The organism is Schnuerera sp. xch1 (assembly GCF_019931165.1).
Classification (GTDB): Bacteria; Bacillota; Clostridia; order Tissierellales; family Tepidimicrobiaceae; genus JAIOUP01.
This window is the reverse complement of the sequence record NZ_JAIOUP010000021.1, coordinates 1-42,393: the sequence shown is the minus strand read 5'-3', so window position 1 is coordinate 42,393 and position 42,393 is coordinate 1. Positions and strand designations below refer to the sequence as shown.

The following is a 42,393-nucleotide window of genomic DNA, read 5'->3' as shown; positions in this document are numbered from 1 at the left end:
TAAAAAACAGGTCTTAGCGCTAGCGCTCTAAGACCTGTTTTACTTTTTTGGGCTTTTCTATTTTGAAACAGCCCCTTATTTCACATACTTATTTATTTCCAACGGATTCTCCTAAATAAGCTTGTTGTACTCTATCATTTTTCAATAGGTCTCTACCAGTGCCTTCAATAACTAAACTTCCGGTTTCGAGCACATATCCATAATCTGCTATTTCCAATGCTTTATTGGCATTCTGTTCTATTAACAATATGGTATTTCCTCCTTCATTTAACATCGTAATTATTTCAAATATATCCTTTACTAGGATTGGTGCAAGACCTAATGAAGGCTCATCCATCATTAACACCTTTGGTTCTACCATCAACGCTCTACTAACAGCTAACATCTGTTGTTCTCCTCCTGAAAGGGTTCCTGCTTTTTGCCAACTCCTCTCCTTTAATATTGGAAACATATCATAAACTTCTTTCATTATATTCTTTATGCCTTCATTGTCATTCCTAGTATATGCTCCCAATATCAGATTTTCTTCAACCGTTAGATTAGCAAATACATTTCTGCCTTCTGGAACCATTACTATTCCCTTCTTAACAATATCTACTGTAGAGAGATTTGTTAAATCTTCGCTATCGTATTCAACAGTTCCATCAGCTTTATCAACCAATCCCATAATAGCTCTCAGGGTAGAAGACTTGCCTGCTCCATTCGCACCTATTAAAGTCACTATTTTATTATCTTCTACAGATATATCTATTCCTCTTACAGCATGAATACCTCCATAATTAACATGTAAATTAGATATTTTCAACATCTATTCCACCCCCAAATAAGCTTCTACAACCCTTTGATTGTTTTGTATTGCCTCTGGGTTCCCCTGAGCAATTAACTCTCCATGATCTAATACGAAAATCTCTTCACATATACCCATTACCACTTCCATATGGTGCTCTATTAAAAATATGGTTAAATCAAACTCATCTTTTATATCTAATATAAATTGCATCAATTCTCTACTCTCTTGAGGATTCATCCCCGCTGCAGGTTCATCTAATAATAACAATCTCGGATTAGTAGCTAATGCTCTAGCGATTTCCAATCTTCTCTGCTTACCGTAAGGAAGAGAATGGGCTTTTTCGTCTTTTTCTTGTAATAAACCTACCCTTTCCAATAGATAGAGAGATTTTTTTAATATCTCTTTTTCCTCTTTAATATAACCAGGAAGTCGTAATATGGACGAAAATACATTGGATTCAATTCTCAAATGGTTGCCAATAAACACATTATCGAGTACAGACAAATCCTTGAACAACCTAATATTTTGGAAGGTTCTACACACACCAAGCTTTGCTATTTCATCTGGTCTCAATCCTGATATTACATGTTCTCTATCATCAGGATTAAATATAACTCGTCCTTCTGTTGGCATATAAACACCAGTAACTACATTAAATATTGTAGTTTTCCCTGCACCATTAGGACCAATTAATCCAACTATTCGTCCTTTTTCTATATTTGCATTAAAATTATTTGCAGCTATAACTCCACCAAACTTCATAGTCATATTCTCTATTTTTAGCATTATTCTCATTCACATCCTTTTTAGTTTCCTTTCAATAATCTATCCTTTCTGAATATAACTACTGCCATAAGGATCATTGAAAAAATAACCATTCTCATTCCTGGAATTCCTTCTAACTGAATAAATCCTAAATTGATAGATTCGTCTAAGAACCTTAGTACCTCCATTGCAGCGGTAACTATAATAGCAGAAATAACAGTTCCTTTAATATTTCCCAGTCCTCCTAATACCATTATCAACAATATATTGAATGTTAAAGTAATCCTGAACATATTAGGGTCAATGGTTCCCAATAAAGAAGCCATAAGCCCTCCAGCAACACCTGCTAAAAATGCACTAAATGTAAAGCTCATGACCTTATGCCTGAATAGATTTATTCCCATGGATCTAGCTGCTATTTCATCTTCCCTTATAGCTTTAAAGGCTTTTCCATAGCTTCCTTTCATTAAAAATACCATAAACCCAATAGTTATAAACGCCATTGCCCAACTCCATAACACATTTGTATTGTTTGGAATTGCTTTTAATCCCAGAGCTCCATTGGTTAAAGATTGCGTATTCGTAAAAACAACTCTAATTATCTCTGCAAACCCCAAGGTAGCTATAGCTAAATAATCATCAGTTAGTCTTAAAACAGGTGCTCCTATCAAAAATCCAAATACACCTGCTATTATCCCAGCCATTATCAAAGAAGGAAAGAACCACCATTCAACATTAGCTAGAAATGGTAATATTGGTTTCATAAAAAAGTTCATCACTTTGTCTTCGGGAGCAATAGTAAGTATAGCTACAGTATATGCCCCTATAGCCATGAATCCTGCATGCCCTAAAGAAAACAGTCCTGTGAATCCATTGATTAATTGCATACTAAGACCTAATATTACATAAATACCACAAAGGCTAGTAATTCTTTTTATATAATCGTTATCAGTAAAATTGATAACAATTAATGCAATTATTAAAATGACAAAGCTGATAAAAGTTCTATTATCAATTAATTTTTTGCTTTTAGCTGTTTTCATATTAGCTTTCATAGTCTACACCTTCTCCGTAGTTTTTTCTCCAAGCAAACCTGTAGGCTTAACTAAGAGTATGATAATCAAAAGTACAAATGCAAAAGCATCCCTATATCCTGTCAAATTAGAGAAAAATGCAACCAATAAAATTTCACCCAATCCTAATATAAAACCTCCTAAAACAGCTCCACCTATATTTCCTATTCCACCTATAACCGCAGCAATAAAGCATTTAATTCCAGGCATAGCGCCCATAAGAGGTAATAGCTGAGGATATTTAGTTCCCCACATTACTCCTCCAACTGCTGCCAAAAATGATCCAATAAAAAAAGTAATGGAAATAATCTTATTAACATCTATCCCCATTAATCTTGCAGTTTCATAATCTCTTGATAGAGCTCTCATTGCCATTCCAGTCTTGGTTTTATTAATAAAATAGGTAAGAGCTATAAGCAATATAATAGTAATTGTAGGAATTATAAATGTAATTATGTTAATAGATACTCCTCCTAAATTTACCACCTTATTCAAAACATCAGGGATTGGGAAGGCCTTAGGCCTCCCCCCAAATACTACTATTCCAAAATTTTGTAAGAAAAATGAAGCTCCTATAGCTGAGATTAAAACTGTAATTCTTGGTGCATCCCGCAATGGTTTGTATGCGATTTTTTCAAGGAGGAGACCAATTAATCCAGTAAGTACTGAGGCTAAAATAAACACTAGCCACCATGGAATAGATGTAAACATTATTCCATAAAATGTTAGATAACCTCCTAACATGAATATATCACCATGAGCAAAGTTTATAAGCCTTAATATTCCATAAACCATAGTATATCCTATTGCAATCAACGCATATAAACTACCTAATGAGATACCATTGGCCAAATGCTGCAAAAAGTCCATACCGCTCATATTCAGTCCCCCTTATATATCTGATTAGTTAGGATCAACAGTAGTTAAATATACAAATTCTCCATTTTCAACTCTCTTGATTATTGCACTCTTTACTGCATCTCCGTTTTCATCAAGAGTTATATAACCTGTTGCTCCTGTAAACCTTTCAGTTTCTGCAAGAGCATCCTTTATAGCTTGTGGCTCAGCAGAATTAGCTCTTTCAATAGCATCCATAATAACCATATACGCATCATATCCTAATGCAGCAAATGCATTAGCTTCCTTATCATATTTCTCTCTATATTGATTTAAAAATTCCTCAGATAATTCTGTCACCGGCGCTTCTGCTGTAAAATGTGTACTAAATACTATACCCTCTACTGAATCTCCACCGATTGATAGAAATTCAGGAGATTCCCAAGTATCTCCACCTAGTATAGGAGTATCAATACCTTGATCTCTTGCTTGCTTTATCAACAATGCACATTCACCATAGTTTCCTGGTGCAAATATTACATCAGGATTTTTTGATTGAACATTAGTAATTTGAGCAGTAAAATCCTGATCACCAGTGTTGTAAGAAGATGTTTCCAATATTGCATCTTCATTTCCTGTTAATTCAACAAAAGCATCAACAAAATATTTACTTAATCCTACAGAATAATCTTGAGTGACATCCTGTATAATAGCTGCAGTTTGTGCTCCTAATTCATTTACTGCATAATTAGCCATTACAGTTCCCTGGAATGGGTCTATAAAACAAACCCTAAAGTAATAATCATTATTTAATGTAACTAATGGATTTGTTGGAGAACACCCAACCGCTGGAACCTGATTCTCTTTAACTATATCCCCTGCTGCCATGGATAGGGAGCTTCCATAACTACCAATAATTGCAGATACTCCTTCCTTTTCAATCAATCTGGATACTGCATTGGCAGCTTCTACTTTGTCAGATTTGTTATCTACAATAACTATTTCTACTTCTTTACCTAATACCTCAGGCATAGTCTCGTTAGCTAATTCAATTCCTTCTACTGTCATCTCTCCGCCTGCTGCGTTTACTCCTGTTATAGGTTCAAATACTCCTATCTTTATTACATCTGATGACCCTGATGCAGTATCCCCGCCTGTCTCCTCTGATGACTCTAATTCAGTATCCCCACCTGTCTCTTCAGTCGCACTATTACCACATCCCGATAATAACGAAATGATTAACACTGCTACTAAAAGTAATAACCCCAATCTTCTTTTCATTTTAATACCTCCTATTTAATAATTTCCCCATACCTCACGGGATACCCAACTAACAGTATTTTGTTGAATGTTATGTATATTACGATAGTTTTTTTAAAACTTCCACTAATCTAAATTTTCAGTATATTCAAAGTATATACCTTTATATAGGTATTTGTCAATATCCTCTAGTAAACAAAACCATATTTATGTTCATATATATTCAATATATTAGTAAATATACTTTTATTGTTTTAGAATATTTTGATTTACTCTATATTCCTCTATTTTTTTCAAAAAAATAGAGGATTTTTATAACTTTTATATAATAAGTAATAATAAAAATTTTACCATAAAGGAGTTGTAATTTAATGGATCTTAAATCAATAAAGAAACCTAGACCAAAAAAAATCAACCTTCCTAAGTTTAAAACAAATAAAACTATTAAAAATGCAAAAAAAGAAAAAAGTATCCGTAGGAAATTGATACTCTCTATCACTATTATATTGATAGGCATTACTGCTTTAGTAGGATTAACATCATATCATATTATAAAAGACGAATTAATACACTCATATAATGAACTATTATATAATAAGGCTATAGATTCTGCTCAATTAGTAAATGAACAGATTAAAAGTTATACTCTTTCTATTGAAACATTAGGAAATTTAGATACTATTGCAAATCCTGAAATTCCTGCAGAAGAAAAATATGAATCATTGATCATGGAAAAAGATAGATTGAAATTTTCTCAAATTGGTCTAGCAGATACACAAGGAAATTTATTACTAGATGATGGCACCAAAATAGATGTTTATGAAAAAGAATTTTTTAAAAGAGCCAATTTCGGTGAAACATATTTTTCTCAACCTCAAATTAATACTCTAACTGGGAAATCCGAAGTAATAATATCAGCGCCTCTAAAATTTGAAGGCATAAATATAGGTGCTATTATAGCCTTTAAACCTGCTTCTGATTTCTATCAAATAGCTGATAATATTAAATTTGGTGAAAATGGCTATGCCTATATATTAAATGAAACAGTTGATATTATTTCCCATCCAACAATAAAAATTGATGCAGCTAATAATAAGGATTCAAGTGGAATTATTAATTTCAGTGGGTTAAAAGATAGAGTAACTACTGAATATATAAATGAAGCTACTACAATGGAAGAGCAAATACAAGCTGGAGAGTCAGGAACTGGTACGTATTCCATAGATGGAAATGTTGTACATATAGGATATTCGCCTATTGAATCAAAGGATTGGACCTTAGTAGTAAGTGTAGATGAATCGGAAATATTATCAGGTATAAATAATTTAACACAAATTTTAATATATGTTGTATTATTTGCTATTGCAATAGGTATAGTATTTTCATTGTTATTCAGTAAAAACATAGCAAAACCTATTGCTAAGATTACAGAATACGTATATAAACTTTCTCAATTAAATTTTAAGGATGACATAGATAAAAAATTTTTATCCAGAAAAGACGAACTTGGTAGAATGAGTAATTCCCTCCAGATAGTAATGGACAACATGCGCAAATTTACAGATGAAATACAACAATCATCTCACCAAGTAGCAGCCTCTTCAGAAGAACTGGCAGCTATATCAGAGGAATCTACAGCCACAGCTACAAATATAGCCGAATCTTCAAATGATATTGCAGAAGACTCTAATAAGCAGCTAAACGAAATTTTAAATATTACTTCTTCTATAAAAGAAATATCATCGCAAATAGATAATGTATCAACTGAAACCAAAAATACAGAAGATCTAAGTATAGAAATTTTCAATAAAACCAAATTAGGTAAAGACAAGATAAATGAAGTAATTACACAAATGAACAATATAGAAGATAGTACTTTAAACGTCAAAACTTCATTAAACGATATATACAAAAGTTCTAAAGAAATGGATCAAATGTTAAAAATAATAGAAAATGTATCAGAAGAAACCAACCTATTAGCACTAAACGCTGCTATAGAAGCAGCTAGAGCCGGAGAACATGGAAAAGGTTTTGCAGTAGTAGCTGATGAAATTAGAAAGTTAGCGGAGGAAACCCAAAGATCTACTAAAGATATCCAAAAGATAATCAATAATAACAACCTATTAATACAAGGAGCAAATGAAAAAATGGATTTTAATAGCAAGGAAGTGGAACACGGAGTGACTAGTGTAAACGAAACCAAGGTAGCTTTTGAAGAAATTGCTAATTCTATTGAACAAATAGCACTAAAAATTCAAGAGATTGTTCAAGCTACTCTAAATGTAGAAAAGCAAGTAGAATCCCTAGTCAAATCTTCTACTAATATTGAAAACATGTCTCAAAATATAGCATCACAAATTGAAAATTCTTCCGCAGCATCTGAAGAACAAATGGCAGCTATGGAGGAAATTTCATCTTCTACAGAAAGCCTATCTACTTTAGCAGAAGAATTACAAACATTGCTAAGTAATATAAAATTATAATATAAAAATCAGCCCTTCAAGGGCTGATTTTTATATTATAATTTTATAAGCTTTAAAAAACTACTTCCATTTTCAGTTTCTTCTACTCCAAAATATTCTGCAATAGTTGCAGCGATATCTGATAAAGTTTCTCTCTCTCCTAAATTTATTCTTTTTAAGTTTGTTCCATATACTAATAGGAATGTCTTTTCTCTAGTATGTTGACTAAAACCTATGGTTGGATCATTGCCATGGTCTGCTGTTATAAATAATATATCATCTTCATCCATATTCTCCATTATCTTTCCTATAAACTTATCTACAATCATTACCTTTTCAGCATATCTATCAACATCTTGAGCATGACCTGCTAAATCAGTTTCCTGTACTGTTGAAGAAACTATTCCTTCATTCATCTCTATCATAGATTCTAGGGTTGACTTCATCACCTTTTCTGTATCCACAGCTGGAATTCTCTTTGCATTTTTACATTCGATTACATCTTGCATCTTACCTATTAAAGTCACTTCATAGTTATTTCTAGCCAATATGCTACTTATTTGCATTTTTGGATTTACCCCATATCCTAAATGTCTACTCAAATAGCCTTTTTTATATACTCCAGATTTTGGTGAATTAACTCCTGTCAATCCATCTTCTCTGGTCTCAATACTATTTAATATATTATCAATGGTTACTCCTTCCCCGCCAAGAGCTATTACCCTATTTACTTTCACAACATCTCTTACCTTTTGCCCTATATCTATTACATCTTCAAAGGATATATAATCTAAAGGAGCTGATACATTGTATATTTGGCCATAATCTGTTTCTATATTGTCCGCTACTACCACCAAATCATCCACTAGAATATATGGTTTATCCTTATCAGGTGATGTAACTTTATGTCCTTCACTTTCTAACCTTTCTATAACCTCATCTCTAAAATACTCAAAAGGCTCTAATAGAGGTTTTTTAGGTTTAGTTCCCATTATTTCTTGATGTCCTACATAACTGTCTGCACCATAATGTTGAAGGTTTAATACACCATAACTTCCTAAACTATTCATGTCTTCCAATCTATTATGTTTTAGTATATTATTAATACCCAATCTCTCAAAATTAGGTATTTCTATTTTTTTAGCCTTATCCAACAGATGTATAAATGTATTTGCGCCTACATCTTGAGGCCTTGTTTCATGAGCATCTTCCATATACCCTACACCTAAACTATCTACAACTAATACAATGACTCGTTTCATATTATCACCTCTTATTTTATCCTGTTCCCAAGACTATCGTATATTCCAATCAACTTTGGATTTCCTCCTTTTATTCCTTTTACTAACGCAACCTCAGATCTAGTTACAAAAATTTGAGTTCTAAATGCGTAGATGACTGTATCTCCTACATTTACGTTTTTATTATCTATTTCCAATGCTCCATAATAGTCTATATTTGTTGGAGTCAATTTTTGAGCATTTAATACATTGTTTAAACTCTCTTCTAAATTCTTTCCTACTAAAGCCTTTTTTACATGTCCTCTTCTGTAATATCCTCCACCATATGCATAAGCTTTTCCATCAAATATATGGGATATCTCACTAACGTAGACAATAGATGGTACTTCTATTTGATCTATATCTGCATTTATTGGCATAGTTCCTGTAAAAGCATGACCTGGTTCACCGTGAGTTCCTCCAATTCCTTTTATTAGTGGAATAGATTCTACAGAATTTGCACTAGGAGCATTAATATGTTTAATGTTCAAATTTAACTCTTCTCTCAATCTTTTTGCACTATCAATCAAAGTTTTGGAGTTAGGAGTTTTTACTGTTCTTTTTTCTTCCGAATTATATAAAAAACAAGGGAATGCTGTAACTCCAACTATCCTTACTCCTTCCAAATTCATTATCTCTTTAGCAGATTCTATTAATTCTTTAGGTTTAAATCCGCCAGTTTGCCCTTCATATATTAGATTGTCATCATCTATTACCTTTAATAATATATCTTGAACTTTCCCCTGTTTTACAGCCTCTCGAGAAATCTCCTTGGCTTTTTCAATAGTAAATACAGTAACCACTTCAGGATTTAAGCTTATAATCTGTCCAATCATATTAGACGGGATTTGAACTAGATGACCTACATTCCCTATTTTTATATTATTTTTAGCAAGAGTAATAGCTTCCCAGGGGTCAACTGCCACTGCTTTATCTATCCCAATTTCAGCTATCCTTCTAGCTATCTCTGAATTTCTTCCTATCTGTTTGGTCATCATATATAGTTTAATACCGTTATTATCTGCTATCTCCTTTATATTCTTTGCATTTTCAACTATATTATCAACATCTAACACATAGGTATTAGGATTAATCTTCCCTTCTTGATGGAGATTAATGCTAATGTCTATTAAAGCTAAATTTCTTCTAATTGTTATATCTAAAAACATTTAATCACCTCAACTTATACCTTAGATACTGCTTCGTCTAAAACTCTTATTATAGTATCTGCCCCTGCTCTCATTGGATTTATTCTAATCATGTAATTTCCTAGTATAGGATTAACCTCTAGAAAAGTACCTGATACTCTATAAAACATTCCAGTAACTTCATATCTAGATTCTGCCCCTACTGGATGGGGAGCTCCTCCCAGAAGATTGGCATTTTTTAAAACCTTTTTAGCTATTGGTCTTTCAAACTCTACAAGTATTACTCTTGACTGAGCATTCGCTATAAATGCCGACTTTACACCGCCTATTTCCCCTCTATTAATCCTTTTTACCACTTCATTACCTACTTCTTTCTGTATAGCCAACATTACCGGTGCATATACCATAGATCTTAATGCATCCATAGCCTCATAGCCTTGTACCTGACTACCCCCAGAATAATTCATCTCCTTTATTCTGTCTATAGTCTTCTTATCACCTACTACACAGCCTATCCCTTCTGGTCCCAATAATTTAAACAAGGAAAAGGCGCTAATATCAGCTCCACTTTCAACTCCTATCTTTTCAACCTTCATAACCACATAATTATCATCTACTAATATATATGAATCCTTATTTATTTCTTTAAGCTTACCTATAACTTCTTCTAAATTATATCTATCATCTATCCTTTGTCTTGAGTGTTGTATGAGACAAAAGTCTATATCCTTAATTTCATTTTTATCAAAACTATCTATATTATTAAAATCCATCTTAATTGTTTCAAGTCCCATAGACTCTATGATGATCTTAGTCGTAGGATATATAGGAGCATCATGAATTAAAATCTTATCATTATGCCTAATCTTTGCATTTATCACATTTCTTATTGCTCCAGTGCCTGCACCTCTTACTAAGATACATGCTTCTTTATTAAAAAAATCTGCTATTACTTTTTCTACCTTTTCAGTATAATTCGGCTTGCCAAGTCCTGGTACTACTCCATAATCTCCCGAACTTAAGAACTCATCTCCTCTGAAGTGTCTATGAATTGTATCTACTAATCTAAATTGAAATTCTTTAGCCTTTTCTAAATCTATAGTTTCTACAGGATATGTTTGCATGTCTACCCACCTCCTAAATGTCTAATAATCTCTTTGGATTTTCTATCAATATATGATCTATTTGCCCCTGCGTAATGCCATGAGATATGGCCATTGGAATAAAAGTTTCAGAGATATAATTATATCCAATTCCACCGTTTTTCTTTAAGTGGGACTTTCTGGTCATATCCTGAGCTATAACTATTTGATCTATATGTCCTCTATCTATTAAATTTTTAATATGAGCAATTCTCACTTCATCCTTTTCATATTTCAACTTCCCTATAGTATCAAAACCCAAATAACATCCTCTATCTGCTATTCTTAGGTGATAATCATAATCACAATTTAAATCCACGTGTCCTATCAATACTTTAGATATATCCACTTTATAATCCTGAAATAAATTTAATTGTTCCAATGCCATAGTGCCTAAAGTAGTATGGGTAAATAGAGGGTGCCCAGTCTCTAGATGTGCATATGCGGCTGCCCTTAATACCTTTAGCTCAGTTTCTGTAATATTTTCCTTACTGGTTCCAACTTCACCTATTACATGTGCCTTTACCCCAGTATCATCTATTCCACTTTGAATTTCATCTGTTATGATCTTTGCAATCTCTCTATAGTCTAGATTATATACTTCGTCAGGGAAAAAAGGTTCTTTATAATATCCTGCACTTGGTATTATATTTATACCAGTTTCTTCCCATATTTTTGTTAAAACCTCTATATTCCTTCCCATCCCTCTGTTTGTCACTTCCACTATTGATGATATTCCAGACTTTTTTAGTTCATTGATTTCCTCTACAACATCTTCTATATCATCTAATTTTGCATCATTATCCTTTTTTATATGAGATAAATCCACATACAGATGTTCATGTATATATGTCTTCCCCAATTGTTCTTTTCTCATTATTCCACCTATGGTAGATATACTCATTTAAATCTCTCCTTTTATATAAAACCGCCTTTATCTCTGTTGTATCCATTTATAAAGTACCTTCTAAATAGCTCAGGAACAGAAAAGAGGGGCATTATTATCTTCCCTATTGATATGGCCATACTTCCATAATTCAATCCTTCCTTACCTATTATCAAAATTCCTTTTCCTAACTCTCCGGTAGGAATTGTAACTGCTGTTGCATTTATCATATTTGCAACCTTAAGTAGTTCTTTCCCAGAAGAATTTTGTATATCCTTACCTGTATTTCCCCAGGTGCCTAATACTGAATCCCCTAATCCAAATAAATCAATAGGACCTTCTTCTGTAATGACTAAGTCCATATCATCATTAAATATTTCATTACAACGATCTATTAAATACTCCCTATCACCCTTATCTTCAATTTCAACTCCTTTAAACTGCATTGAACATTCAAGATGTCTAACAACTTTTCTTATACTTTTATTTTCTATTCTATTCCTAGGAATAGCTATTTTAAAATTTTCTTCTACACCAGGTAGATTTACAATGTTTTTTATTACATCAATACACAAACTATAATCATGACTTATGACTCCTAATCCTGACAAAAAAGAAATCTTATCGGTAGAAACTTTTCTTTTACTTCCTCTCAAACCTAATCCTTTTCCCATAATGCTATAGAGTCCTGTACTTATAGCCGGAGCTAATACAGATCCTCCACCATCAGTACCTAAAGCAAAATCATTAATTCCTAACAATATATTGGCACATCCACCACTGGTAGAACCAGTCATAACATTTCCAGTTAAAGGATTTATTATATCCACATCTATAGCTCTCCCACCAAGAGCCATCTTATCTACGGTATGAAAAAGGTATCCATTATCCACTAACCTATCTACAGTGTCTCTACTTATTTGATTTGTATTCTTCACTCCAAAGGTAATTAGCTTTTTAGAGCTATCTTTTCTCAATATATTTGCCCCTTCATCTATTACATCTTCTCTACAATATTCAACTGTTTTACCAATAGAGTCTTTAGCCTTTAATACAGATTTACTGATTTTAACCATTTGATCTATAACATTTTTTTCATCCATAAAATCCAACCCCTTTTTACAATTGACATTTTTAGGGTCAAACAGACTCTATAGTCAATAGCTAACAATTACAGGTACAGTTCTCTTAGTTTAAGGTTACATATATCTAAGATTAATAAAACGGTAAGACATATCTAGAAAGATAAGCCCCAAATCTTAAATGAGAAATGGCGTTCTTTCTAAATATGCCGTAACCTTTTCAATAATCTTGCCTTATTACGTATCTCCAGTATAATTCAGTCTAACCTTAAAATTAATTGTAAATTGATTTAGCTTGGTATATTATATAGTCCAATTACACTAAATATATTTACCAATATTCCTACTACAATCGCTGCGATAGGACCTACAGCCATTTTAACAATTGGTCTTCCTGCTATTTCATTTAGTATAAATAAACCAACTACTGCAAAGATTCCAAGCCCTGGTGCTATAGCATTAGCAGCATTCACACCGCCTACTAATAATGCAACTTCTAATAATGCAGTCATAGCATTCCTTATATTGTCTCCTGCACTTCTAATCCCAGGGTATTTATCCAGTCCATTTGCTAATTTATCAAGAACTAGTACTTCTAAACCAATCATAAATACTCCTAATATAAATGAAAGAATTGGATTTTTTACAAAAAACCCTATTGCAAATACAAAAGTCATACCTGCAGGTCCATAAACTCCTGTAGAAATTGCAGTAGATGCAATCAATGGAATAAAGCCAATACCTCTTGCTAAAGCTGTAAATCCCGCATCAGTAAAGTTACCTTCTCCAGCTAAACTTAGAGAAATAGGATCTCCAGCAATCATACTGTAAGAAGTAGCTGCTGCCACCAAACCACCTGTAATCATTAAAACAACTATATTCTTTCTTATTCTCTTCACTCTTTCTCCAAATACCGAGGATAAGTCTACACCCTCTTCTTCTGATTTTTCCCTTATAGCAAAGAATAATAGAACTATCATACCTGCTATAAGAGCCATACCTTCAGAATTTAATGCTATTTCTGCAGTACCTAAAATAATAGGACTTATCAACACAGCAATTTGTCTAGCTACTAGCGAAATCACTAAGTTAAGTAATCCTTTCTTTGCTCCATATTGATAACCAGTTGCTAAAGCTGGGAAAACTGCAAATGAAACTACCACTGGATCACCAACAGCACCTAAACTTTCAATAAAATTAACAGGTAAAAAGTTAAACAAATTGACTACAGCTTCCAATCCTGTTACTATTCCAATTCCATATAGACCACCTAGTATTCCAGCTAAAATTGTACCCTTATTGTTAGCTGGTGTAAAAGTTCCTATAATATCTGTTCCTAAGAAAATACTATGAATAAGTACAATACTACTAGTTAGCGAAAATGGAATCCCAAAACCTATTACTAATCCAAAACTCATAGCAAAAGCTGTAGCTGCTAATTCCTTTCTAGACATTCTGCCTTCTAAATTTTCAGGCATAACAGGTCTTAATCCATCATTAAATACTGCAATACCTTTATTGGCCATTATTGCCCCAAGAACACCAATGGCAGCTACTATTACCATTTCCATTTCATTACCCCCTCAATATTTTATTCTTTCTTCAAAAGTTCCCTCATAAGAATAGGAATAACCTTTTCATAATGGTCTCCAGTAAAGCCAAAGGCTACTTTACCATCTTCTACTGCTTTTACAATGTCGTCTTCCTTAGGAAGTCTTCCTGGCATTGATAGAGTAGCAGTTTTCCCTCTTGTTAAAAGAGCAATAGCCATGCTTAATGCTCCACCACCACCAGTGTGACAAGCTCCAACATAATAATCAGCTTTTCCTAATTTTACATCATTAGCTGCTTGAATATCTGTTTTTATTTCAACTTGTACTTCATCTCCGACAATTTCTTTGATTAGATTGGCTATATTCTGTTTTTCTACCTGTCCACCTACAACTATTTTCATTATTACCACCTCCTATTTAAATTTTTGAATTAGAGTAGAAACATGTAATGCAATATAATCCTTTTCAGCTTGTGGTATTTCAATATCAAGTTTCCCCTCTATTTCAGAATAATATTTAGGCATTTCATTATATATTTCTGTTTCCTTTACTTCCTTGAAAATTTCTTCATCTATAGCATCAATTTCTTCTCCTCTCTTTATTCTTCCCAATGCCATAGCTAAGTGACTTACCAACATAGAACCATTCTCTTCAGTTACCTTCAATGAATAATTCTTTTCTATTCTCTCTATAAAATCTATAACTACGTCTTTTATGGATTCGTCTATTTCTCCTGAATCCGTTAATAAATTCAATCTTAACATCAAGTTATCATCCATTTTAATACCTCCACTATTTAAAATGATTGTACAGTTTTTAGTATATTCACAGTAAAAAATTAATACATTGGTATTATGTTTCCATTCAATACCTGTTCTTGGATTTCCTCTATATAGTCCATGGCTATGAATTTGTCAATTATTTTCTTAAAATCGGAGTTTTCATTATTTATTACCATAACTGCTATTGTATCAACTTCATTCATATCTAAGCTCTTACTATTTGTAAGAGGCTGAATATTATAGTTTAAGTTCTTTCTTTTTTCATCTACCTCATCTTTATTCCATACTGCTGCATCTATCTTATTGTTTTTTAATTTATCCATTATTTGACTATATGAAGTCTCTATATATTTCACATTTTTTCCTTTACATTCATATTTAGTCAACAAAGATTGATCAGGAGAATCAGGGTCTATTCCTACCCTCATGCCATCTCTTATTACCTTTTCCTCATTATCTCTAAAAATTATTATGTGTTGTCCAACATAGCTATATTCCTTAAAATTATGAATTATATCTATAAATTCAAACTTTTCTCTTTCATGAATAGCAGCCAACTTTGAAGTAATAGCAAAATCATATTTGCCTAGATCCAATGCCTCTATTCTTTTTTCTGCACCTCTCATAAACGCTAAGCTAAAAGGAATATCTGCCTTTTCAAATGCTTTATAAAGTCCAGTGGCCAATCCCTCATAGCGTTTTGAATAAGGCAAAGGCATAACTCCCATTATAACTTTGAAATCTGAAATATCCCATAATTTCTTATGATTAACAGACAATATGAAAGTTCCTAAGTGACCTCTACTTTCAAGGCTTATTGCTCCTTCTCTTTCTAAAAATTTAATTGCAGACTGTACAGTTCCTCTACCAGTATTAAAGTTCTCTGCATAATCCTTTATGGTTTTAATCCTGTCTCCTTCATCGTAGCTAATAAATTCTCTAGCTAAAAGCATAGCTACTTCTCCATTTTTAGACATCAACTTTCGCCTATAATTACTCATACCCACCTTCCTTTTTGATAAACATCATTATACAGATTCCCGTATATTAATAATATCATAACTCAAAAAAGCTTACAAGGTATAGTTTTGTTAATGCATTCTATCGCTAACAACGAATATTATCTTTTCAAAGCTTTATAGGATTTAAAACCATATAAGGATATAATTTTATGTGAAAAATGGACGAGGTTGAAGTGCATTCCTCGTCCACAATTTTACTCAGCAGGAATTAGTATCTTTTGTCCTGGGAAGATTAAGTGTGGATTTGCTAGCTCATTATATTCAGCTAACTTCTCCCAAGTTTCACCGAATTTCTCTGCTATTCTCCAGAGAACATCTCCAGGTTTTACTTCATATACTTCTTGTTCTGGCACTACTACTTCCGGTTCTTGTACTCTTTCTTCAGCAACTATTCTACCTTCAACATCAATATTTATCTCTCCTATTTTTTCTATATACTGAGCTAATATCTCATCAAAAGCTGCATATTCAGCAATTATATTACCATTGGCCAAATCAACATAATCATCTCCACCAATAGCCATAAAATCATTCGTAGCTAGTGTATAAGTCTTGTTTACGTCTAAAGGTTCCCCCTGAATTACAACATCATATACTCTACTTCCTGGTTCTGCTGATAAGTCTATCTTAAATGTCATACCAGCTACATGTGGGAATTGTCCAGCTGGTTCTGGATATCCAAATACACCATGCTCTAATGAATTCAATATGTCTATTCCCTTTATTTCCATCTTAACCCCATAGTTTCCAAATGGGAATGTATCTAAAACATGTTGCTTAGTAATATCTCCAGCCTCAATGGAAGCTCTTATACCTCCACCATTGGTCAAAGCTACATCTGCTCCAGTTGCATCAAGTAAAGCATCTGTCATTAAGTTACCTAAGTTTGTTTCCTGAGTTCTAACTAATTCTCTTTCTCCAACTAATTTAACATTGGTTTTACCTATAACTTCTGAAAGTATTTCCTTGTTTGATTCTTCCAATTCAGTAATGATAGCACTAACATCTTCATCTTCTGCTAATGCTTCTGCTTCTTCTCTGGTAAATAAGGTTGGTATCATATTTGTTATCTCTCCATCTGTAAATTCAATATCCACCAATCCAATATTTCCTAGATATTCCCCTGTTTGTACAATCAATGTATCTCCTACTTTTTTCCCTTCTGATAATAAACTATGGCTATGTCCATCAACGATCAAGTCTATTCCTTTTACCTGTTCAGCTATATCCGATGATTTTGGATCACTTGTTTCATCTAGTCCTACATGAGATAGACCAATAATCATATCAACCTCTTCTTCTTGAAGTTTTGTCACTACTTCTTCTGCCTTTTCTACTGGATCAGTAATATCTACTCCTTCAGTATTCTTTGGACTTGATTTATATTTTGTTTCTACAGTAGATAATCCAAAAATACCAATCTTAAGTCCATCTACTTCTTTAATGGTATACTCAACTAAATCCATTTGACCTTCTTGTGTAATAACATTAGCTGCTAAGATAGGGAAATCTGCTTCTTTACTTAGCTCAACTAATCTATCATATCCATAATTGAAATCATGGTTTCCTGGTACCATGGCATCATAACCAATTTCATTCATAAGCTTTATCATGGCTTCTCCCTCAGAAACATTTATCAGTGGAGTGCCGTGAACAATATCTCCTGCATCCAATAACAATACATTAGGATTTTCATCTTTTAATTGCTTAACATAAGTTGCAAGCTTTGAAAATCCAATCAGTTCCTCATCCCCTACTACTCTACCATGTACATCATTAGTATGAACAACAGTAAGGTTAAGTACATCTGACTCTGCTGCCAATACTATATTCTGTACTGGTATCATCAACATACCTAATATTAAAGCTACTGATACAAATAAACTAACCAATTTCTTATTCCTAAAAGCCATATACATTCCCTCCTTTTTTAATTTAACATATTTCTTTATAAATACCCATTTTATTGGGTTCTGCACTTGTTATTGTGTTAATATGTATGTCAATGATCTAGCAGCAACTCCTGTTATACCTATGTTCTGTCCTATTTCATCGAAAGTATATCCCTGTTCCCTTCCTTCTTGTATATACTTACTCTTATACTCCGTAAGATATCTTTTTCTACAGCCCTTTTTTATTAGTTTATACTCCTCTTGTGTTGGACAAGATTTTATTAATATCTCATCTAAGCTTAATCTTTTTTTATCATCGATTCCTTTTATTGATTTAACAAACTTTTCTGTTCCTATTATTGGGTTATCCTCACAAATGTGCTTCATGGTTTTAAAATCTATTTCCTCTTCCATAAACTCTATATATTGATTTATGGCTTCAATTCTATTTGGAGAAAACATCTTCAATACTTCTTCTATATCCACCATACCTTCCATATTGACCCTATAGAATACATCACTACTCCATTTATATTCCTCCATAGTATTGCATATATTAGCTGCTATAGGGCTGCTATGTATATATTTCATAATAGTTAATAAATATCTTTCGTCTTGAACTAAAATTCCCGTATATCTATCCTCAAAGACAGAGCCTGTCCTATTTGTCTTATTGTTATAATATCTAGCATATTTGAAATTTATGTTATGCATTATCTTGCTAATTGGAATATTTAAAGTCTGTATCAAAAAATGATAATGATTATCCATTACTATATATGCAAATATTTTAAAGTCACATATTTCCTTGGTTTCACTTAAAATTTCTAATATATTGATTTTATCCTCTTCCTCTTTAAAAACATGTTCTCCGTTATTTCCTTTTTGAATTATATGGTATACTGCACCGTAATATTCTATTCTAAGTCTTCTACCCATATAATCACCTCTAAATATATTTCTATATATATTATTCTATATAAACCTTTAATTTCCTTCTTTATTTCAATTATTTTTGCAAAAACAAAAGCTTCCACTTGGAAGCTTTTGTTTTATTATTTATTGTGCTGGTATTAATATTTCTTGGTCTGGAAATATTAGATGTGGATTAGAAAGATCATTGAATTCAGCTAATCTTTCCCAGGTAGTATTGAATTTTTTAGCTATCTTCCATAATACATCTCCAGAATTAACTACATACACTTTTTCTTGTCTATTTATTAATTCCTCTACTTCTGGTTCTGAAGGAGTATCCTCTACTTCTGTAGATGTTCCATGCTTTTCTAATACTTCTTCAGAAATAATACCTTCTTCTATTAGTTCATTAACATTTATAGCCTTTATATTTATACTTCTTCCATCTTCTGATGATGGCAATTCTATATTCCCTTCATTTATCTGCTCAACTATATAATCTCTTAATGGATGTTCTAAATCTGCTCCTATAATTTCCCAGTTATTATCAACTTTAGGTTCTATTGTGCCCTGCTCTCCTATATGATCAGCTATTAACGTCCTTAAGGATACAGGATCTGAAGTATAATATGGTTCATTGCTCACAATTCCCATGCTTTGAAGTCCACTAAGTCTATAATTATTTATTGTTAAGTTAAATGTATCGTCATCTTTAACTGGTTCACCATCAAATGTTAAATCCACTATTCTTTCACCTGTTGGTTTGGATATATCTATCTTATATTCTACTCCTTGGAACATATCATAATTATATGGCCTAATCTCTGGATTAAATCCTATGGTCACATCCCCTGCTTTATAAGTGTTATAAAATGCTGCTGACCATTCCATGTAATTCTTCAATTCTGCTCCGGATATTTCCACTGCTACTAAAGTGTTTGGATATTTATAGATATCAAATATATCACTATATGATATACCTCCCTTTTCAATATTAGATGTAGGGCTAAACAATGCTGCAGCTGAGATATCCGCTCCTGTATTCTCAAGCTGTACTTGATTGATTAAATCCATTACAGCTGTATCCCTTATTAAGCCTTCTGATATTCCTTCTATTTTAGGTGCTGGATGGAAATCATCAGAAGCTTGACCTATGACTACTTCTAAGAATTCTAAAGTTGCATCGTGATATTCTTTAGCATATTCTTTTAATTCTTCAGATGCTTCATATTCAGCTACATTAATCAATTCTACCTTTTTGTCTGTAACTTCCCACTGTTCTCCATTGTTTTCAAGGAATAAATCAAATCTTACTACTTCTGTTCCAGTGTCTGTTGCTCCACCAACTGCCGTATCTCCAACCATCTCAGCTACCGATGCATGATCATGCCCTACCAAAATAGCTTCAATTTCTGGATTGTTTTCTATTACCTTTTTTGCTGAATCGCCACCTTCAGCATCATATTCTCCATCTAATCCAGCATGTGATGTAGCTATTATTATATCTACGTCTTCTACTTCTTTTAATTCCTCAACATATTTTTCAGCCGCTACATCCATAGGCTCAAATTCCAATTCTGTAACCCTTGGTCCATCCCATCTTGGTATATTTGGTGTAGTAAGACCAAGTATACCAACTTTAATTCCTGCTACCTCTTTTACGATATAAGGTTTAACAAAATTGCTACCATCGCCTTTGTTATAAATATTTGCTGAAAGAATAGGAAACTCAGCTTCATCTACCATTTTGTTTATTAATCCTGTACCAAAGTTAAATTCATGATTTCCTAAAGTCATTGAATCATAACCCATAAAATTCATCACATCAATCACTGGATGTGATTTATCTAACTGAATATTATACAAATCATCAGTAAGAATTGTTCCTTGTATAACATCACCATTATCCACCAATAGAGTATTTGGATTTTCATCTCTTACTGCTTCCACTACTGAATACACCTTAGCAAAACCTATATTATCTACTTCTTCTCCATCTTCGTATGACCAATTATAGATATTGCCATGAATATCAGTAGTCCCTAAGATGATCAACTGAACTGATTTTTTCTCTGCATTTACAGGTATAGTGACAATACGTATGATAAGAATGAAGGAAAGAACAAAACTTAATAATTTTTTTCTTTTTAAATGCACATTAATCCCCCTATTTTATTTTTAAAAACCTTTACATTTATAATACTAAATATCCAACTATATTTGTAGCAATTTTTAGAAAATTTTATTAAATCTCCATTATCCCATCAAATGAGTCTCTAGTATCTGTTCCTTCCTCAGCCCTTGTAACCCCAAATAATACTCTAAATTGTTTAATAGATAATCCAATTTCACCGGTCCTACTAATTCTGATCCTGTAACTGCTACTCCATATCTTTTAGCTTCTTGTTTTACAAATTCGAAAGCTCTATAGATTGGAGTTTTACTACAATCAAATAGATTCATCGAAACAACTACTCCGTCCCTTTCTGGGAATTTAATACCTACTGACCTTATTGTAGAAAATCCACCACTTGGACCTCTTAGTGCCTTTGCTATATTTTTCGCTATGCTTACATCCTCTGTTGCCAAGAATACATTATATGCTGTTAATCCTTCCATGTCCGCACTTACTATAGTAGCACCATATTTATCGCTTAACCTTCCATCTGTTGATAAATCTGGCTTTCTCTTTTCATAATCCTGATGGTCCTTATTCTCTAATAATTCTCTTAGCCCTTCATATTGTCCCTTTCGTATAAATGATATACTCTTTTTATCTTCTGTTTTAGCATTTTTCCCAGAGAAATAAACTGGTACTTTATATTGTTCAAATAACTCTTGGCCTATTTCTTCTGCCAATTCCACACATTCTTCAATACCAATATTCATAAGTGGGAATATTGGTATAGTGTCCTGAGCACCTATTCTTGGATGGGTGCCTTTTTGTTTTCTCATATCTATTAATTCATAGGATTTACCTGCCATATTCAATAAAGCTTTTTTTAATGGTTTAGGTTCCCCTACAATTGTAAGTACAGTTCTGTTAAAGTCATGCTCTGGCTCTACACTTACTAATTTAACACCTTCCACCTTTCTTACCTCGTCTGCAATCGCCTCTATTATTTCTTCCTTTCTTCCTTCGCTAAAATTTGGTACAGCTAAAATATATTTTTTCGACATAGTATAGCCCCCCTTGTTTTAATAATATCTATAATGTAACATATAAATTATAGTTTTTCATTGTGAGTTTTCTATAAATTTATTATAATAGATATTATTTCCTTGTGGAGTTTTCCAAAAGTTCATCTAATTCCTCCTCAGTCAATTGATAATGATAGAATTTGTCGTAAAATTCCCTTACTTCTTCTTCCATATTATAATCGAATATCTCTGGATATAGTAGATTTTCAATTTTCTCATTCAATTTTGGTCTTTATTCTCTATATTTCTCAGGGAATTATTATGCCAGTAAACCCATATTTAAATATTCCTATTACATTATAGGGGCTTACTGGCATTTTATCTTGATTTAATTTATGGCGATCTACTCAATTATTCATTCATTACATCGCCAAATAACTCATCATCAGTAGGTTGGGTGTCTGGTATTGGATAAGATAGCCAAGTAGTATTTAGTAGATGTTTCCAAGTTATATTTTCATTTGAAATATTTCCTCCCCATACTCCACAACCAAGGCTTAAAGTCATGGGCATTCCATTAGTCCAAGCTCCACTATTGGCTAAGCATTGAGGTTGTCTCACCATTACACGGCTTGTATAGGTTTTTAATGCAAATTCTACTATATGGCCTTCATTGGTGGAGTGGATCCCACAGGAGTGACCTTTCCCCTGATATTCTGTTATTTCATTTACTTTGTCTATGGCTTCTTGAAATTCTTTATATTTATATATGGTTACTACCATTGAAAGTTTTTCTCCTGAAAATGGGTATTTAGGCCCTACTTTTGTTTCTTCTACCATTATGAATTTCTTGTTTTCTGGTATTTCAAGTCCACCTACTTCTGCTATTTTTTCTATAGGTTGAGCTACTATATCTACATTTAAATGCCCATCTATCCACATTTTAGATTGTAAGTTTCTTTTTTCTTCATTGTTTAATAGATATCCACCTTCATATTCTAATGCTTGCATCATTTCATCGTATATATTTTCTTGAATTACTAATGAATTTTCAGATGAACAACTTGTTGCAAAGTCAAAGGTTTTACTTCTCATTATTTTATTGGCTGCATCTTTAATATCTGTCGTTTCATCTACTACGACTACTGCGTTTCCTACTCCTACTCCATAAGCAGGAGTTCCAGATGAATAAGCTGCATTTACCATGCCTCCTCCACCTGTTGCTAACACTAAATCTGATTGCTTCATAAGTTCTTGCGTGATTCCTAAGGTTGGGTTTTCTATCCCTATTATCAAATCTTCTGGTGCATCGTATTTTTTAAGGACTTCTCTCATTATATTTACTATCATCGTATTTGTTTTTTTAGCTCTTGGGTGAGGGGACATTACTACAGCATTTCTAGTTTTTATTGCCATTATAGCTTTAAGTACTGGAGTCGCCTCAGGGTTTGTCGTTGGAATTACTGCACCTACTACTCCTACGGGTTTTGCTATTTTAATTAAACCTTTTTCTTCATCCCTTTCAATTATCCCCATGCTTTTTTTACCTTTCATATCTCTTAAAGCACCTTTAAGTTTTGTGTTTAATTTTGCATATTTAGAATCATAATTTCCAAGGCCTGTTTCTTCTACGGCCAGTTTAGATATTTCTTCAATAGTTCTTGGTTTAACTATATTCCATACAATAGCTGTTATTAAATGGTCTACCCTATCTTGATCAAAATCTTCAGCAATTTTTTGAGCTTTTCTTGCTCTTTTAATTAATCCACCTATATATTTTTGTTCCTCTAATGTTGCCATTTATATCAACTCCCTAATTTTTTTATCTTATTTCTCTGACCAAATCTTTACATTAGGCTCTAATAGCCATTTATGTTCTTCCTCATCAATCCTATCCGTCCAAGGATTGCCATCTAAATGTCGAATCATCCAACAGTAGTACATCCCATAACCAGGAGCTGTTACTTGGGGATGGGATAATCCGCCTGGTATTGCTGCCATACTATTATGGGTTACTTTAAATACATCTCCGCCTATGAAACAAGCTCCAAAACCTTGAGGCTTTGTAAATCTATAGAAATATATCTCTGGTTGTGGATGGTGGTGGGGTATATAACTAGACCATTTTCCAGGAGTGTTTATAACTTCGCCCATTACTAAATTTGAATAGGGGGCATTATTATAATCGAATACAGTCCTCACCATTCGCCTAGAAGTATTTCCCCATACATTGTCTCCAAATATTTCAGTTCCACAGTCTTTTGGGGCATATAGTTTTGATTGAAACTCTTTATCATTGTCTGTTTTTTGTATTAAAATCTCTGATTCAGTATCTCCCTTAATCTTTACCTTTATTTTTCTTGGTACATGTAAGCACCAAGGTTCTTCGTCAAATAAAGAGTTTCTCTCCATAGTTTCTTTATTATCCAGCCATTCCATAGTAACTTTACCATCTAAAAGTAAGATGGCTGTTTCCTTAACGTCGTCTTCTAAACCTATTTGTTGGTCTTTTTTCAATCTATATATTCCCACATCCATTAGCATATTCCTGTGTTTCCCATCCATCTCAGCTAGGCTATTATAGCCAAAATCTATATTATCAAATCTTTCAAACATAATTTTTCCTCCTAATACCTAAATGCGAATTCTAAAGTTTTATAGGTCTTCCTTCTTCATGGGACTTCTTCGCAGCTAATCCTATTTCTATTGTTACAAGTCCGTCTACTCCAGTAACAGGCGGTTCTTTATCGTTAATTACTACATCAACGAAAGATTTCATCTCGTCTGCAAAGGAGTCCATATATCTTTCTAAAAAGAAATATTTTGGTTTCTCTTTAAATACACCTTCAGCTGTGCTCCAACTGGCTGTTGAAGGAGTATCATTTTGAACTTCAGCTTGCCCTTTTGAGCCGAATACCTCTATTCTTTGGTCATATCCATATACAGCCTGTCTACTATTGTCTATAACACAAATAGTACCATCTTCCATCCTAAGGGTTATTACTGCCGTATCTACATCTCCAACTTCTCCAATAGCAGGATCTATTCTGCAATCAGCTGCTACATATATTTCTTTTACTTCACCATCAGTAAGATATCTTGCCATATCAAAGTCATGTATGCTCATATCTAAAAACATTCCACCAGAAACCTTAACATATTCAGGACTTGGTGGCTCTGGATCTCGTGATGTAATCTTAACTATATGAAGTTCTCCTAGTTCTCCTGAATCAATTAACTCTTTAATCTTCTTAAAATCATGGTCGAATCTTCGATTAAATCCTACTTGGAGTTTAACATTAGCCTTATTTACAGCCTCTAATACCGATTTTACCTTATCCACATTTAAATCTATAGGTTTTTCACAGAATATATGTTTACCAGCTTCTGCTGCCTCTATAGAAATTTGTGCATGGGTATCTGTAGAGGAGCATACTAACACAGCATCTATTTCTGGATCCAAGAGTATTTTTTTATAATCTTTATAAGCATAAGGAATCCTGTTTTGTTCAGCTAGCTTTTGTGCTGCATCAAAACAAATGTCTGAGACTGCCTTGATCTCAACCTCAGGCACAAAATTCTTTAAGCTTAATGTATGAACTCTACCTATTCTTCCTGCTCCAATAATTCCCACTTTTAATTTTCTGTCCATAGACTCATCTCCATTCTATATAATAAACTATCTATAATCCCGTTTTTCCATTAATGTAATCCCTAGCCCTTATTGCATACTCTAGTGGATTTGCCTTAGCTGGATCCTGTTCTGCTTCCACTACCATCCATCCTTCATATTCACTATTTCTAATTACTAAAAAGACATGATCAAAATTTATAACTCCATCTCCAGGAACTGTAAATACCCCTTCTTTTACACTTTTTAGAAAAGACCATTTTTCCTCTTTCAATTTTTCGTACACATTCTGTCTTACATCTTTTAGATGTATATGGACAATCCTATCAATGTATTTATCTATAAGGTTGTCTACAGCTTCTTGGTTGCCTTCAGAAAAATATATATGTCCTGTATCGAAAAGCAAATAAACATTTTCATTAACTTGTTCCATAAATCTATCAATCTCTTCAGGAGTTTGAATCCCTGTACCCATATGATGATGCAAAGATACCTTCATGCCTTTTTCTTGGGCTAATATTGCAATTTTGTTATAACCTTTGATTAATCTATCCCATTCCTCTTCAGTAAAAACTGGTTTTTCATCAAATATTGGTTTATCTAAACCTTGTATGCTACGCCCTTGCTCAGAACAACCAATTACTTTAGCACCCATTTCATAGAGAAAATCCCTATGCTCGATGAATTTTTCAATAGTTTCATCTTCCTTCTTAGTAGTAAAAAAGGTACTAAGCCAAGCATTACATATTTGTAACCCTCTAAGATTTAGAGCTTTTTTTAATACTTCTGGGTCCTTCGGGTACTTATTTCCAATTTCAGAGCCTGCAAAACCTGCTAAAGCCATTTCGCTAATACATTGTTCGAATGTATTCTCTGCTCCTAATTGGGGAAGATCATCATTAGTCCAGGCTATAGGTGCTATACCTAATTTGATTTTCGTGCTATCTAACATAAGAATCCTCCCTTTTGCTAATATTTCCTTGCCTTGTTAATATTAAACTCCATATCCTTATGGGCTTTTTGAATAGACTCTTTATGGGATACCTCTGGAATTCCCACTCTCCACCAAGACTCATATCCATCAGTCATAGTTTTAGGAAGAACTTTTACATCTATCAAAGTGGAAAGGTTTTGTTTTTTAGAATCTTCTATTGCATCTCTAAGTTCCTTTATAGTCCTTACAGTATAAGTTTTTAGCCCATATCCTTCAGCAGACTTAGCATAATCTATTGGAATTAAAGGACCATCTAATTTTCCTGTTTTTTCATCTCTATATCGGAACTCTGTTCCTAAACTGCCCATTCCTTGGGACATTTGTAAATTGTTAATACAGCCAAAGGACATATTATCAAATAGAATTATATTGATCTTCTTTTTCTCCTGGATACTCGTGATCATTTCTGAATGTAGCATTAAATAACTTCCATCGCCTACCATTGCATATACTTCTTTATCAGAATATGCTAATTTCACCCCTAAAGATGCAGCTATTTCATATCCCATACAGGAATAGCCATATTCCATATGGTAAGTATTTGCCACCTTCGGTCTCCATGCCCTTTGTAAATCTCCTGGTAAACTTCCCGAAGCTCCTACTATTATTGCATCCTCTGGTAACAATCTATCTAACTCGCCTAAAACTTCCGTTTGAGTTAAACAAGAACCAGTATCCTTATAAAACTCAGGTAATACATGATCTATATGTCCAGCAATTTCCGGTTTAAATCCTTCTTCTTTATATTCGGTAGAGAATAATCTAGCTAATTCATTTTCCCATTTCATTTTTGTTTCGTGTATTTCATCTACATAATTAGATTTGTATTTTTCTTCTTTCAATATTTTAGTCAATTCATCTAATGCCAGCCTGGCATCAGCTACAACTCTTGTAGAGTCAAGTTTATAAGCATGAAATTCGGATACATTTATACTTAAAAATTTCACATTCTCATTTTTAAACAAACCTTTAGAGCCAGTAGTAAAATCTGTATATCTAGTTCCCACACCTATTACCATATCTGCATCTTTTGCAATAAGATTGGCAGCTAAGTTTCCTGTAACTCCTATTCCTCCTAAATTCAACGGATGATCCCATGTGATTGCAGATTTTCCAGCCTGAGTCTCTCCAAAGGGAATGTTAAACTCTTCTGCAAATTTCCTAAAACTATCACCTGCTTCTGAATATTTAACCCCTCCTCCACATAGAAGCAATGGTTTTTTACTATTTTTAATGAGCTTTACTGCATCTTCTATAGCCTCTTTAGTAGGCGGTCTTCTTTCTATCCTGTGGACTCTCTTGGTAAAGAAATCTTCAGGATAATCATAGGACTCTCCCTGCACATCTTGAGGCAAGCAAATGGTTACTGCACCTGTATCAGCTGGATCAGTCAAAATCCTCATGGCATTTATCATTGCAGACATCAGCTGTTCTGGTCTATTGATCCTATCCCAATATTTGCTTACTGGTTTAAAAGCGTCATTAGTACTTATGCTTAAATTATAGGACTGTTCTATTTGTTGTAATACTGGATCAGGTTGCCTTGTAGCGAATATATCACCTGGCAATAATAACACTGGAATATTGTTTGCAGTTGCAGTGGCAGCTGCAGTTACCATATTTGCAGCTCCTGGCCCTACCGAAGATGTACATGCATATATTTGCTTTCTGTTCTTTTGTTTTGCAAAGGCAATAGCTGCATGTGCCATTCCTTGCTCATTTCTGCCTTGATGTATAATTAAATTTTCACCATATTCTTCTAATGCTTGTCCTAATCCTACTACGTTCCCATGGCCAAATATGGTGAAAATTCCTTTTACAAATTTCTCCTGTCTACCGTCATACTCCACATACTGATTATTTAAAAATTTAACCAATGCTTGTGCCATTGTAAGCTTCATAGTCTTCATCTAACCCCTCCCTTATTCCATATTGAATTTACCAACCAAGCAGCTTAATCTTGTTAATTGCAACTTTTTTTACTTCCTCCATAGGCCTTTTGAATAGCTTAGTTCTATCGAATGTATTTGGATTGTTTTTCATTTCTTCTCGTAGGGTAGTTGCAAAGGCCATTCTTAGAGCAGTACCAATATTTACTTTCCCCACATTATATTTTGTTAGTTTCTGTAGGTCTTCATCCTTTACTCCTGTAGAGCCATGGATAACTATAGGAGTGTCTATCAGTTTTATTATTTTTTCTAATCTATCATATTGGATTTTAGCATCTTGGACTTGCATACAATGTAAGGTTCCAATGGCAACTGCCAGTGCATGGACTTTAGTTTCTTTGGCAAAGTATTCTGCCTCTTCTGGTTTTGTATATATTTCTTTTATGTCTAAGTTTTTATCACTATATGGAACTGACCCTATTTCTCCTTCTACTGAAACATTGCAGACATCGGCTAATTTTACTATTTCCTTCGTATTCTCTACATTTTGTTCTAATGGTAGTTGGGAACCATCATACATTACAGAGGTATATCCAGCCTTAATAGCCCGTACTATTAGATTATAATCTTTAGCATGGTCTAAATGAATGCATATAGGAATCTTAGCATTCTTAGCCATTGTTCTAAATAACTTTGCATAATATTCTATATCCATAAATTCTACTGCATCTTTATTAGTCATAAGTATTACTGGAGCATTAGATTCTTCCGCTGCTTCTATTACCGTCATAGCATCCTCATATCCGAATACATTAAAGGCTGCTACTGTTCTATTGTTTTTTATAGCGTCTTTTAAAATATCTTTCATATTTACTAGCATAGAAACACCTCTTTTTTATTTACCATAATTTTTTATGAAATCCTTAATTTCATCTAATAGAGGCATGGCGTCTGAACAGCTATGGCTTGATACTACAATAGCAGCAGAGGCCGCTCCTAATTTCATGGATTCTTCTATGCTCAATCCCTTCATCAGTCCATATATAAATGCGCCTGCATAAGAATCTCCTGCTCCAAAAGTTTTTACTGGTGTTACTGGAAATACTGCGCCAGTTATTGCTTCTCCTTCTTTTGTATAAGCAATAGAGCCTTCTTTTCCATGTTTAATAACTACAATCTTCGTATTATAATCAAACCATTTCTTAGCAGTAGCATAATCATCTTTATTTTCTGGATTAGTCAACATTTCCATCATATCGAACTCTTCTCTGGTACCTATTATTACATCACATTTTTCTGCTGCTAAATTATAATATATGGAAGTTTCCTCTACTGATTTCCATGTATAGGCCCTGTAATCTATATCAAAAAACACCATAGTGTTATATTTTCTTGCAAATTCCAAACATGCAAAAACTGCTTCCCTTGAAGGACTGGCTGCCAAGGCTGTCCCCGATATTAATAATACCTTTGCATTTTTTATATATTCTTCATTTATATCATTAACTTCTACTTTTAAATCTACTGCATTGTCTCGATACATGGTTATACTACAATCATCTGGAGACTTTACTTCTAGAAAGGCTAGTCCAGTCTTTGCTCCAGATTTATCTACTATTACATTGGAAGTATCTATATTTCTATTTCTAAGATAGTTTACAACAAATCTACCTAAAGGATCATCCGCTACTCGACCTATGAATCCGGTCTTCATTCCTAAGGCTGCCATAGCAACGGTAATATTTGCTGGTGAACCACCTAAATATTTAGTAAAAGTTGTTGATTCTTCCATAGGCCTATTTATCTCATTTGGGTTTAAATCCACTGCTGCTCTACCTATGGCTATAAAGTCCATACCTGCCTTTTCTTTAAATTTTAAATTATTCATACTATCTCCTTTCTATAACATTTGTCAATTAAAATAATCCTTCAAAATTGCAATACCATCAGATATATAAATATATATTTTTACTAAAATCTTAATTCTTCTTTTTATGTTTTCTCATATCTACAATAACTGCACCTACAATTATTGCTCCTTCTACTATTTGCTGCCAATAAGCTTGGACACCAAGCAAAGTTAAACCATTTCTAAGGACACTGAGTATTAATGCACCTATTACAGCACCACCTATTGTTCCAATACCTCCAGCATGGCTGGTTCCACCTATGGTTGTAGCTGCAATAGCCGTTAATTCATATCCTGTAGCTGCTCCAGGATGCACACTTCCTACCCGACCTGCAAATACTAAAGCTGCAACTCCATACATAAGTCCAGCATACATATATATAAGTACAATATTCTTTTTTACATTCACACCTGAAACTTCAGCCGCATTAATATTACCACCTATAGCATATATGTTTTTCCCAAAACTAGTATAATTTAATATGACCCAGGTTATAATTATCATAATGCCATATATTAGAACGGGTATAGGTAAGATTCCTATTTTATCTCCTAAAAAAGTAAACTGGGGTGTAAGCTGGCTAATTGGTTTGCCCCCTGTATACATCAAAGTGAATCCCCTTGCAATTGTAGTCATACCAAGAGTTGCAATGAATGCAGGTATTCCAGTAAAGGCTATCAATCCTCCATTAATAGTGCCAAGTATACCCCCAATACCAAGGGCTACTAAAATAGGGATGATTAGCGGCAATTCCCCTATATTTGGATAAAATTTAGATGTTGCATTGGCAACCTGTCCTAAACTAGCAGCTATTATTCCTGCTAAAGCTAATAATGAGCCTGCTGATAAATCAATACCTTTAGATATAATAATTAAAGTTAGTCCTAAAGACATTATTCCAAAAATAGCAGCCTGAGTTAAAACATTAAATATATTCTTGGAAGACAAAAACTTTGGTTCTATTATCGATATAGTTACTATCATCATAAGCAATACAAAGGCTATACTATATTTTTTCCATATCTCTGTAAATGCGAATTTCTTCTTTACGGTATCAACATTTTGTTTACTAATTTTCGTATTCCCATTTCCATTTATATCTTTTGTATTCATATCCATAGACTTTCATCTCCTTACATATATTCAGCTTTGTCTTTCATGATTTGTCCCGTTGCATAATGCATAATTTCTTCCTGGGTTAAGTCTTTTGAATTATTTAATATACCTGCTACCCGTCCCTCATACATTACCATTATAGTATCGCTCATCCTCATCACCTCGGGTAACTCAGAAGAGACTAAGATAACACTTTTCCCTTGTTCTGCGAGAGTGCTAATAAGTTTATATATTTCTGCTTTTGCGCCAACATCAATACCTCTAGTAGGTTCATCCATTATGAGTATTTCGGGACTAGTCATTAACCATCTAGCGACAAGTACTTTCTGCTGATTTCCACCACTAAGGTTTTCCATCCTTTGATATATTGATGGAGTTTTTATTTGGATACTTTCCACATACTCGTTTACATCCCTAATAGCTTCTTTATGATTAAATAATCTAAACTTATTTTCATACTTGAATAGATTAGCTATAGTTATATTCTGAAAAACCGTTAACATTGGAAATATTCCATTTAAACGCCTATCTTCTGTTAAAAGAGCCATTTTCTTTCCTTTTGCCTCCTGTGGGGTACGAACATCGACTTCCTTCCCATCAATTTTTATTTGCCCATATGTTTTTTTCCTTAGTCCAAACAAAGTTTCAATCAATTCAGTTCTACCTGCACCTACCAGTCCAGCAATTCCAAGTATTTCTCCCTTTCTTACTTTGAAAGATACATCTCTAAATGCACCTTCACTAGTCAGGTTGTCAACTTCTAATTTAATATCACCAGTATCACATTTAACTTTTGGATATAATTCGTTTACATTTCTTCCAACCATCATTTTTATCAAAGTAGGAGTATCTATATCAGACACTCTTTCGGTACCAATATATTCTCCATCCCGATAAACAGTAATTGTATCGCAAATTGTAAAAATTTCTTCTAATTTATGAGAAATATATATTATAGATTTACCTTCTTCCTTCAACTTTCTCATAATTGTAAATAATTGATCTATTTCTTTATTTGTTAATGCAGATGTAGGTTCATCCATAATTATTAGTTTTGCATTATAGGAAATTGCTTTTGCAATTTCTATCATTTGAATTTTGGCTACTGATAAATCAGCCATTAAGGTTTTAGGGTCTTCATCTAAATCTATTCTTTTTAAAACTTCTTTGGTTATTTCATACATCTTATTATGATCTACAAATCCAAGTTTAGTCTTGGGTTCCCTACCTAGCCAAATATTTTCCATTATAGACCTATGTTCAACAGGTGAGAGTTCCTGATGAATCATTGAAATCCCCATTCTTAATGCATCAGCTGTAGTGTAATTGTCTATACATTCACTCTCAAATACTATCTCTCCAGAGGTTTTCTGATATATACCTATTAAACATTTTACAAGGGTTGATTTCCCTGCTCCATTCTCTCCAAGTAATGCATGTATCTCACCATATTTTACATTTAAGTCTACTCCCTTTAATGCTTGGACACCCGGAAATGTTTTAACGATATTTCTCATCTCTAAAATGTTTTTATCTTCAGTCATAATCATCCCTCACTTTATTAATATGGGATAGAGAATACTCCCATCCCATATTAATTAAATTTCCAAATAATAAATAACTATACTATTCATTGAAAGTCTGAAACATTTTCAGGAGTTATCAATACGAAATCAATCCATCTAATGGGATCTTGCTCATTGCCCTTTAATGCATTATGAACCGATTCTATTGCTCCATGACCTTGTCCATCAGCATCTTGAAGAACTGTTGCAGCCATTTTTCCTTCTGCAACCATATTTATAGCATCAGGAATTGCATCTATTCCCATTACGATTACATCATTTCTTCCGGCAGTTTCTAGTGCATTAAGAGCTCCTAAAGCCATTTCATCATTATTGGCAAGTATTGCATTTAATTCATCTGCATAAGCTGTTAACCAGTTTTCAGTTATGTCCATGCCCTGATCTTTTTGCCAATTTCCAGATTCTTTTGCTAAAACTTTTATTCCTGGATATTGGCTTAATATTTCTTCATTTCCTTCAGTTCTCTTTACCGCCCCTTCATTGCTTAATATCCCCATTAGTATTGCAACTCCACCTTCTTCCCCCATTAATTTAACTAAATACGTTCCTTGGAATTGTCCCGCCACTATTTCTTGAGAACCAACGTAAAACACTCCTTCCGGAATATCTCCTTCGCTAAATGGATTTCTATTAACATATACCAATGGAATACCAGCCTCTGTTACAGCCTTAGTTATAGGGTCCATAGCAGATGTATCTACAGGAACAACTATAATTGCATCGACACCCTGCTCTATCATGGCATCAACTTGATCCTGTTGTTTTATCACGTCCTCCTGCGCATCTTGAATATCAATACTATAGCCATATTCCTCTGCCTTTTCCTTGGCAGCATCAACTATATAAGTTTGGAAAGTATCGTTCATATTATTAATGGCATAACCTATTTTTACATCTCCGTCGCCATCTGTAACTTCTCCTGAACATCCAGTTGCAACCAACATTAACAATAACATCAGTGCTAAAATTTTTTTCATTGCTTTCCCTCCTGTTTTTTTGGTTAATAGATAAATAATTAAGCTAATTTTTGTATGTTATGACATAATAATAAATCATGAATCTCCTGTCATTTGCAAACGTTTGTCACATCTTTTAAAATAAACAGACTAGTATTCTATAATAATTTATGTATTATTTGGAGTAAAATTTCTATGGATTGCTTTCTATAAAGCTTTATTCAAAAGGCTTACAACTTGGACTTATAAATATATCCTCCTTTTTAAACCTCCTTATATCAATATTTGAGCCTTTGAATAAAATACAACAATTACAATAACATTGCTATATATTATTAATAATTTATTATAGAATTATTTATAACCTAGTCTTATTTCCCTATAAAAACCACTTTGCACATTTAAAATTTTAAAAAATTAGCAAACGTTTGTGTTTCATTATATTATACGATTTATAAAAGCGTATGTCAATAAAATTTATTCAAATAATTTCAAATAGTCTGAAAACCCCTCTGCTTAAAGCTACTAAAAACAATCTTTGAATACACATTGAAAATTTTTTACTTTTTTAGGAAATTCATGTTTGACTATGTTTAATATCATTAAGATTTTCCTAGACTTTTACTTCTATAGAATTTAGATAATAAAAATAGTCAGTAATCTTGTTTAAATATAATTAAAATAACCATTCAAACAGTACTACTGACTTTGAATTAAATATAAAATACTATAAACTAATGCACTAAAATCTAATATATCTATATATAATTACAGAAATAGATAATTAGTTATCTTGTAGTATTTCTTACTACTAACTTTGGTTCTAGTATAATGCTTTTACACGTTCTATCTTCTCCTGCATGGATATCATCTATTAAAATTTCCAATGCATACTTCCCTAATTCATATTTGGGCTGATGTATAGTAGTTAGCTGAATTTGAGGTAATTCTGCATAAAAAATATCATCAAACCCTAGTACTCCTAACTCTTCAGGAATACTGAAATCATGAGTAGTAGCATAATCTAATACCCCTAAAGCAATAACATCATTCCCTGCAAAAATGGCATCAATGTTTTTATCATTATTTAACAATTCTTCTGCTAATATATATCCACCTTTTGCTGTAAAATCATTATATAAAATCAATTCCTTATCAATTGGAATAGCACGTTCTTTTAATGCGTGAATATACCCCTGTACCCTCTGCATATTAGTATAAGAATCTTTAGATCCTCCTGCGAAGGCAATATTTCTATATCCTTGCTTTAATAGATATTTAGTACCAATATAACTACCTCTTTTATTATTCACTCCAACAAAACTGTTTCCATATGCAGGTCGTCCTTCTAATAGAATATACGGTACATTAATTTCATCTTTATATCTACGCTCTTCTTGATCCTTAGAAGATTTTAATATTATTCCATCTACTCGTTTTTGTTGTAAAGTTCTCAGGTATTCTTTCTCAATTTCCATATTCCAATTTGTAATACATAAAAACACTGTATAACCGTTCTCATTAGCAGTTTCAATTATTCCCTCAGTAACTTCCCCAAAAAATGAGTTGGCTATATCTGGAATTATAACCCCAATTGTATTAGTTTGTTTTTTTACTAATCCTCTTGCCATATCATTAGGTTTATATCCCATCTTTTTTGCTTCGTCTATAACACGTTTTCTAGTTTCACTACTCACACCAGGTTTGTTATTCAAGGCTCGAGAAACTGAGGAATAAGATATGCCTAATGATTTTGCAATATCTTTTATAGTTACGCTCATACTCTAATCTCCTTATCCAAAGAACTTCTCATAATACTTCTTGCCTTTATTACACGCTTAAAAATATATTATGTTTTATAGAAATACTTAGTTTAAAATGCTTATTTCATTTTAATAACAGTTCGTTTATCTACTGCTTCTTTAGCTGAAAAAGCCCACTGGACTGCCTTATATCCATCTATAAGACCTACAATAGGTTGAGTATTACTTTGTATACAGTTTGCAAAATGTTGAATTTCAGCTTCAAAGGTTGGTTCCCAAAATTCAAAGAACCATTCAATACATTCGATACTTGCTCCATCTTTATTAAAAGAAACCACCTTATCCTTATTTGGAAGGGTTCCCATTCTAAGAGAACCTTCAGTTCCATATATCTCTATTTCAACATGATATCCATATGTACAACTTCTAGAGGTTTCCATTAAACCCATAACTCCATTTTTAAATTCTATAGAAATAGTACAATTATCTATATCATTAATTTCTCTTAAACCCTCATAAGCGAAGACGCCGCCTATACCAAAGATAATACCTGCATCTGAACCAATAAGCCATCTTGCTAAATCATAATCATGGGTTAACATATCAAATACTAATCCACCGCTAGTCGGACTAAATTTAATAATATATTCTGCCATAGATGCTGGGTCTCTATTTACCATTTTAATAAGAATTGGTTTACCTATAAAGCCTTTATCAACTTGTTCTTTCATTTTTATTAAGGATTTATCAAATCTACGATTAAAACCTATTTGAAATATGTTTACTTGATATCTTTCAACTATTTCCTTTATTAAATCGATTTCCTCCAGAGTCATTCCAAGAGGTTTTTCACAAAATATATTTTTTATACCAGCTTTAGCAGCATTGCATATCATTTCACAATGAAAGGCTGAATTAGAAGCTATTACCACACCATCTAATTCCTCTATACTAAGCAATCCCATATAGTCTAATGTAGCATAATCTGGATTCATTTCTATTTTTATATCATCTAATTCTTCTTGAACTGCACTACATATGGCAGTTAACTCTGCATTAGATATCTTATAGTGGATATTAATAGCATGGTTTCTCCCTAATCTTCCCAGTCCTATAATGCCAAGTTTTACTTTATCCATAAGCAAACCTCCATTTTATATTATATTTAAAACTTATAATTATTATAATTAGAGAGCTTATTGTCATTTCAGCATAATTACCTTAATTAGTGAATTTATACTCATAGGTATTAGTATTAAATATGTATATAGATTATGTTTAAAATATATCCGACTATCATAATTAAGATACGACTTTTCCTTTTTTTATCCTAGAATTATTTTCTAGCAAACGTTTGTGATGTTTGTTATATTATACGACTTATAAATTCCTGTGTCAATGAAATTTTACATCATCTATTTTAAATGATAAGAGAAAGTATCGTAATAAATCTTGCTTATCTTATCATCCTAAGTTTGGTAATATAAAAAGTTGGATTCTTCAAGCTTGTTACAAGATAATATCTCGTTTATTATACTTGCCCTAAGAATAATTTGTACACTTATTGATACTATAACTACAATAGCTGATATTATAAATCCATGGAGTATAGGTACAAGAAAGAGAACTTATTGTAAATTAATGTCTCATGGAGTTTTCCAAAAGTTCATCTAATTCCTCCTCAGTCAATTGATAATGATAGAATTTGTCGTAAAATTCCTTTACTTCTTCTTCCATATTATAATCGAATATCTCTGGATATAGTAGATTCCCTAACCATTTCACACCTAATATTCTGTTAACAGATGGTGGTCTATCAAACCAACTAAAAGGTCTATTTGGTATTTCATATACTTCTCTATCCTTAACAGCATCTATATCTCCCCATGTTGGATCCTCAGATATTTTAGAATAATATCCTCCTCTCTCATCATCCCATGATATTATTACTTCAGGATTCCAGGAGATCAGCTGTTCTATAGATACTTTTGACTTCCCATAATCTCCTTCTACAGCTACCTCAGCCACATTCTTGCCCCCTACCATATCTATGATTTCAGCATGCCAAGAACCAGAAGGTTCAGTTTCTAGTCCATTAGGCCCTTCTGCATAATATACACGTACTCTATCTTCTTCATTTATTTTAGGCATGTCTTGTTCTATAGTATCCATAGTCTCTGTGCAATATCTTGCCAACTCTTCAGCAATAGATTCTTCTCCCATAACCTTACCTAAAATTTGATAGGCTTCATCCAATTCGTGCATATCTGAATCCAATACAATTACAGGTTTACCCATTTGTTGTTCCAATTCTTCTGCTTTTGACGCTGAATTGTCATCTACATCTTCCATCATTATTAGTACATCTGGATTCATTTTTAAAATTTCCTCTATATTTATAGAATTTTTGCCTGCACCACCTAAATTAGGTAGATCATGATATTTTTCTGATATAAATCTTTTTTCTCCTTCACTTAAGTCATAATTCCACCCCACCATCTTATCTGGATTTAAAGAATATAGAAGAATTGTTGCTGTAGGTTCAGTACTAAAAACCTTATCTGCTTGTTGTGACAGAGTAATAGTTCTTCCTGACATATCTTGTATTTCTATATCATTTTCAACTTCTGTTACTTCATTATCTATAATGTTATCATCTTTACTGACCACTCCGTCAGTATTGCATCCAGCCAGCATGGATAATATTATTGTAAGGATAACAAATAAAGAAATATTTCTTTTTAACATTTCTATCTCTCCTTTCAAAATACGGGTAAACACATCTTCATCGTTTTATTCTTTGATGGTAACTCTACAACTTTTAAGTCTACATTATATAATGATTTTAAATCACTTTCCTTTAAATTTTTATTTGGATTGTCTATCTCAATTACACCTCCATCCTTTACTAATAAAGCCTTAGTTCCATACAAAAATGCATGTTCTGGAAAATGAGTAGCCATTATAACAGTAATCTTCCTACTCGTACATCTTTTTAACTGTTCTAACATAATCATTTGATTTCCAAAATCCAAATTATTTGTCGGCTCATCCATTACTATTATTTTCGATTGTTGAGCTAAAGCTTGGGCAATTTTTACTAACTGTTTTTCTCCACCACTTAATTGAGAATAGGTCTTATCTTTAAGATGTGATATTTTAAGAGTCTTCATAGCTTCTATTGCAATTTCTTCATCTTCTTTAGATGGCGAAGAAAAAGAACTTATATAAGATGTTCTTCCCATCAAAACTATATCCAAGCTACTATATTGAAACATAGAACTAAAGGTTTGAGGTATATAACTTATTATCTTTGCTCTCCTTTTCCAAGACCAATGTTTAATATTTTCATTGTTTATCACTATATTTCCCTCGTAAGGCTTCAATAAACCTATTATAGTTTTTATTAAGGTAGACTTTCCTGAACCATTAGAACCCAATATACAGATTATATCTCCAGCACCTGCAGTAAAATCTACATCTTGTAAAACCATTTTATCCTTATAACCACAACTCAATTTTTCAACCTCTAACATAGATATCAACTCCTTTTCTTTTTTAACAGTAAAAATATGAAAAATGGAGCTCCTATTAAAGATGTTAATATTCCAATAGGTATCTCTACTGTTGTAAGAGCTCTCGCCATATCATCAATTAATAGTAAATACGAACTTCCTAATAGGATAGTTGTAGGCAACAGTATCCTATAATCTGGCCCTACTATCATTCTCCCAAGATGCGGAATTACTAACCCTATCCATCCAATTACGCCACTTATAGAAATAGAAGCAGCAGTCATTAGAGTAGAACATATTATTACAATTATTCTAATTTTACCTATATCTAAACCCAATGTCTTGGCTTCATCTTCATTTAATGAAAGAATATTTAATTTCCATCTTAAAATATATAATGGAATCACACTCAAGGTTATTGGTACAAAAACCTTGTTTAAATCCCTAGATATTACATTAGATAAGCTCCCCATAAGCCAAAAGGTTATAGCTGGCAATTTATCTTGTGTATCAGCAAGATACTTTATCAATGAAGTAAAAGAAGTAAATATAGATCCTATTAATACTCCTATAATTACAAGGCCAATCAAAGGGTCATCTTTAATTTTTAAACTAATTAAATATACCAATGCTACTCCAGCAATACCAAATACAAAGGCTGACATCTGTATACCAATGGCACTAAACGATAAAAATATTCCTAAAGCAGCTCCAAATGCAGCTCCAGCTGAGACCCCTAAAACATCAGGTGAAACTAGAGGATTTTTAAACATCCCCTGGTATACCGCTCCTGAAACAGAAAGAGATGCTCCTACTAAAACAGCTGCAATTATGCGAGGAAATCTTACTTGAAAAACTATTGTTTCAATGGCATCCGGCCAGGTTTTAGCTATTGGAAAAACTTTTGATAAAAAAATTTTAAAAAGCATTCCAACAGAAATAGGATATCTTCCAATAGTAAAAGATAAAATAAAAATACCAACAAGAATACCCATAAAGAAATACATAGGACTATATTTCTTTTTTACATTTATTGATTTAATCGCATTTTTATCATCTACAATCTTCACAGTAGTCCCTCTCCTTCGTTATTCTTTCGTTAATATAACGACGTCAAAAAAATATTAGATATCATCAAAATACTTTTTATAAAGTTCTTCCATACATTTTTCTGACTCTCTACAGAATTCTTCATAAACTCTTGTTAAGACTTCTCCCTTGGAGGTTAAATAAGATCCACCTCCATTTGCACCACCCGTTTCTGTTCTTAAAAGTGGATATCCTAGCATTTCTTCCGCTCTTTTTATAATTATCCAAGCTTTGCTATAAGACATGTTTAATTTCTTTGCTGCCTTATTTAAACTTCCTAATCTATCTACTGTTTTTAACAATATACACGGGCCTCTCCCAAATACCTTTTTCCCATCATGAACAATCCAAAATCTGCTTTCTAATTTCAAATCTTTCACTCCTCGACAATTTTGTTTTATAGCTGGAAGAAAGCTATCTTTCATAAAGGAGAACAAACCTCATCTACATCTTTTCCTGTCTCAAATTCAAGCCAATTCCTATGGTAATTGGAGCCATATCCCTATTGGTTCCTAAATTTTCTTTGCTAAAATAACATCTACTTCCAAAGGTTTTAATTGCCCAATTATACCACCATTGGATATATAGATATTGACATTATCTAATATTTTGTAAATACCCTTTGCATCCTCTATATCCACTCTTTATCGTAAAGTCTCCCAAAAGAAAAGGCTCGTCTAATAAGTTGAAAGTTTTTCTATTTCTAAAACTATTATCTTATATCCTTTCATAAACAATCCATGAACTACTTCTGAAACAATATATCCTTCGCCTCTTACGATTACAAGGTCCATTTAGTCACACCCATTTAAAACCATATTTCTATTTATAATAACCTAATCAATACCTTCCAGGCATTGTTTAGACTCTACAAAAGTTCCTTATCTGTTGTTTTTCTGCACTGATATAACAATTTCCTTCGGTCTATTGAAAGTGCTCTGTTTTTTACATTCTCCAATCTGTACAATATTTCTATATTTATCTGGATTTATACCTTCTTCTGTGCTAAACAATAATATTTTAAAATTTCTATAACTCTTTATCAAAATCTTTGACTTTAGGGTTAAATAGGAACCTGTCCATTTATACCATCAATTTCAGTTTCATACTTCCTGCTTCTAAGATATGTTATTCTAATTTTACCATATTGATAGATAGATTGGGAATTTCTTTCTCATATTTTACTACTCGAATTTCAGCCATAATATATGATGCTATTTCTTCTGATAAGATAATCGGTAGTTTCTCACTCTAAAAAATATTTTTTGTGTAGTCCTGTCCAAAACTAACTAATAGTTATACCAACTTCTAATAGTTCTTTTACTCTAATGATTTGGCGTCTTATAGATTGCTTATCATATCTCCCTTGGAGCACAAGATTTGTTACTGAATTTGTAATTATGTCTATATCTGCAATTTTTTACCCTTTCAATCACATGATTAGCATAGTGATCAGCATACATACATGACCTGCTGTAGCCCTACCTTGTCAATCTCTTTTTATTGCCTCACCTCCGCCAACACTTCCAAAATTCTGTAAAATGGATCATCGATTTCGTTAATATGTATATCAATATCAGCCTCCATTCCAGGTTATAGATAGCTGTTGTAATTATAATAAGCACTTTCTATTAGATCTTCTTAGTTTCTCATTCAATCCAAAGTTGTAATAGTTTTTGTCTCATCATCTATTAACTACAACTCTTTACTTTTTATGTCTAATCTAAGGCCCTGTATCTGAACTTTACATAATCTCCTACCTAATCTTATAAATATAAATAATTTTATTATTTTTTAAAATGTGAAAATTCTTGTATTCTTCTATCCCTCGCATAACTTATCCAAAGAACATTAACAGAAGTCCTGCTGCTACTGCTGAACCAATAACTCCTGCAACATTAGGTCCCATTGCAT

Annotated in this window: 37 protein-coding genes; 1 reads left to right on the top strand and 36 read right to left on the bottom strand. The window is 32.8% G+C overall.

Features of this window, described 5'->3' with window-relative positions; all coding sequences use genetic code 11:
• Nucleotides 1-88: 88 nt before the first annotated feature.
• Genes K8M07_RS11685 through K8M07_RS11665 form a run of 5 tightly spaced genes read right to left on the bottom strand, consistent with a single transcriptional unit; the run spans nucleotide 89 to nucleotide 4,746 of the window.
• Complete coding sequence (locus K8M07_RS11685; RefSeq protein WP_223379131.1) at nucleotides 89-808, bottom strand: ABC transporter ATP-binding protein; 720 nt, start codon at nucleotides 806-808, stop codon at nucleotides 89-91.
• Complete coding sequence (locus tag K8M07_RS11680) at nucleotides 809-1,576, bottom strand: ABC transporter ATP-binding protein (RefSeq protein ID WP_263282546.1); 768 nt, start codon at nucleotides 1,574-1,576, stop codon at nucleotides 809-811.
• A 20-nt stretch (nucleotides 1,577-1,596) separates the two neighbouring features.
• Nucleotides 1,597-2,610 (bottom strand): branched-chain amino acid ABC transporter permease, encoded by a 1,014-nt coding sequence (locus tag K8M07_RS11675; protein WP_223379127.1) that lies wholly within the window; start codon nucleotides 2,608-2,610, stop codon nucleotides 1,597-1,599.
• A 3-nt stretch (nucleotides 2,611-2,613) separates the two neighbouring features.
• Complete coding sequence (locus K8M07_RS11670; protein WP_223379125.1) at nucleotides 2,614-3,507, bottom strand: branched-chain amino acid ABC transporter permease; 894 nt, start codon at nucleotides 3,505-3,507, stop codon at nucleotides 2,614-2,616.
• A 24-nt stretch (nucleotides 3,508-3,531) separates the two neighbouring features.
• Nucleotides 3,532-4,746 carry an ABC transporter substrate-binding protein gene (locus K8M07_RS11665; protein WP_223379123.1) on the bottom strand — a complete coding sequence of 405 codons (1,215 nt, stop codon included), beginning with the start codon at nucleotides 4,744-4,746 and terminating at the stop codon, nucleotides 3,532-3,534.
• A gap of 350 nt (nucleotides 4,747-5,096) precedes the next feature.
• Between K8M07_RS11665 and K8M07_RS11660 the strand changes: the two genes are divergently transcribed.
• Complete coding sequence (locus tag K8M07_RS11660; RefSeq protein ID WP_223379121.1) at nucleotides 5,097-7,208, top strand: methyl-accepting chemotaxis protein; 2,112 nt, start codon at nucleotides 5,097-5,099, stop codon at nucleotides 7,206-7,208.
• Between the two features lie 35 nt (nucleotides 7,209-7,243).
• Here the strand turns inward: K8M07_RS11660 and K8M07_RS11655 are convergent, their stop codons facing one another.
• The 31 genes from K8M07_RS11655 to K8M07_RS12730 all read right to left on the bottom strand — a co-directional run bounded on the left by K8M07_RS11655 (nucleotide 7,244) and on the right by K8M07_RS12730 (nucleotide 41,120).
• Nucleotides 7,244-8,449, bottom strand: a complete 1,206-nt coding sequence (locus K8M07_RS11655) for a phosphopentomutase (protein ID WP_223379119.1) — start codon at nucleotides 8,447-8,449, stop codon at nucleotides 7,244-7,246.
• 11 nt (nucleotides 8,450-8,460) lie between these two features.
• Nucleotides 8,461-9,636, bottom strand: coding sequence for a YhfX family PLP-dependent enzyme (locus K8M07_RS11650; RefSeq protein ID WP_223379117.1), 1,176 nt, complete (start codon nucleotides 9,634-9,636; stop codon nucleotides 8,461-8,463).
• Nucleotides 9,637-9,650: 14 nt separating this feature from the next.
• On the bottom strand, nucleotides 9,651-10,739 hold the full coding sequence (locus tag K8M07_RS11645) for an aminotransferase class V-fold PLP-dependent enzyme (RefSeq protein ID WP_223379115.1): 1,089 nt from the start codon (nucleotides 10,737-10,739) through the stop codon (nucleotides 9,651-9,653).
• A gap of 13 nt (nucleotides 10,740-10,752) precedes the next feature.
• Nucleotides 10,753-11,661 (bottom strand): phosphotriesterase, encoded by a 909-nt coding sequence (locus tag K8M07_RS11640; protein WP_223379112.1) that lies wholly within the window; start codon nucleotides 11,659-11,661, stop codon nucleotides 10,753-10,755.
• Between the two features lie 14 nt (nucleotides 11,662-11,675).
• A complete protein-coding gene (locus K8M07_RS11635; RefSeq protein WP_223379110.1) occupies nucleotides 11,676-12,746 on the bottom strand; it encodes an amidase family protein in 1,071 nt (356 codons plus the stop codon).
• A gap of 269 nt (nucleotides 12,747-13,015) precedes the next feature.
• Nucleotides 13,016-14,296, bottom strand: a complete 1,281-nt coding sequence (locus tag K8M07_RS11630) for a YhfT family protein (RefSeq protein WP_223379108.1) — start codon at nucleotides 14,294-14,296, stop codon at nucleotides 13,016-13,018.
• Nucleotides 14,297-14,316: 20 nt separating this feature from the next.
• Nucleotides 14,317-14,679, bottom strand: coding sequence for a DUF2620 domain-containing protein (locus K8M07_RS11625; protein ID WP_223379106.1), 363 nt, complete (start codon nucleotides 14,677-14,679; stop codon nucleotides 14,317-14,319).
• 12 nt (nucleotides 14,680-14,691) lie between these two features.
• The gene (locus K8M07_RS11620; protein ID WP_223379104.1) at nucleotides 14,692-15,057 is read right to left on the bottom strand and encodes a PRD domain-containing protein; all 366 of its coding nucleotides are present in this window, start codon (nucleotides 15,055-15,057) and stop codon (nucleotides 14,692-14,694) included.
• 59 nt (nucleotides 15,058-15,116) lie between these two features.
• Nucleotides 15,117-16,061 carry a GntR family transcriptional regulator YhfZ gene (yhfZ, locus tag K8M07_RS11615; protein WP_223379102.1) on the bottom strand — a complete coding sequence of 315 codons (945 nt, stop codon included), beginning with the start codon at nucleotides 16,059-16,061 and terminating at the stop codon, nucleotides 15,117-15,119.
• A gap of 215 nt (nucleotides 16,062-16,276) precedes the next feature.
• Nucleotides 16,277-17,995: a 5'-nucleotidase C-terminal domain-containing protein gene (locus tag K8M07_RS11610; protein ID WP_223379100.1), complete on the bottom strand. Its 1,719-nt coding sequence runs from the start codon at nucleotides 17,993-17,995 to the stop codon at nucleotides 16,277-16,279.
• Nucleotides 17,996-18,064: 69 nt separating this feature from the next.
• Nucleotides 18,065-18,913 carry a transposase gene (locus K8M07_RS11605; protein WP_223379098.1) on the bottom strand — a complete coding sequence of 283 codons (849 nt, stop codon included), beginning with the start codon at nucleotides 18,911-18,913 and terminating at the stop codon, nucleotides 18,065-18,067.
• Between the two features lie 120 nt (nucleotides 18,914-19,033).
• Nucleotides 19,034-21,046, bottom strand: coding sequence for a 5'-nucleotidase C-terminal domain-containing protein (locus K8M07_RS11600; protein WP_223379096.1), 2,013 nt, complete (start codon nucleotides 21,044-21,046; stop codon nucleotides 19,034-19,036).
• A gap of 99 nt (nucleotides 21,047-21,145) precedes the next feature.
• On the bottom strand, nucleotides 21,146-22,069 hold the full coding sequence (gene ftcD, locus K8M07_RS11595; protein ID WP_223379094.1) for a glutamate formimidoyltransferase: 924 nt from the start codon (nucleotides 22,067-22,069) through the stop codon (nucleotides 21,146-21,148).
• 94 nt (nucleotides 22,070-22,163) lie between these two features.
• Nucleotides 22,164-22,313, bottom strand: coding sequence for a hypothetical protein (locus K8M07_RS11590; RefSeq protein WP_223379093.1), 150 nt, complete (start codon nucleotides 22,311-22,313; stop codon nucleotides 22,164-22,166).
• A 128-nt stretch (nucleotides 22,314-22,441) separates the two neighbouring features.
• A complete protein-coding gene (locus K8M07_RS11585; RefSeq protein ID WP_223379091.1) occupies nucleotides 22,442-23,830 on the bottom strand; it encodes an aldehyde dehydrogenase family protein in 1,389 nt (462 codons plus the stop codon).
• A 27-nt stretch (nucleotides 23,831-23,857) separates the two neighbouring features.
• Entirely contained in the window at nucleotides 23,858-24,646 is a 789-nt protein-coding gene (locus K8M07_RS11580) for a 5-deoxy-glucuronate isomerase (protein WP_223379089.1), read from the bottom strand.
• 31 nt (nucleotides 24,647-24,677) lie between these two features.
• Nucleotides 24,678-25,682, bottom strand: coding sequence for an inositol 2-dehydrogenase (gene iolG, locus K8M07_RS11575; RefSeq protein WP_223379087.1), 1,005 nt, complete (start codon nucleotides 25,680-25,682; stop codon nucleotides 24,678-24,680).
• Nucleotides 25,683-25,713: 31 nt separating this feature from the next.
• A complete protein-coding gene (gene iolE, locus K8M07_RS11570) occupies nucleotides 25,714-26,613 on the bottom strand; it encodes a myo-inosose-2 dehydratase (RefSeq protein ID WP_223379085.1) in 900 nt (299 codons plus the stop codon).
• A 17-nt stretch (nucleotides 26,614-26,630) separates the two neighbouring features.
• Nucleotides 26,631-28,565 carry a 3D-(3,5/4)-trihydroxycyclohexane-1,2-dione acylhydrolase (decyclizing) gene (gene iolD, locus K8M07_RS11565; RefSeq protein WP_223379083.1) on the bottom strand — a complete coding sequence of 645 codons (1,935 nt, stop codon included), beginning with the start codon at nucleotides 28,563-28,565 and terminating at the stop codon, nucleotides 26,631-26,633.
• Between the two features lie 28 nt (nucleotides 28,566-28,593).
• Complete coding sequence (locus K8M07_RS11560; RefSeq protein WP_223379081.1) at nucleotides 28,594-29,424, bottom strand: ketose-bisphosphate aldolase; 831 nt, start codon at nucleotides 29,422-29,424, stop codon at nucleotides 28,594-28,596.
• 15 nt (nucleotides 29,425-29,439) lie between these two features.
• Nucleotides 29,440-30,432, bottom strand: coding sequence for a 5-dehydro-2-deoxygluconokinase (gene iolC, locus K8M07_RS11555; protein ID WP_223379079.1), 993 nt, complete (start codon nucleotides 30,430-30,432; stop codon nucleotides 29,440-29,442).
• 91 nt (nucleotides 30,433-30,523) lie between these two features.
• Nucleotides 30,524-31,573 (bottom strand): ABC transporter permease, encoded by a 1,050-nt coding sequence (locus K8M07_RS11550; RefSeq protein WP_223379077.1) that lies wholly within the window; start codon nucleotides 31,571-31,573, stop codon nucleotides 30,524-30,526.
• A gap of 14 nt (nucleotides 31,574-31,587) precedes the next feature.
• Entirely contained in the window at nucleotides 31,588-33,114 is a 1,527-nt protein-coding gene (locus K8M07_RS11545; protein ID WP_223379075.1) for a sugar ABC transporter ATP-binding protein, read from the bottom strand.
• Nucleotides 33,115-33,200: 86 nt separating this feature from the next.
• Complete coding sequence (locus K8M07_RS11540) at nucleotides 33,201-34,133, bottom strand: substrate-binding domain-containing protein (protein ID WP_223379063.1); 933 nt, start codon at nucleotides 34,131-34,133, stop codon at nucleotides 33,201-33,203.
• 767 nt (nucleotides 34,134-34,900) lie between these two features.
• Complete coding sequence (locus tag K8M07_RS11535) at nucleotides 34,901-35,893, bottom strand: LacI family DNA-binding transcriptional regulator (protein ID WP_223379061.1); 993 nt, start codon at nucleotides 35,891-35,893, stop codon at nucleotides 34,901-34,903.
• A gap of 101 nt (nucleotides 35,894-35,994) precedes the next feature.
• Complete coding sequence (locus K8M07_RS11530; protein WP_223379058.1) at nucleotides 35,995-37,014, bottom strand: Gfo/Idh/MocA family oxidoreductase; 1,020 nt, start codon at nucleotides 37,012-37,014, stop codon at nucleotides 35,995-35,997.
• A gap of 499 nt (nucleotides 37,015-37,513) precedes the next feature.
• On the bottom strand, nucleotides 37,514-38,623 hold the full coding sequence (locus K8M07_RS11525) for an ABC transporter substrate-binding protein (RefSeq protein WP_223379049.1): 1,110 nt from the start codon (nucleotides 38,621-38,623) through the stop codon (nucleotides 37,514-37,516).
• A gap of 14 nt (nucleotides 38,624-38,637) precedes the next feature.
• Nucleotides 38,638-39,411 (bottom strand): ABC transporter ATP-binding protein, encoded by a 774-nt coding sequence (locus tag K8M07_RS11520; RefSeq protein ID WP_223379046.1) that lies wholly within the window; start codon nucleotides 39,409-39,411, stop codon nucleotides 38,638-38,640.
• A gap of 5 nt (nucleotides 39,412-39,416) precedes the next feature.
• Nucleotides 39,417-40,460: a FecCD family ABC transporter permease gene (locus K8M07_RS11515; protein WP_223379044.1), complete on the bottom strand. Its 1,044-nt coding sequence runs from the start codon at nucleotides 40,458-40,460 to the stop codon at nucleotides 39,417-39,419.
• Nucleotides 40,461-40,514: 54 nt separating this feature from the next.
• A complete protein-coding gene (locus K8M07_RS11510) occupies nucleotides 40,515-40,859 on the bottom strand; it encodes a winged helix-turn-helix domain-containing protein (RefSeq protein WP_223379133.1) in 345 nt (114 codons plus the stop codon).
• 132 nt (nucleotides 40,860-40,991) lie between these two features.
• A complete protein-coding gene (locus K8M07_RS12730) occupies nucleotides 40,992-41,120 on the bottom strand; it encodes a hypothetical protein (RefSeq protein ID WP_263282544.1) in 129 nt (42 codons plus the stop codon).
• Nucleotides 41,121-42,393 lie beyond the last annotated feature (1,273 nt).

Bases quoted from the DNA above. Each gene is read 5' to 3' on its own strand.
- K8M07_RS11685 (WP_223379131.1), bottom strand. From the start codon at position 808: ATGTTGAAAATATCTAATTTACATGTTAATTATGGAGGTATTCATGCT.
- K8M07_RS11680 (WP_263282546.1), bottom strand. From the start codon at position 1,576: ATGCTAAAAATAGAGAATATGACTATGAAGTTTGGTGGAGTTATAGCT.
- K8M07_RS11675 (WP_223379127.1), bottom strand. From the start codon at position 2,610: ATGAAAGCTAATATGAAAACAGCTAAAAGCAAAAAATTAATTGATAAT.
- K8M07_RS11670 (WP_223379125.1), bottom strand. From the start codon at position 3,507: ATGAGCGGTATGGACTTTTTGCAGCATTTGGCCAATGGTATCTCATTA.
- K8M07_RS11665 (WP_223379123.1), bottom strand. From the start codon at position 4,746: ATGAAAAGAAGATTGGGGTTATTACTTTTAGTAGCAGTGTTAATCATT.
- K8M07_RS11660 (WP_223379121.1), top strand. From the start codon at position 5,097: ATGGATCTTAAATCAATAAAGAAACCTAGACCAAAAAAAATCAACCTT.
- K8M07_RS11655 (WP_223379119.1), bottom strand. From the start codon at position 8,449: ATGAAACGAGTCATTGTATTAGTTGTAGATAGTTTAGGTGTAGGGTAT.
- K8M07_RS11650 (WP_223379117.1), bottom strand. From the start codon at position 9,636: ATGTTTTTAGATATAACAATTAGAAGAAATTTAGCTTTAATAGACATT.
- K8M07_RS11645 (WP_223379115.1), bottom strand. From the start codon at position 10,739: ATGCAAACATATCCTGTAGAAACTATAGATTTAGAAAAGGCTAAAGAA.
- K8M07_RS11640 (WP_223379112.1), bottom strand. From the start codon at position 11,661: ATGAGTATATCTACCATAGGTGGAATAATGAGAAAAGAACAATTGGGG.
- K8M07_RS11635 (WP_223379110.1), bottom strand. From the start codon at position 12,746: ATGGATGAAAAAAATGTTATAGATCAAATGGTTAAAATCAGTAAATCT.
- K8M07_RS11630 (WP_223379108.1), bottom strand. From the start codon at position 14,296: ATGGAAATGGTAATAGTAGCTGCCATTGGTGTTCTTGGGGCAATAATG.
- K8M07_RS11625 (WP_223379106.1), bottom strand. From the start codon at position 14,679: ATGAAAATAGTTGTAGGTGGACAGGTAGAAAAACAGAATATAGCCAAT.
- K8M07_RS11620 (WP_223379104.1), bottom strand. From the start codon at position 15,057: ATGGATGATAACTTGATGTTAAGATTGAATTTATTAACGGATTCAGGA.
- yhfZ (WP_223379102.1), bottom strand. From the start codon at position 16,061: ATGAGTAATTATAGGCGAAAGTTGATGTCTAAAAATGGAGAAGTAGCT.
- K8M07_RS11610 (WP_223379100.1), bottom strand. From the start codon at position 17,995: ATGGCTTTTAGGAATAAGAAATTGGTTAGTTTATTTGTATCAGTAGCT.
- K8M07_RS11605 (WP_223379098.1), bottom strand. From the start codon at position 18,913: ATGGGTAGAAGACTTAGAATAGAATATTACGGTGCAGTATACCATATA.
- ftcD (WP_223379094.1), bottom strand. From the start codon at position 22,069: ATGTCGAAAAAATATATTTTAGCTGTACCAAATTTTAGCGAAGGAAGA.
- K8M07_RS11585 (WP_223379091.1), bottom strand. From the start codon at position 23,830: ATGGCAACATTAGAGGAACAAAAATATATAGGTGGATTAATTAAAAGA.
- K8M07_RS11580 (WP_223379089.1), bottom strand. From the start codon at position 24,646: ATGTTTGAAAGATTTGATAATATAGATTTTGGCTATAATAGCCTAGCT.
- iolG (WP_223379087.1), bottom strand. From the start codon at position 25,682: ATGGACAGAAAATTAAAAGTGGGAATTATTGGAGCAGGAAGAATAGGT.
- iolE (WP_223379085.1), bottom strand. From the start codon at position 26,613: ATGTTAGATAGCACGAAAATCAAATTAGGTATAGCACCTATAGCCTGG.
- iolD (WP_223379083.1), bottom strand. From the start codon at position 28,565: ATGAAGACTATGAAGCTTACAATGGCACAAGCATTGGTTAAATTTTTA.
- K8M07_RS11560 (WP_223379081.1), bottom strand. From the start codon at position 29,424: ATGCTAGTAAATATGAAAGATATTTTAAAAGACGCTATAAAAAACAAT.
- iolC (WP_223379079.1), bottom strand. From the start codon at position 30,432: ATGAATAATTTAAAATTTAAAGAAAAGGCAGGTATGGACTTTATAGCC.
- K8M07_RS11550 (WP_223379077.1), bottom strand. From the start codon at position 31,573: ATGGATATGAATACAAAAGATATAAATGGAAATGGGAATACGAAAATT.
- K8M07_RS11545 (WP_223379075.1), bottom strand. From the start codon at position 33,114: ATGACTGAAGATAAAAACATTTTAGAGATGAGAAATATCGTTAAAACA.
- K8M07_RS11540 (WP_223379063.1), bottom strand. From the start codon at position 34,133: ATGAAAAAAATTTTAGCACTGATGTTATTGTTAATGTTGGTTGCAACT.
- K8M07_RS11535 (WP_223379061.1), bottom strand. From the start codon at position 35,893: ATGAGCGTAACTATAAAAGATATTGCAAAATCATTAGGCATATCTTAT.
- K8M07_RS11530 (WP_223379058.1), bottom strand. From the start codon at position 37,014: ATGGATAAAGTAAAACTTGGCATTATAGGACTGGGAAGATTAGGGAGA.
- K8M07_RS11525 (WP_223379049.1), bottom strand. From the start codon at position 38,623: ATGTTAAAAAGAAATATTTCTTTATTTGTTATCCTTACAATAATATTA.
- K8M07_RS11520 (WP_223379046.1), bottom strand. From the start codon at position 39,411: ATGTTAGAGGTTGAAAAATTGAGTTGTGGTTATAAGGATAAAATGGTT.